The sequence below is a fragment of the Bradyrhizobium sp. RP6 genome, from assembly GCF_003837805.1.
Classification (GTDB): domain Bacteria; phylum Pseudomonadota; class Alphaproteobacteria; order Rhizobiales; family Xanthobacteraceae; genus Bradyrhizobium.
Map to the genome: position 1 here is coordinate 115,344 of NZ_RQIT01000006.1, position 57,671 is coordinate 173,014.

The 57,671-nt window shown below is 64.4% G+C and carries 44 protein-coding genes (2 of these 44 cut by a window edge); 19 read left to right on the top strand and 25 right to left on the bottom strand.

Translation table 11 applies throughout. From position 1 onward, the window contains the following. From EHH60_RS14800 to EHH60_RS14845, 10 genes are all read right to left on the bottom strand, one after another. On the bottom strand, positions 1-809 hold the 5' portion of the coding sequence (locus EHH60_RS14800) for a bifunctional diguanylate cyclase/phosphodiesterase (protein WP_124160198.1). The gene continues 2,302 nt to the left of window position 1, outside the view; the window shows 809 of its 3,111 coding nt (coding positions 1-809); it begins with the start codon at positions 807-809; its stop codon lies off the left edge, out of view. A gap of 174 nt (positions 810-983) precedes the next feature. Further along, positions 984-2,069 carry a branched-chain amino acid ABC transporter permease gene (locus EHH60_RS14805; protein ID WP_199751470.1) on the bottom strand — a complete coding sequence of 362 codons (1,086 nt, stop codon included), beginning with the start codon at positions 2,067-2,069 and terminating at the stop codon, positions 984-986. Then, positions 2,066-3,076 carry a branched-chain amino acid ABC transporter permease gene (locus tag EHH60_RS14810; protein WP_124160200.1) on the bottom strand — a complete coding sequence of 337 codons (1,011 nt, stop codon included), beginning with the start codon at positions 3,074-3,076 and terminating at the stop codon, positions 2,066-2,068. The genes EHH60_RS14805 and EHH60_RS14810 overlap by 4 nt, the downstream gene beginning before the upstream one ends. After that, entirely contained in the window at positions 3,073-3,795 is a 723-nt protein-coding gene (locus EHH60_RS14815) for a branched-chain amino acid ABC transporter ATP-binding protein (RefSeq protein ID WP_124160201.1), read from the bottom strand. Before EHH60_RS14815 ends, EHH60_RS14810 begins: the two co-directional genes overlap by 4 nt. Then, positions 3,792-4,568 (bottom strand): ABC transporter ATP-binding protein, encoded by a 777-nt coding sequence (locus tag EHH60_RS14820; protein ID WP_124160202.1) that lies wholly within the window; start codon positions 4,566-4,568, stop codon positions 3,792-3,794. Before EHH60_RS14820 ends, EHH60_RS14815 begins: the two co-directional genes overlap by 4 nt. 165 nt (positions 4,569-4,733) lie before the next feature. Continuing rightward, a complete protein-coding gene (locus tag EHH60_RS14825; protein WP_199751471.1) occupies positions 4,734-5,918 on the bottom strand; it encodes a substrate-binding domain-containing protein in 1,185 nt (394 codons plus the stop codon). Between the two features lie 106 nt (positions 5,919-6,024). Then, positions 6,025-8,052 carry an acyl CoA:acetate/3-ketoacid CoA transferase gene (locus tag EHH60_RS14830; RefSeq protein WP_124160203.1) on the bottom strand — a complete coding sequence of 676 codons (2,028 nt, stop codon included), beginning with the start codon at positions 8,050-8,052 and terminating at the stop codon, positions 6,025-6,027. A gap of 243 nt (positions 8,053-8,295) precedes the next feature. After that, on the bottom strand, positions 8,296-9,738 hold the full coding sequence (locus EHH60_RS14835; RefSeq protein WP_124160204.1) for a sigma-54 interaction domain-containing protein: 1,443 nt from the start codon (positions 9,736-9,738) through the stop codon (positions 8,296-8,298). A gap of 157 nt (positions 9,739-9,895) precedes the next feature. Beyond that, positions 9,896-11,632 (bottom strand): putative bifunctional diguanylate cyclase/phosphodiesterase, encoded by a 1,737-nt coding sequence (locus tag EHH60_RS14840; protein ID WP_199751472.1) that lies wholly within the window; start codon positions 11,630-11,632, stop codon positions 9,896-9,898. Positions 11,633-12,058: 426 nt separating this feature from the next. Continuing rightward, a complete protein-coding gene (locus EHH60_RS14845) occupies positions 12,059-13,024 on the bottom strand; it encodes a sensor histidine kinase (RefSeq protein WP_124160206.1) in 966 nt (321 codons plus the stop codon). Positions 13,025-13,203: 179 nt separating this feature from the next. Between EHH60_RS14845 and EHH60_RS14850 the strand changes: the two genes are divergently transcribed. Beyond that, positions 13,204-14,040, top strand: a complete 837-nt coding sequence (locus tag EHH60_RS14850; protein ID WP_124160207.1) for an SDR family NAD(P)-dependent oxidoreductase — start codon at positions 13,204-13,206, stop codon at positions 14,038-14,040. A gap of 142 nt (positions 14,041-14,182) precedes the next feature. Here the strand turns inward: EHH60_RS14850 and EHH60_RS14855 are convergent, their stop codons facing one another. After that, positions 14,183-15,559, bottom strand: a complete 1,377-nt coding sequence (locus tag EHH60_RS14855) for a cytochrome P450 (protein ID WP_199751473.1) — start codon at positions 15,557-15,559, stop codon at positions 14,183-14,185. A 192-nt stretch (positions 15,560-15,751) separates the two neighbouring features. After that, positions 15,752-16,987: an LLM class flavin-dependent oxidoreductase gene (locus tag EHH60_RS14860; RefSeq protein ID WP_124160209.1), complete on the bottom strand. Its 1,236-nt coding sequence runs from the start codon at positions 16,985-16,987 to the stop codon at positions 15,752-15,754. Positions 16,988-17,261: 274 nt separating this feature from the next. Here EHH60_RS14860 and EHH60_RS14865 point away from each other — a divergent pair, with 274 nt between their 5' ends. Continuing rightward, positions 17,262-18,674: an MFS transporter gene (locus EHH60_RS14865; RefSeq protein ID WP_124160210.1), complete on the top strand. Its 1,413-nt coding sequence runs from the start codon at positions 17,262-17,264 to the stop codon at positions 18,672-18,674. A gap of 140 nt (positions 18,675-18,814) precedes the next feature. Continuing rightward, positions 18,815-20,002 (top strand): extracellular catalytic domain type 1 short-chain-length polyhydroxyalkanoate depolymerase, encoded by a 1,188-nt coding sequence (locus tag EHH60_RS14870; RefSeq protein WP_124160211.1) that lies wholly within the window; start codon positions 18,815-18,817, stop codon positions 20,000-20,002. A gap of 212 nt (positions 20,003-20,214) precedes the next feature. On the opposite strand, the gene EHH60_RS14875 is transcribed toward EHH60_RS14870, so the two are convergent. Next, positions 20,215-20,895: an MBL fold metallo-hydrolase gene (locus EHH60_RS14875; RefSeq protein WP_124160212.1), complete on the bottom strand. Its 681-nt coding sequence runs from the start codon at positions 20,893-20,895 to the stop codon at positions 20,215-20,217. A 179-nt stretch (positions 20,896-21,074) separates the two neighbouring features. Between EHH60_RS14875 and EHH60_RS14880 the strand changes: the two genes are divergently transcribed. Beyond that, positions 21,075-22,676: an alpha-amylase family glycosyl hydrolase gene (locus EHH60_RS14880; RefSeq protein WP_124160213.1), complete on the top strand. Its 1,602-nt coding sequence runs from the start codon at positions 21,075-21,077 to the stop codon at positions 22,674-22,676. 160 nt (positions 22,677-22,836) lie between these two features. Here the strand turns inward: EHH60_RS14880 and EHH60_RS14885 are convergent, their stop codons facing one another. Continuing rightward, entirely contained in the window at positions 22,837-24,537 is a 1,701-nt protein-coding gene (locus tag EHH60_RS14885; RefSeq protein WP_124160214.1) for an alpha-amylase family protein, read from the bottom strand. A gap of 275 nt (positions 24,538-24,812) precedes the next feature. On the opposite strand from EHH60_RS14885, the gene EHH60_RS14890 reads away from it, so the two are divergent. Next, complete coding sequence (locus EHH60_RS14890; protein WP_124160335.1) at positions 24,813-25,304, top strand: MmcB family DNA repair protein; 492 nt, start codon at positions 24,813-24,815, stop codon at positions 25,302-25,304. A 73-nt stretch (positions 25,305-25,377) separates the two neighbouring features. Here the strand turns inward: EHH60_RS14890 and EHH60_RS14895 are convergent, their stop codons facing one another. From EHH60_RS14895 to EHH60_RS14905, 3 genes are all read right to left on the bottom strand, one after another. Continuing rightward, complete coding sequence (locus EHH60_RS14895) at positions 25,378-26,367, bottom strand: c-type cytochrome (protein ID WP_124160215.1); 990 nt, start codon at positions 26,365-26,367, stop codon at positions 25,378-25,380. Between the two features lie 356 nt (positions 26,368-26,723). Continuing rightward, complete coding sequence (locus tag EHH60_RS14900) at positions 26,724-27,278, bottom strand: ActR/PrrA/RegA family redox response regulator transcription factor (protein ID WP_283811839.1); 555 nt, start codon at positions 27,276-27,278, stop codon at positions 26,724-26,726. 102 nt (positions 27,279-27,380) lie between these two features. Beyond that, on the bottom strand, positions 27,381-28,703 hold the full coding sequence (locus tag EHH60_RS14905) for an ActS/PrrB/RegB family redox-sensitive histidine kinase (protein WP_124160336.1): 1,323 nt from the start codon (positions 28,701-28,703) through the stop codon (positions 27,381-27,383). Positions 28,704-28,811: 108 nt separating this feature from the next. On the opposite strand from EHH60_RS14905, the gene EHH60_RS14910 reads away from it, so the two are divergent. The 4 genes from EHH60_RS14910 to EHH60_RS14925 all read left to right on the top strand — a co-directional run bounded on the left by EHH60_RS14910 (position 28,812) and on the right by EHH60_RS14925 (position 33,168). Continuing rightward, entirely contained in the window at positions 28,812-29,615 is an 804-nt protein-coding gene (locus EHH60_RS14910; RefSeq protein WP_124160217.1) for an ABC transporter ATP-binding protein, read from the top strand. A 157-nt stretch (positions 29,616-29,772) separates the two neighbouring features. Next, entirely contained in the window at positions 29,773-30,591 is an 819-nt protein-coding gene (locus EHH60_RS14915) for an ABC transporter permease (RefSeq protein WP_124160218.1), read from the top strand. Between the two features lie 121 nt (positions 30,592-30,712). Next, positions 30,713-32,041 (top strand): polyhydroxyalkanoate depolymerase, encoded by a 1,329-nt coding sequence (locus EHH60_RS14920; protein WP_124160219.1) that lies wholly within the window; start codon positions 30,713-30,715, stop codon positions 32,039-32,041. A gap of 287 nt (positions 32,042-32,328) precedes the next feature. Continuing rightward, entirely contained in the window at positions 32,329-33,168 is an 840-nt protein-coding gene (locus EHH60_RS14925) for a M48 family metallopeptidase (protein WP_124160220.1), read from the top strand. A 156-nt stretch (positions 33,169-33,324) separates the two neighbouring features. Here the strand turns inward: EHH60_RS14925 and EHH60_RS14930 are convergent, their stop codons facing one another. Both EHH60_RS14930 and EHH60_RS14935 read right to left on the bottom strand, forming a co-directional pair. After that, positions 33,325-33,984 (bottom strand): hypothetical protein, encoded by a 660-nt coding sequence (locus EHH60_RS14930; RefSeq protein ID WP_124160221.1) that lies wholly within the window; start codon positions 33,982-33,984, stop codon positions 33,325-33,327. A 265-nt stretch (positions 33,985-34,249) separates the two neighbouring features. After that, complete coding sequence (locus tag EHH60_RS14935) at positions 34,250-36,466, bottom strand: transglycosylase domain-containing protein (RefSeq protein WP_124160222.1); 2,217 nt, start codon at positions 36,464-36,466, stop codon at positions 34,250-34,252. A gap of 168 nt (positions 36,467-36,634) precedes the next feature. Between EHH60_RS14935 and EHH60_RS14940 the strand changes: the two genes are divergently transcribed. Further along, positions 36,635-37,060: a DUF1330 domain-containing protein gene (locus tag EHH60_RS14940; RefSeq protein ID WP_124160223.1), complete on the top strand. Its 426-nt coding sequence runs from the start codon at positions 36,635-36,637 to the stop codon at positions 37,058-37,060. Between the two features lie 129 nt (positions 37,061-37,189). Here EHH60_RS14940 and EHH60_RS14945 read toward each other — a convergent pair whose 3' ends face one another. Together EHH60_RS14945 and EHH60_RS14950 are read right to left on the bottom strand one after the other, a co-directional pair. After that, positions 37,190-38,416 carry an ABC transporter substrate-binding protein gene (locus EHH60_RS14945; protein ID WP_124160224.1) on the bottom strand — a complete coding sequence of 409 codons (1,227 nt, stop codon included), beginning with the start codon at positions 38,414-38,416 and terminating at the stop codon, positions 37,190-37,192. Positions 38,417-38,550: 134 nt separating this feature from the next. Beyond that, positions 38,551-38,907 carry a DUF1304 domain-containing protein gene (locus tag EHH60_RS14950; RefSeq protein ID WP_199751492.1) on the bottom strand — a complete coding sequence of 119 codons (357 nt, stop codon included), beginning with the start codon at positions 38,905-38,907 and terminating at the stop codon, positions 38,551-38,553. Between the two features lie 101 nt (positions 38,908-39,008). Between EHH60_RS14950 and EHH60_RS14955 the strand changes: the two genes are divergently transcribed. Continuing rightward, complete coding sequence (locus EHH60_RS14955; RefSeq protein ID WP_124160225.1) at positions 39,009-39,539, top strand: methylated-DNA--[protein]-cysteine S-methyltransferase; 531 nt, start codon at positions 39,009-39,011, stop codon at positions 39,537-39,539. A 136-nt stretch (positions 39,540-39,675) separates the two neighbouring features. Here the strand turns inward: EHH60_RS14955 and EHH60_RS14960 are convergent, their stop codons facing one another. Continuing rightward, on the bottom strand, positions 39,676-42,465 hold the full coding sequence (locus EHH60_RS14960) for a [protein-PII] uridylyltransferase (RefSeq protein WP_124160226.1): 2,790 nt from the start codon (positions 42,463-42,465) through the stop codon (positions 39,676-39,678). A 247-nt stretch (positions 42,466-42,712) separates the two neighbouring features. Here EHH60_RS14960 and EHH60_RS14965 point away from each other — a divergent pair, with 247 nt between their 5' ends. The 3 genes from EHH60_RS14965 (at position 42,713) to EHH60_RS14975 (ending at position 46,265) form a co-directional block, all read left to right on the top strand. After that, the gene (locus EHH60_RS14965; RefSeq protein ID WP_124160227.1) at positions 42,713-43,222 is read left to right on the top strand and encodes an OsmC family protein; all 510 of its coding nucleotides are present in this window, start codon (positions 42,713-42,715) and stop codon (positions 43,220-43,222) included. A 170-nt stretch (positions 43,223-43,392) separates the two neighbouring features. Continuing rightward, entirely contained in the window at positions 43,393-44,202 is an 810-nt protein-coding gene (locus EHH60_RS14970; protein WP_124160228.1) for a hypothetical protein, read from the top strand. Positions 44,203-44,588: 386 nt separating this feature from the next. Continuing rightward, positions 44,589-46,265, top strand: a complete 1,677-nt coding sequence (locus tag EHH60_RS14975; RefSeq protein WP_124160229.1) for a methyl-accepting chemotaxis protein — start codon at positions 44,589-44,591, stop codon at positions 46,263-46,265. 166 nt (positions 46,266-46,431) lie between these two features. Here EHH60_RS14975 and mutS read toward each other — a convergent pair whose 3' ends face one another. Next, positions 46,432-49,170, bottom strand: a complete 2,739-nt coding sequence (gene mutS, locus EHH60_RS14980; RefSeq protein ID WP_124160230.1) for a DNA mismatch repair protein MutS — start codon at positions 49,168-49,170, stop codon at positions 46,432-46,434. A 215-nt stretch (positions 49,171-49,385) separates the two neighbouring features. On the opposite strand from mutS, the gene pcaF reads away from it, so the two are divergent. The 5 genes from pcaF to EHH60_RS15005 all read left to right on the top strand — a co-directional run bounded on the left by pcaF (position 49,386) and on the right by EHH60_RS15005 (position 55,186). Next, on the top strand, positions 49,386-50,594 hold the full coding sequence (gene pcaF, locus EHH60_RS14985) for a 3-oxoadipyl-CoA thiolase (protein ID WP_124160231.1): 1,209 nt from the start codon (positions 49,386-49,388) through the stop codon (positions 50,592-50,594). 202 nt (positions 50,595-50,796) lie between these two features. Beyond that, the gene (pcaH, locus tag EHH60_RS14990; protein WP_124160232.1) at positions 50,797-51,498 is read left to right on the top strand and encodes a protocatechuate 3,4-dioxygenase subunit beta; all 702 of its coding nucleotides are present in this window, start codon (positions 50,797-50,799) and stop codon (positions 51,496-51,498) included. A 1-nt stretch (position 51,499) separates the two neighbouring features. Next, on the top strand, positions 51,500-52,102 hold the full coding sequence (gene pcaG / locus EHH60_RS14995) for a protocatechuate 3,4-dioxygenase subunit alpha (RefSeq protein WP_124160233.1): 603 nt from the start codon (positions 51,500-51,502) through the stop codon (positions 52,100-52,102). Positions 52,103-52,357: 255 nt separating this feature from the next. Further along, complete coding sequence (locus tag EHH60_RS15000) at positions 52,358-54,046, top strand: methyl-accepting chemotaxis protein (protein ID WP_124160234.1); 1,689 nt, start codon at positions 52,358-52,360, stop codon at positions 54,044-54,046. Between the two features lie 75 nt (positions 54,047-54,121). Beyond that, positions 54,122-55,186 (top strand): phosphotransferase, encoded by a 1,065-nt coding sequence (locus EHH60_RS15005; protein ID WP_124160235.1) that lies wholly within the window; start codon positions 54,122-54,124, stop codon positions 55,184-55,186. A 123-nt stretch (positions 55,187-55,309) separates the two neighbouring features. Here EHH60_RS15005 and EHH60_RS15010 read toward each other — a convergent pair whose 3' ends face one another. Together EHH60_RS15010 and EHH60_RS15015 are read right to left on the bottom strand one after the other, a co-directional pair. After that, positions 55,310-56,866, bottom strand: coding sequence for an MDR family MFS transporter (locus EHH60_RS15010; protein ID WP_124160236.1), 1,557 nt, complete (start codon positions 56,864-56,866; stop codon positions 55,310-55,312). Positions 56,867-56,910: 44 nt separating this feature from the next. Beyond that, positions 56,911-57,671: the 3' portion of an HlyD family secretion protein gene (locus tag EHH60_RS15015; RefSeq protein ID WP_124160237.1), read on the bottom strand. 409 nt of this gene lie beyond the right edge of the window; the window shows 761 of its 1,170 coding nt (coding positions 410-1,170); the start codon falls outside the window, past its right edge; its stop codon occupies positions 56,911-56,913.

Sequence of the window (57,671 nt, forward strand, 5' to 3'; positions counted from 1 at the left end):
GTCTGCTGGCCGCCTTTGGCGAGCACCCTCCGCATCAGTGGCGCATCCCTGAAGCTCTGCCCGATCAGCTCTTCGTGATGCGGATAGCGCGCCAGCATCTTGCCGTGGCGGTCGAACAGCGAGATGGCCGTACCCTCGGCGAGCGCGACAGATGCGAAATACTGCCGGTAGCTGTCCGGGTCGATCCGGCGCACCATCGCGCCGAGGAAGGTGCCGTTGGCGCCGGTCAACCGCCGTGCGACGATCGTGGTCCATTTGTTGATGATGAAGCTGCGGACAGATTCCAGCAGCACCGGTTCGGACTGCGGGTTCGTCTTGAACGCCTGAAAGTAGGCCCGGGACGAAACATTGATCTTGGGCAGCGGGTGGGCCCGCGACCAGTTGATCAGCTCGCCGTCGGCATCATAGATCGCGATGTCGCCCAGATGGGACACGGAGCTGATCTTGCTGCGCAGCATCTGGTTCGTGTCGGTTCCGGACATGCGCTCGCGGAACATTGCCGGGGAGGTGATGTCGGCCAGGTTCATCTGTCCGATCAGATCGGCGGCGACGACGTCGGAGTCTTCGAATTGCTGATCGAAATGCCGCGCGATCAGCTGCACCGTGTTTTCCAGCTCGCGTTCGCGGTTGGCGAGGGTCCGCTCGCGAAATTCGCCGACGGCCATGGCCGTGACGGCGAAGATTCCGGCGACCAGAAACACGCCGCACAGGGTCAACCACAGGACGGGACTACGTCGCGCCAAGGCCTCCCAGCCGCTCCTTGCGGCAAGAGACATTCCGGCAGCCACCGTAGAAAGGACCTGGCGCATTCCACCTCACACGAGGAACAGGAATACACCGCACAAATGGCGCAAACCTTAGGAAAGCAAGTTACCCAAATATTAATCCGGTTGAGCAACCGCCTGCGCATGTCGCGCGGCGGGAAGCCCGTCAAGGTTGAGCGCCGCGCGCAGCAAACGCCGCGCTGCATCATTAATTGCGGCTTAATGCGAGCTGCCGGTGCTCTCGTCGCTGCCGGCCTTGCGCAGCCGCCCGACCACGCCGGTCGGGAAGAAATAGACGCTGGCGATGAACAGCAACCCCAGCCAGAGCAGCCAGCGGTCGGGATGCAACAGTCCCGGCAGCAGTGGGAGACCGGCTTCGCCCGCCGCGTTCGAGGCAACGCCCATCAGTGACTGCAGATAGTTCTGGGCGAGAATGAAGATGGTGGCGCCGATGATCGCGCCGTAGATCGTGCCCATGCCGCCGATCACGACCATCAGCAGAATGTCCAGCATGATCGAGAAGCTCAGCGAGGTATCGGGGCCGGCATAGCGCAGCCACAGCGCGTTCAGGATGCCGGCGCTGGCGGCCACGAGCGCCGCGAGGCAGTTGGCATAGGTCAGGTGGAATACGGTACGAAAACCGAGCGCCTCGGCGCGAAACCGGTTTTCGCGAATTGCCTGGAGCACGCGCCCGAACGGCGAGTTCACGACGCGCAGCAAAGCGAGGATCATCAGCGCCGAAACGGCGAACACCAGATAGAAGGTCAGGATCCGGCCGTTGATCTCGAAGCCGAACAGGTTCTTGGGGATCAGCACGGTGCCGGGGCGCAGCAGCTCCGGCAGCTGGAAGCTGCGTCCGTCCTCGCCGCCGGTCAGCCAGGACAGCTGGGAGGCCAGCACCTGGAAGGCGGAAGCGACCGCGAGCGTGATCATGGCGAAGAAGATCGCCGCGACGCGCAGCGAAAAGAGCCCGATGGCGAGCGCCAGCAGAGCCGCGAGCGGCAGGCCGACGACGATTCCGGTTGCGACCGCGGCCCAGTTCGGGCCCATCCCGTACAGTGCGATCGCGATGGCATAGCTGCCGATGCCGTAGAACATGGTGTGGGCGAACGATACCGAGCCGGTATAGCCGAGCAAGAGGTCGTAGGAGGCGACCAGCGCGGCGAAGACGCAGATCTTCGCCGCGACGTTCAGCGCCTTGGCCCCCGGAAAAAGGAACGGCGTCGCCGCCAGCGCCAGGATGATGACGACGAGAACGAGCGTGAGCACGCGGCTCCGCGGTGGATCGCCAGAGAGGATCATCATCGGCTGGTCACCGCATAGAGGCCGCGCGGCCGCCACATCAGAATGGCGACCATCAGCAGAATGTTGGACACGAGGGCGAGTTTTGGCACCAGGAAGCCGCCGTAATTGGCAACCATGGCGACCAGGATGGCACCGATGAAGCAGCCGCCGATCGACCCCAGGCCGCCGATGATGACCACGATGAAAATCAGCACCGTGAGGTCGTCGCTCATGGAGGCGTGCACCTGTTCGCGATAGAGCGCCCACATCACGCCGCCGAGGCCGGCCAGTGCCGAGCCCGTCATGAACACGCCGAGGAACAGGCGGCGGATGCGATAGCCGAGCGCCTCCACCATCTCGCGGTTCTCGACGCCGGCACGGATCAGGAGGCCGACCTTGCTGCGGTTGAGCACGAGCTGGATCGCGATGAAGATGGCGAGGCCGATCAGCATCGCCAGCACGCGGTACTTGGCGATCGCGACGTCGCCGAGAATGAAGGAACCGCGCAGCGACGCCGGCAGCGGCATCGGGATGATCTGCGGTCCCCACAGCGCATAGAGCGTCTGCTCGGCGACGATCAGGCCGCCGGTCGTCATCAGGATCTGTTTCAGATGCTGGCCGTAGACCGGCAGGATCAGCACGCGTTCGACGACCAGGCCGAGCGCGCCGGAGACCGCCATCGAGAGCAGCGCGGCCGGGGCCAGCACCGCGAGGTTCATCCAGAGCGAATCCGCCTGAATGGACGCCGCGAACGGGGCCAGAACCAGCGTGGCGACATAGGCGCCGACGGCGATGAAGGCGCCGTGACCGAAATTGAGCACGTCCATCAGACCGAACACGAGTGTGAGTCCGGAGGCCATGATGAAGATCATCATGCCCATGGCAAGGCTCGCGGCGGTCAGGGTCAGCCAGGAAGAGGTCGAGCCGATCAGCGGGATCACCAGAACGGCGAGCGCCAACGGCAGCAGGATCGGGGCGATGTCGCGCTTCGGCTTCGGCAGCGGATCGTTTGCGGCAAGGTCAGTCACTGATGCGCCTCCAGGCTCAGGCCGAGCAGCCGCTCTTGCAGCGGCACGTCGGCTGCGAGCGCCGCCATCTCACCGCGATGGACGATGGTGCCGTTGTCCATGACCAGCACGTTGTCGCCGAGCTCGCGGGCGGCAAAGAAATTCTGCTCGACCATCAGGATCGTCGCGCCCTTGCGCTTGATCTCCTTCAGGCACTCGATCAGCGCCATCACGATGGCCGGTGCCAACCCCTTGGTCGGCTCGTCGATCAGGAGGAGCTTGCGCGGCTCGACGATCGCGCGGGCGATCGAGAGCATCTGCTTCTGCCCGCCCGAGAGGCTTCCCGCGCGCGACAGCCAGAACCGGCGCAGCGCCGGGAAGAAGCCGAAGATCCAGTCGAGCTGGGCATCGTCGAGCGGCCCGTCGCGGGCCGCCAGCACCAGGTTCTCCTTGACCGTGAGGTCCGAGAACACCGCCATGCTTTCCGGCACGTAACCGATGCCGAGCCGTGCGATGTCGGGCGTGGCAAGGCTCTCGATGCGCATCCCGGCGAGGCTGATTTCGCCGCTTGAGGCCTGCCAGAGGCCCATGATGGTGCGCAGTGTCGTGGTCTTGCCGGCGCCGTTGCGGCCGAGCAGCATCGTGACCTGTCCTTGCGGCACCGCAAGATCGATGCCCTGAAGGATGTGGTAGCGACCGATATGGGTGTGCACGCCGGAGAGTTTCAACAGGTCGCTCATGCTGCACCCTCGGTGGCATTCTTGGGCGCGACGCCGAGATAGGCTTCCTGCACGATCGGCGAGGCGATCACTTCCGCGGGTGGGCCATCGGCGACGAGCTGGCCGTTATGCAGCACGATGATGCGGTCGGCGAGCGAGCGCACCACGTCCATCTTGTGCTCGACGAGAAGGATGATCTTGCTCTTGTCCTGCTTGAGCTGCGCGATGAGGTCGAGGACGACTGGCACCTCGTCGATGCTCATGCCGGCGGTCGGCTCGTCGAACATGAACGCCTTTGGCTCCAGCGCGATCATCAGCGCGACCTCGAGCTTGCGCTGGTCGCCATGGGACAGCGCGGTTGCGGCGACGCCGCGGCGGCTGCCGAGCGCGACCCGGTCGAGGATGGCGTCGGCGCGCGCGATCAGGTCGCGGCGCACCATCCAGGGCCGCAGCATGTCGTAATGGGTGCCGCTCGCGGCCTGCACTGCGAGGCGCACGTTCTCTTCCACCGACAGGTTCGGGAACAGGTTGGTGAGCTGGAAGGCGCGGCCGAGGCCCGCGCGGGTGCGCATCGGCGCTGAATGCCCCGTGATGTCGGTGCCGTCGAACAGGATGCTCCCGCTCGTGGCGCGCAGCTGGCCCGAGATCAGATTGAAATAGGTGGTCTTGCCGGCGCCGTTCGGCCCGACGATGGCGGTGAGCTCGCCCGGGCGAAACGTGCAGGAGACGTTGTTGACCGCGACATGGCCGCCGAAGCGAATGGTGAGGTCGCGGGTTTCGAGGGTGAGCGGCATGGAGAGTCTGGCAAAGGATGAAACGAGATAGATCCGCAGGTCAGGCTGCGCTTCCTCCCCCGCTTGCGGGGAAGGGTCGGGGAGAGGGCTGTCTCCGCAGGCGAGAACCCCCAAGAGGAAAGAGCCCTCTCCTGGCCTCTCCCGCAAGCGGGAGAGGTGAAGAAATCACCGCTTGTTGCGGACGGGCACGTCCATGTCCTCGATCTTCAGCTCGCGCACCGGCTCGAGCACGGCCCAGGCGACGTTCGGGTCGACCTTGACCTTGAAGTGATACATGCTCTGCAGCGCCTGATGATCTTCTTTCCGAAACACCATCTTGCCCTTCGGCGTATCGAACTCCAGGCCTTCCATCGCCGTGATCAGCTTCTCGGTATCGGTCGACTTGGCCTTGGTGACGGCGGCGACGACGGACATCGCTGCGGCGAAACCGCCCGCGGTGAAGAAGTCCGGCGGTGCGTTGAAGCGCTTCTGGTGCTCGGCGACCAGCCAGTCATTCACGGGGTTCTTCGGGATGTCGTAGAAGTAATAGGTCGCGCCTTCCATGCCAGGCAGGCCCTTATAGGCGGCGAGCGCCGGCAGGATGTTGCCACCGGTCGAGAGCTCGATGCCGTAGCGCTTCGGGTCCATGTCCTGGAGCTTGGCCAGCGGATTGCCGGCGCCGGCCCAGATCACCCAGATCACCTTGCGGCCCGGCTTGTCCTTCAGCGCGTCGAACAGGCGCTGGCCGACCGCGGTGAAGTCGGTGGTCGAGGTCGGGGCGTATTCTTCGGCGGCGAGCGTCGCGCCGGTCTTGGCGAGCGCCTCCTTGAAGGCGGCGACGCCGTCGCGGCCGAACGCATAGTCCTGCGCCAGCGTCGCCACCGTGACGCCTTGCTTGCCGATCGCGACCGCGTTGGAGATCGCATCCTGCGACGAGTTGCGCCCGGTGCGGAAGATGTAGCGATTCCACTTCTCGCCCGTAATCTGGTCCGCGACCGCGGGCTCGACGATCAGGATCTTCTTGTTCTCCTCGGCGACCGGGAGAATGGCGAGCGCCGCCGCCGACGAGGTCGTGCCGATCGCGATGTCGGCCTTGTCGTCCTGATAGGCCTCCGCGAGCGCGGCCTTGGCCAGATCCGGCTTGCCTTGGTCGTCCTTGGTGATGACGACGATCTTGCGGCCGTCGAGCGTCATGGTGCCCTTGGTGGCGTATTCAAAGCCCATCTTCAGGCCGGTCTCGGTCTGCTTGGCGTAGGCCTCGAGCGGACCGGTCTTGCCGTAGATCAGCGCGATCTTGAGATCGTCGGCCTGTGCGGAGGTGCCCGCGGCGAGCGCGAGAATAGTTGTTGTTATGATGAGTGATCGACGCACGATGGTCCCTCCTGATCTGAAGTTTCTCGGTAACAGCGATTTGCACAACACTACGAATATTGCAATTGAACCTTCCGCCCGAGCATGTCGGCTTTTCGAACATGCATCATTTTTGAACCGGCCGCGCATCGCCGGCTCCCTCGGCCTGACGACGATCGGACTGCGCCTCCTCCGCGCTTTCGAAGATGTGCGGCGCGACGCCGCGTTTCTCCAGGGCTTCACCAAGCTTGATGCGCAGAAAGCCCGACGTGGTGTAGCGCAATACGCCGGAATAGAAGCGATTGACGAGGCTGCCCACCATGGCGGAATAATCGTCCATCAGCTCCGGCAGGATGGAAAAGTTGTCATAATTGACGATGGCGTAGACTCTGCGCCCGAGCGGCGCCAGCCTGGTCTCGACGATAGAGGCGATGGCGTCGATCTCGGCCTTGCTGCGCAGCGGATAGCGTTCCAGATTGACGAAGAACAGGTTCTGCTGCTCGTCCAGCGTGAAACGCTGGTCGAGCGGGATGGTGAGCAGGCGCTCGCGCAGATCCATGAGGCTCTCGCGGAAGATGCGCGCGTCCATCAGCGCCGGGTCGCGCGGGATCAGCGGCTTGAAATCCATCAGGCGCAGGATGTCACGCTCGATGTCGATGCCGGGCGCGACCTCGGTGAGTTCGAGCCCGTCGTCCCTGAGCTCGAACACGCAGCGCTCGGTGACGTACAGCGTGCGTTGCTTGCGCGCGGCGGCGAACGGGCCGCTGAAGGTGACGTGCTCGACGCTATCGACGAACTTGCGCGACCTGGCTTCGTCGAGGATGACGAGCTTCCCGTCCTGCACGGTGACGCGTTGCTTGCCCGCACCGAACGTTCCGACGAAGACGACCTCCTTGGCATTCTGGCTGATGTTGATGAAGCCGCCGGCACCTGCCAGCTTCGGCCCGAACTTGCTGACATTGAGGTTGCCGGCGCGATCGACCTGGGCGAGGCCGAGGAAGGCGGCGTCGAGACCGCCGCCGTCGTAGAAGTCGAACTGGTAGGGCTGGTCGATCACCGCCTGGGTGTTGATCGCCGCGCCGAAATCGATACCGCTCGCCGGGATGCCGCCGATCACGCCCGGCTCCGCCGTCAGCGTGATCAGATCGATGATCCGCTCCTCATTGGCGACCGAGGCGATTCCCTCGGGCATGCCGATGCCGAGATTGACGACGCTGTTGGCCTTCAGCTCCAGCGCCGCGCGCCGCGCGATGATCTTGCGCTCGCTGATCGGCATCACCGGCAGCGAGGCGGCACGGACGCGGATCTCGCTCGAGAAGGCCGGATTGTATTGTGTGCCGAATGTCTGCCAGTGGTTCTCGGGCCTCGCCACGACCACGCAGTCGACGAGAATGCCGGGAATCTTGACCTGGCGCGGATTGAGGCTGCCGGCTTCGGCAACGCGCTCGACCTGGGCGATGACGATGCCGCCGGAATTATGCGCCGCCATGGCGATGGCGAGCGCTTCCAGCGTCAGCGCCTCCTTCTCCATGGTGAGGTTGCCGTCGGGATCGCCGGTGGTGGCGCGGATGATCCCGACCTGAATCGGAAACGTCTTGTAGAGCAGGCAGTCCTCGCCGCCGATCTTGATCAGCTCCACCATGTCCTCGGTGGTGCGTGCGTTCAGCCTGCCGCCGCCGTGCCGGGGGTCGACGAAAGTGCCCATGCCGACGCGCGTGATGTGGCCGGGCCGGTGCGCGGCGATGTCGCGGAACAGATGCGTAATCACGCCCTGCGGCAGGTTATAGGCCTCGATCTGGTTCGCGATCGCGAGCTGCTGCAGTTTGGGCGCAAGGCCCCAGTGCCCGCCGATCACGCGCCGGACCAGCCCTTCATGCGCGAAATGATTGAGGCCGCGGTGCTTGCCGTCGCCTTGTCCGGCCGCATAGACCAGCGTCAGATTGCGCGGCTTGCCCTGCGTATAGGGTGCATCGCCCTCGTGGGACAGATAGAGCTCCTCCAGCGCGATCGCGATCTCCTCGGCAAAGCCGATGCCGACGAAGCCGCCGGTCGCCACGGTGTCGCCGTCGCGGATCAGCATGACGGCCTCCGCCGCCGAGACGACCTTGCCCTTCTCGGAGTTGCGCAAGTAAGGCAGAGCTGGGTGGTGGCTCACGGCGTTCCTCCCGATTCCTTCGACCGTATGCCGTTATTGTTTTGCGTTGATCTTATCGTGGAGATCGGCCCTGGAACAGCTTGCTCCCCATGAGAGAAGGCAGCAGAGAGCAAGGTCTGCGCCAGATGCCGTCGATGCGCGGAAAGCGGCCAAAGCTAAGGCGATTTCCGCATGTCCGCGGGCAGGGAGTAGCCGGGCACCGTGTCCGGAATCCGAGACTCCGGACAGAGGGAGTCTCGAAACTCAGACGGCAGCCGGTCCCGTGGCGAGGCCGAACTTGGCGAGCTTCTTGTAGAAGGTCGCGCGCGAGATCCGCAGCATCCTGGCGGCCTCGGTGATCTGGCCGTTGCTGGCGGCCAGCGCCTGCTCCAGCGTCTGCTTTTCGAACTCGGCCTCGGCCTCCGCGTAGGGCACCACCGCACGGGCCGGGCGCGCGGGCGGTGCAAGCCTGACCTCGGTATCGACGGGGAGGATGCGCGCGACATCCTCGCCGGTCAGCCGCCCGGAATCGCTGAGGATCAGCGCGCGCTCGAGGATGTTGCGGAGCTCGCGGACATTGCCCGGCCAGTCATAGCGCGCGAGCGCGGCGAGCGCGCTCGGCGTGATCTTCGCCTTGACGTAGTCGCCCGATCCGCTGATGTCGTCGAGCAGCCTGGCGCAGATGTCGGGGAGATCATCGAGGCAATGGCGCAGCGGCGGCAGCTCGATCGCGAGCACGTTGAGCCGATAATAAAGGTCGGGCCGGAACGCGCCGTCGCTGACGCGCTTGCGCAAATCCACATTGGTGGCGGCGATCACGCGCACGTCCACCTTCGAGATCTTGTCCGAGCCGAGCGGCTCGATCTCGCGCTCCTGGAGCACGCGCAGCAGCTTGGCCTTCAATTGCAGCGGCATCTCGCCGATCTCGTCGAGGAACAGCGTGCCGCCGTCGGCAATGCGGAATTTGCCCTCGCGGCCCCTGCGGTCGGCGCCGGTATAGGCGCCCGGCGCAGTGCCGAAGAACTCCGACTCGATCAGCGTGTCCGGGATGGCGGCGACGTTGACGCTGACGAACGGCTTCTCCGCGCGGGAGGAGGCGTTGTGAATCGCCTGCGCCAGCATCTCCTTTCCCGTTCCGGTTTCTCCGGTGAGCGTCACGGTGACGCTCTGCCGCGCTGCACGGCTTGCGAGCTCCTTGGCCTGCGCGATGGCGGGCGTGCTGCCGACGAAATCGGCGAACGTGAAACGCGCCGCGCGGGCGTTGGACAATTGCCGCCGCGCCAGCCGCAGATCGCTCTCGAGCTGGGCGACGCGGGCGAGCAGCGGTTTCAGGCTTTCGAGATGATCATAGAGCACGAATCCGATCGCGCCGATCACCGTCCCGTTCTCGTCCTCGATCGGCATGCGGGTGACGACGAGCTGCTCGCCGCCGAGCGCCATGATGTCGAGCAGGATCGGTTCGCCGGTCTCGGCCACCTTCCGCATCAGGCTGTTCGGGATGACCTCCTCGATCGACCGGCCGATCGCCTCGCCGGCATGGTTGAGACCGAGCGCGGCAAGGTATTTCTCGTTGACATAGACGACGCGTCCGCCGCGATCGATCGCAATGGCACCTTCGCAGAGCTGTTCCAGCCGCGCGAACAGCGTCTCCATCGCGCGCGCACGGAGATAGACGGGATCGCTGATCGAGGAGGAAGGCGCAGACATGAGATACCTCGGGGAGGTCCGCCTGTGTATTAGCAAAAGGCCAGCAATTTCAAAGGGGGAAAAGGCGCTCAAGAGGGAATGGCGCTGAAGTCAGCTCAGCATTTGCTGTCGTCCCGGGGCGCGTAGCGAACCCGGGACGACAGCGAGATTGCAGCCCCTACCGCCGATACCCGCTCGCCCGCGAATAGCCCTGGCGGTTCTGCTGCATCGGGCGGCTCGCCACGCTGACCCGCGCTTCGCTGGAAACGGGCGTTGCGAGCTTCAGCTCCTCCAGGAAGATCGGCCGGGAGAAGTAGTAGCCCTGCGCGAAGCGGATCTTCGTTGCCGCCTGGAGATAGGCGAGCTCCTCGTAGGATTCGATGCCTTCGGCGATCACCGTCATGCCGAGCGCTTCGCTCAAGGATTCGATCGCGCGCAGGATGCCCTGGCTGCGCGGGCGCTTGTGGATGTCGGTGATGAAGGAGCGGTCGATCTTGATCTCGTCCGCGGTGATGTCGGCCAGCGCCGAAAGCGAGGAATAACCTGTGCCGAAATCGTCGATGGAGATGCCGACGCCGAGCTTGCGGAACATCGGCAGGATCTCGGCCTGGAAATGATTCTTGGCGACGAAGGCGTCCTCCGTCACCTCGATCATGAAGCGCTGGGGAAAGCCGGTGTCGTCCAGCGCCTGCGCAAAGCTGCGCATGAACTCCGGATTGCCGGCCTGCTTGGCGGCGACGTTGATGCTGATGATCGCTTCCGCGCCGAACGTGTCGTTGATCAGGTCGATCGATTTGACGATCTCGGCGAGCACGAGATGAGTCAGCTCGTCGATCAGCCCGAGCTCGCCGGCAAGATTGATGAACGAGCCGGGGGCCTGGATCACGCCTTCGTCGTCGCGCAGGCGCACCAATGCCTCGATGCCCTTCACGGCCTGTGTGCGGATGTCGACCTTGGACTGGAAGGCGCAGCAGAAGCGCTTTTCCAGGATGGCGAGCCGCAGCGACTGCTCGACCTTCATCCGCGCCTGCGCCTCCCGCTCCATGCTGGCATCGAAGAAGGCGGCCAGTCCCTTGCCGTCGTTCTTGATGCGGTACATCGCGATGTCGGCGTTCTGCCGCAGCGTCTCAAAGCTGCTTCCGTGGTCGGGATAGAGGCTGATGCCGACGGAGGTCGATGCAAAGACTTCCGAATTGTCGATGAAGAACGGTGCGGTCAGCCGCTCCAGCGTCGATTGCATGAACTCGGCGACTTCCTCCTGGCTCTGGATCGGGGAGAGCAGCAGCAGGAATTCGTCGCCGGAGATGCGCGACAGCATGTCGGAATCGCGCAGGTCGCGCCCGAGCCGCCTCGAGAGCTCGACCAGCAGCGCGTCTCCCACGGAGTGGCCGTAATAGTCGTTGATGTGCTTGAAATTGTCGACGTCGAGGAAGGCCAGCGCGAAACGCTCGGCGCCACGATCTTTCGCGAGCAGATTATTGGCGTGATGCTCGATCACGCGCCGCGAGGGCAATCCGGTCAGCTCGTCGAAATAGGCCGAGCGGAACAGCTGGTCCTCGAAATTCTTCTGTTCGGTGATGTCGGAGGACGCCGAGATCAGGAGCTCGCGTCCGGCGAGGCGAACAGGACGATGGGTCGTGAGCAGCACCTGCCGCGCGGCGCCGACGTGAAGCGCTTCCTCAGTCACGACCGCCTGCCCGGCGCTCAGTGCCTGCCGGCAGGCTTCGTGTCGCGGAGCCAGATCGGGTGACGGACGGCTGCCATCCATGCCGAGCTGGGCGGCGGCGGCGTCGTTGACCAGCAGAAGCTCGCCATGCGCGTCCTGCACAGTGAGGCCGGCCGGCAGCATTCTAACGATTTCCTTGAGAAAACTGAGCTCGGCTTCAGTCGCGCCGGAATATCGATTGTCGTTCATACAAGTCATGAATCTTGTTGTTTCGGCGCGCCTTTGCAATGGGCGCGATCTTGCGCAGTTCCCTCTTAAGTTTGGTTAAGGGGCTAGAAGAAATACGGGGGTGTTTTGGAGAAAACTTGCGACGATGCGACGCGCGCCGGCGATCGTCATTAACAGAGGGTCAATGCGTCAAGTGAAACTGCGAGCGAGGTATGCGCGTGGGAGCGATTTCGCTGCGGCCATCTTTCGAGATGCCCGCCGTGGGCGGGCCTCAGGATGAGGACCGGAGTGCGCTGCGCGATATCACGCGAGCACCGATGCCGCTTAGTCTCATGCTGAGGAGACCGCGAAGCGGTCGTCTCGAGGACGAGGCGCGTGCTCATCTCGCGCAATATGCCAAATGCGCTTGCGCCACGCCGCAAGCGGGAGGAGCGGACCTCTCGCGTTCTATTCGCTTCGCGGGATTCGGCACTGCATGATGCAATGCAGCCCGGTCTTCAGATACGAGATCTCGGTCCTGCCATCGAAGGACGACAATGCCGATTTCAGCAACTTGGTGCCGAAGCCGGGCTCGGACACCTTGTCCACACTCGGCCCTTCGGTTTCGTCCCAGGTGATGGTCAGGCGGTCGTCGCTGATGGTCCAGGACACCTGTAACAGGCCGCGCGGCGAGGAGAATGCGCCGTACTTGCCCGCATTGGTGGCAAGCTCGTGAAACATCAATGACAGCGTGACTGCGAGCTTCGGCGGCAGGAACAACCGATCGCCATTGAGGGTGAAGCGGACATGGCCATAGGGACCGAGTTCCGAGATCAGGAGGTCGCGGATATCGCAGCCGCCCTTGTCGATCCGCGAGATCAGATCGTCCGTTGCGGCCAGCGAGCGCAGCCTGGGATCGACCCGGGCCCAGACCTGCGGGTGGTCGTGCAGCACCTGGTGCAGCACGGCATGCACCGTCGACAGCTTGTTCTTCAGCCGGTGCTGGAGTTCCTCGACCAGCAGCTTGCGATACTCTTCTTCCTCGATGAGGCGTCTTGAGATCCGGCGCTGCTCGGCCAGCATGGTGCGATAGTGCTCGACACCCCAGATGGTTATCGCGCAGACGGCCCAGTAAAGCGCCAGCAGGGCAAACCGCGCGCGATCGGCAAAGGCATCGCCGAAATTCAGGACGACGCCGAGCACGCCGCCGATCAGCGCGGTGATCACGCCGATCCGGAATCCTCCCAGGGCAGCTGCAAAAAACACGGCCGGAAAGTAAGGCGTGAAGTAGATGTCCGGACGAACCTGAGCGAGCCCCCAGCGGACCAGGGTTGCGGCCAACAGGCAGATTGCCGCAAACGAGATGCTCAGACCGAGCGAAGGCGGCGCCGCGCCCTGCCAGCCCTTGCGGAACTCGTCGATCAGCTTCCCCATGCGCAGCCCAGTTGCGATATGCGTTCGAACATCGAGCGGCCCGTGAGAATGTTACGCATGCCGCCCGCACAAGCATAGCTTGCCTTGTCGGAAGCGGGCAGGAATAGTGGCGGCTCCGGCGACGGCGGCGGCCGACATTCGCCATTTGGCATCAAATCGCTCGAAAACAGGAACATTCCATGGGCAGGCTGGACGGCAAGGTTGCGGTGATCACGGGGGCGACAAGCGGGATCGGATTGCGCACTGCGGAAGTCTTCGTTGCCGAAGGTGCCAAAATTGTGATCGCGGGGCGGCGCGTACCGGAAGGCGAGGCACTGGCGAAGCAACTCGGGGCCAATTGCATCTTCCGCCAGACCGACGTCACGGTCGAAGCGCAGATGCAGGCGCTGATTGCGCTCGCGGTCGACAAGTTCGGCAGGATCGATTGCCTGTTCAACAATGCCGGCGGGCCGGCGCAGACCGGCGGCATCGAGGGCCTCGAGGTCGAGCGGTTCGACGCGGCGATGGCGACGCTGGTGCGCAGTGTCGTGGTCGGCATGAAGCACGCCGCGCCCTACATGAAGAAGCAGGGGGCAGGCAGCATCATCAACAATGGCAGCATCGCCGGCCGCCTCGCCGGCTTCTCGTCGTCGATGGTCTATAGCGCGGCCAAGGCGGCGGTGATCCATCTCACCAAATGCGTGGCGATGGAGCTCGGCGAATCCAACGTCCGCGTTAACTCGATCTCGCCCGGCGCGATCGCAACAGGCATCTTCGGCAAGGCGCTGGGGCTCTCGACCGACGCGGCGGAGAAGACGCCGGCGGTGATGCGCGAGGTCTACAAGACCGCGCAGCCGATCCCGCGTGCCGGCCTTCCCGATGATATCGCCCATGCCGCGGTGTTCCTGGCCAGCGACGAATCCAGCTTCGTCAACGGCCACGACCTCGTCGTCGACGGCGCCATCACCGGCGGCCGCAACTGGAGCCAGCAGCAGCAGGGCTACGTGGCGCTGCGCAAGGCGTTCGATCAGGCGTAGCGGACAGCTTTCGTGCCCCGGACGCGGTGCGGCGCGAAGTGCCGCTCCGCAGAGCCGGGGCCCATCTATCCGCAGCAGCTTGCCCTCTGGCTTTCTGAGTCCCGGCTCGCGCTGCGCGCGTCCGGGACACGAGAGTTGAGCGCTAAACCGCCTTCACGCTCACCCGCAGCCCGTCCCGTGGCTTCGGGATCGGCCACATCTGCCAGTCCGGCTTGTAGCCCGGCTCCAGCGACACCTCGATATTCTGCAAGAAGTGCCGCGCGAAACATTTCGCCTGCATGTAGGCGAAATGCAGGCCGAGGCACATATGCGCGCCGCCGCCGAACGGCACGAAGGCGAAGCGGTGGCGGCCACGCTGCGCTTCCTCGGTGAAGCGCAAGGGATCGAAGCGGTCCGGCTCCGGCCAGATGTCCTTCATGTGGTGCGTGTAGAGCGGATTGATGCCGATTGCGGTGCCGGCGGGGATTGCAAACCCCTTGAAGCTGAAATCGCGCATCGCGCGGCGCGGCATCGACGGCACCGGCGGCCTGATCCGCAGCGCTTCCTTGAACGCCATCTCCGACAGCGGCATCTTTTCGAGATCGTCGAAGCTGCTCGGCGCCCCTGGGGCGAGCCCGAGCGCGAGTACCTCCGCGCGCAGCCTGTCCTGCCATTCAGGATTGGCGGCGAGTTCGCCGATGAAGGAGGTCAGCGACGAGGTCAGCGTGTCGTGCGCCGCCATCATCAGGAAGCTCATGTGGTCGATGATGTCCTGCTCCGAGAGCAGCGCGCCATCCTCATGGGTTGCGCGGCAGAGCTGCGAGAACAGATCGTCGCCGCCATGATTGCCGCGGCGCAGCGGAATCTGCTCCCGGAAATAGGCGACGATGCGCTTGCGTCCCTTCACCCCTCGCGCCATCTGGGTGCCGGGCAGGGGGCGGCGGACCGGCGAGACGGAGGCGGCGACCATGTCGACAAAGGCGCGGTTGATCTCGTCGACCTCCGGCCCGATATCGGCGCCGAGGAATGAGGCCGCAGCGAGATCGAGCGTGAGCTGCTTCATCGCCGGATAGAGCAGCATCTCCCCTCGCTTTGCCTTCCATTGCGCGACGCGCGCAGAAATGCCGCGGTCGAGATCGCCGAGATAGGACTTCATCGGCCCGGACTTGAACGCGACCGACAGCGCCTTGCGATGCAGGCGATGCTCGTCGAAATCGAGCAGCATCAATCCGCGCGGAAACAGCAGTCCCAGAACCTTGTTCCAGCCATGCGTCGAGGAGAACAGCTTTTGCTGGTCGAACAGCACGAGCTCGTTGGCCTCGGGGCCGAGCAGCACGACGTTGGTCTCGCCGAAAAAATGCGTACGGTAGACCAGGCCGTATTTGGCGCCGTTCGCTTCGATATGGCCCTTTGGGTCGGCGAGCACCTGAAACGTCTTGCCGATGATCGGCCAGCCTTCGTCGCCGGGAATGTGGGTCAGCTCATTGCGCCTCGGCGGGGTGAACTGAAGTGCGGGGGCGGCCACATTCTGCATCGACATGACGATTGCTCCGGTTGGCTGACCGAACAGGCTCGCGGTCGCGCTCGACTGACAGAGACAGCATAGCACGGTTGGACGAGAATGACGTGGCGGCTCTCACCTCCAAAAAGCGCCGCGGTGCGGTTCACCTCTTTCCGCCGGAGAGAGGTGAACCCAGCCAACCGCTCGCACCGATTCTACATGGCGTCGAGCCTACCGTTTCGCGGCTTCCTTCTGCAGATCCGGGGCGTTGACGGCGGGAATGGCGACGCGGCCGGGGCCGGTGACCTTCAACGCCTCGGCGGCCTTCTCGTTTTCCATGATCTTGGCCATCACGGCCTGTCCCGCACGCTCGAAGATCGCGCGGTTCTCGATCACGAATTTTTGCGATTTGCGCAGCCCGTCGATATAGCCGTTGATCTCCGGCACAACGTAGCGCGCCACCATGTCCCAGCTCCGCCGCGTCGCTTCCGGATTGGCCCAGTCATGCACGAACCCGATGATCGCGCCGACGCCGCCGGAGACCTGCATCACGTTCTTGATGGTTTTGACGAGATCGTCGGGCGTGCCGATGGTGGACGCGGCGCCCTCGACGAAGGCGGTCTTGTCGACGGCCTCGTCCGGCGAGGAGAATGCGGTGAGGCCCGGCCGCTGCAACGTGCCGACATTATATTCGTTGTGCCACCGCATCAGCCCGGCGCCCGCTTCGCGGCGCGCCTGCTCGCGGGTCTCTGCGATGTGGAAAGTCAGCAGCACGCGCCAGTCCGCACGGTTCACCGTGGTGCCGTGCTTCCTGGCGGCATCCTCGGCGAACTGCCATTGCTGCTGCAGCGACATCAGGCCCTGCGTCGTCATCGAGCCCAGCGAGATGATGCCGATGCCGTATTTGCCGGCGAGCGTCATGCCGGAGGGCGAGATCTGCGAGGCCACCACGAACGGCATCTCCTCCTGCAAGGGCAGGATCTGCAGCGCGGCGTCGTTCATCGTGAACCAGTCGCTCTTGGCGGTGACGCGCTCGCCGTTGAAGAGGCGGCGGATGATGCCGATCGCTTCGTCCTGGCGGTCGCGCTGCGTCATCGGATCGATCCCGAGCGTGTGCGCATCCGAGGCGAGCGCGCCCGGGCCGGAGCCGAAGATGGCGCGGCCGCCGGTCATGTGGTCGAGCTGCACCATGCGCTGGGCGACGTTGAAGGGATGGTGATAGGGCAGCGACACCACGCCGGTGCCGAGCTTGATCCGCTTGGTGCGCTCGCCGGCCGCGGCCAGGAACATCTCGGGCGAGGCGATCATCTCCCAGCCGGACGAATGATGCTCGCCGCACCAGAACTCGTCATAGCCCAGCGCATCCAGCTGCTCGACGAGGTCGAGATCCCGCCGGAACTGGAGCATCGGATGCTCCCCGATCGGGTGATGCGGGGCAAGGAAGGCTCCGAACTTCAGGCGCGCCATGGCGATCTCTCCGGTTTGATTTTCTGTTTGTTGAGGGGGGCAGGCTACGTGCCTGATGGCACGAAGGCAATCGCACGATGTCCCGTGTTGCGGAATGCAGGCATGCGTGGGTCTTCTTCCTCTTCTCATGCTTGCGTGCAGGTGCTCCACAGCGCCATGCCCGGTGCTTTCCCCTTCGCCAGTGGCGAAGGGCACGCGAATCCTACCTGTGGGGTAATCGCGACACCGTACGCGATCTGAAATCATCGGGCCGCGAGTCCAGATCCGTGCGCCAATGCATCAAATCGTCACAAAGCAAATCGATTCGTCCCGTCGTTGGTGGGTGCTGGCCATCGTCGTGGCCGCCCAGTTCATGTTCGGCGTCGACGCCTTCGTGGTCAACGTCGCCATTCCCACCATTGCGGTCGACCTGAAGGCTTCGCCGGCCCAGATCGAATCCATCATCGCGATCTACCTGATCGCCTATGCCACGCTGGTCGTGACCGGCGGCCGGCTCGGCGACATCCACGGCACGAAGGGCGTGTTCCTGGCCGGCCTGCTCGGCTTCACCTTGACGTCGCTCTGGTGCGGCCTCTCGCAATCCGGGGCGGAGCTGATCGTTGCGCGGCTGGCGCAGGGCGCGACCGCGGCATTGATGGTGCCGCAGGTGCTGGCGACGCTGCACCTCTTGTTCACCGATGAGTCGCGCAGCCGTGCCTTCGCCATTTACGGTGTCGTGCTCGGGCTTGCGGGCGCCGCAGGCTTCCTGCTCGGCGGTTTTCTCGTCACACTCAACCTCGCCGGCGCTGGTTGGCGCTCGGTGTTCTTCGTGAACGTGCCGTTTGGCCTCGTCATCGCGGCTGCCGCCTGGCGCATCATGCCGTCGACATCGCGCCGATCAGGTACAAGGCTCGACATCAAGGGCAGCGTGGTGCTGTTCGCGGGGCTGTTGTGCCTGATCGGCCCGCTGCTGTTCGGCCACGATGTCGGCTGGGCGCCGTGGCTGTGGGCGGTGATGGGAAGCGGCGGCGTGATCCTCGCCGCGTTCCTGAAGCTGGAGCAGGCGGTCGCACGCGCCGGCGGCATGCCGCTGATCGACCTCACGCTGCTGGCGGACGCCGGTTTCCTGCGCGGCCTCGGCGCCGCCTTCTTTTTCTTCTTCGCCAATCTCTCGTTCTATCTGGTGATGACGCTGTTCATGCAGCGGGGCCTCAAGATCCCGCCGCTCGCGGCCGGCATGGCCTTCATTCCGCTCGCGCTCGCCTTCGTCGTGGCCTCGCGCCACAGCGGGGTGCGGGCGCGCCATCGCGGCACCAGGGTTTTGCTCGAAGGCTGCGCGCTTCAGGTCGTCGGCCTCGCCGCACTTGCGCTTGTCGCGGGCTGTGTCGATGCCCCGTCGCCGCTCCTGCTCGCGTTCACCTTGATCATCTTCGGCTATGGTCAAGGACTGGTGATGGCGCCGCTCTCGGGCGCGGTGCTCTCGACGGTGAAGCCTGTCGCCGCAGGCTCGGCCTCCGGCATCTACGGCACCACGGCGCAGATCGGAAATGCGGCCGGAGTGGCCGCAATCGGCGCGGTATTCTTCGCGGTTGAAGCCCTGCAATCAGCGCGCGCAGGATTCCTCGCGTCGCTCGTGCTGTTTGTGACATTGATTATGATCTGTGCCGCATTTCTGGCGTGGATGCGTCGTGCATCGGCACGAAGTTGAGGCAACGCGGTTAATGCGTGCCGATTTCAGCGGGATTTCCCGCGATTTTCGCTCGACTGACAGCGCACGGTCTTTTTATTTTGCAATGCAGCAACTATCTGGTTGGACTGACGTTGAACGTCGCCCACCAGGAAGCTGCCGTGTCGCTAGCCAAAAATATCGATCTCTTGAGACGTCTGCCGAGGCTGGACGGATTGCGCTTTGCCGAGCTCGGCCGCGGCGCTGATTCATCGAGCCCCTTGGAGGAGGTTATTGGCTTCGGCGACAATCCCGGAGCATTGCGCATGTTCACGTTTGTGCCGGCGCAATTGCAGAAGCCGCGCGCGCTGGTCGTCGTGCTGCATGGCTGCGGGCAAACCGCGGCGGCTTACGATCTCGGCGCGGGCTGGTCGACGCTGGCAAGGCACTATGGCTTCGCGCTGCTGATGCCCGAGCAGCAGCGCGTCAACAACGGCAACACCTGTTTCAACTGGTTTAATCCGGAAGATACGGTGCGCGGCAGCGGCGAGGCGCATTCGATCCGCGAGATGATCGCGCACATGGTCGAGGCGCACCGCATCGATCACAGGCGCGTTTTCATCACCGGCCTGTCGGCCGGCGGCGGCATGACGTCGGTGATGCTCGCAACCTATCCGGAAGTCTTCGCGGCCGGCGCGATCATTGCCGGGCTGCCTTATGGTATCGCCTCGAATTTGCGCGAGGCGCTCGACGGCATGTTTCATTCCCCAGCGCGTCCCGCGCGCGAGCTCGGCGATCTCGTGCGCAGCGCCTCTGACCATGGCGGGCCCTGGCCGAAGGTCTCCGTGTGGCACGGCAGCGCCGACCGCACCGTCAATCCCGGCAATGCCAACGAGATCGTCAAGCAATGGCTCGACCTGCACGGCCTGCCTGACGCGCCGATGGCGGAGACGGTCGTCGACGGCTATCCGCGCCAGGCCTGGTGGAACAAGGACGGCGAAACGCTGGTCGAATCCTTCGCCATCACCGATATGGCGCATGGCACGCCGCTTGGGATCGCCGACAACGATCAGCGCTACGGCGTCGAAGGCGCGTTCCTGATCGAGGCGGGCATTTCCTCGTCCTACCACATCGCAAAGTTCTTCGGCCTCACCGGCTGGATTCCAGACACGGCGACCAAGAAGGTGGAGGCCAAGGCTGCAATGAAGCCTGCAACGAAGCCGGCGCAGTCGCCCGCGCCGCATCTCGCCCGCTTGATCCGTGCAGCAATTGCCGAAGAGCAGGCCGAGCCGCAGCGAGAAAAGTCTAACGGCTTCGATCTCGGCCAGATCATCACGCGCGCGCTCACGGCGGCCGGGTTGATGAAATAGCTCCATCCCCGCTGTCGTCCCGGACAAGCGCGCCCCAAGCGCGCGCCGATCCGGGACCCATACTCCCAGGATTGAGTGAGGCGCGAAAGCGTAACTCCGAGTCCCCGTAACCACGTCTCCCTGTGGTTATGGATCCGGGTCTGCGCTTGCGCTTGTCCCGGACGACGGCGGAGTCTGTGGCGGACTGTCGGTGACGATAGCGGAGTTCGTTGCTACATCTCGCCGGTGATGAACGGATTGGTCATCCGCTCCTGACCGATGCTCGAGCCTGCGCCATGGCCGCAGATGAAGCCGACATCGTCTCCGAGCGGCAGCAGCTTTGTCTTGATCGAATTGATCAGCGTGGCGTGGCTGCCGCCGGGCAGATCGGTACGTCCGACCGAGCCCGCGAACAGGACGTCGCCGACATGGGCGAATCGTAACGCCTGGTTGAAGAACACCACGCTGCCGGGCGAGTGGCCGGGACAGTGGAAGATGTCGAACTGTAAATCGCCGATCGAGACGGTGTCGCCCTCGTCGAGCCAGCGGTCCGGCGCGAAATCGCGCACGCCGGTCATGCCGAAGCGGGCGCCGCTCTCGACCACGTTATCGAGCAGGAACTTGTCCGCGACATGCGGGCCCTCGATCGGCACCTTCAGCGCATCGCGCAAGTCCGCAGCGCCACCGACATGATCGATGTGGCCGTGGGTCAGCCAGATCTTCTCCACGGTGACGCCGGTCTGCTTGATTGCGTTCAGGATCTTCGGCACGTCGCCGCCGGGATCGATCACCACGGCTTTCTTGGTGGGCTCGTCCCAGATGATGGTGCAGTTCTGCTCGAACAGCGTCACGGGAACGATGATCGCGCCCGCCTTGGGTGGCGAGGAGTCCTGGGTGTGAGTTTGCTCGGTCATGGCGCCACAATGCCGATTTTTGTCAGGCCGCCAAGCAAAAGATTCGCAAAAGATTCGGACGAGAGGTTCGGGAACAGCCGCGGCCCCTGTCACACGGCCGTCCCAATTGGCCTGCCAATTTGAACCCGGGCGTTGCTGTCGCGTTCTCCCGCGCAAGGCGCAGATTTTGGGTGGTCGGCATGGCTCAAGGCAACGAGAATTGGTGGCGCGACGGCATCTTCTATCAGATCTATCCGCGCTCGTTCCAGGACTCGAATGGCGACGGCGTCGGCGACCTCGCCGGCATTCTCAGGCGGCTGCCTTACGTCAAATCGCTCGGCGTCGACGCAATCTGGCTGTCGCCGATCTTTCCCTCGCCGATGGCGGATTTCGGCTACGACATCTCCGATTATATCGGCATCGAGCCGCTCTTCGGCACGATGGCCGACTTCGACGCGTTGCTTGCCGCCGCTCATGACAACGGCCTGAAGCTGATCCTCGACCTCGTGCCGAACCACACCTCGGACCAGCATCCCTGGTTCGTCGAGAGCCGCGCCTCGCGCGACAATCCCAAGCGCGACTGGTACATCTGGCGTGATCCGGCGCATGACGGCGGCGTGCCCAACAACTGGCTGTCCGAATTCGGCGGCAGTGCGTGGCAATTCGACGAGACCACGGGTCAGTATTATTATCACGCCTTCCTCGCCCAGCAGCCGGACCTGAACTGGCGCAATCCGGACGTCCGCGCCGCGATCTACGACGTGATGCGGTTCTGGCTGGACAAGGGCGTCGACGGTTTTCGCGTCGACGTGATCTGGCACCTGATCAAGGACGCCGAATTCCGCGACAACCCGCCCAACCCGCATTATGTCGAGGGCCGGCCGCCGAACGAGAAGATCCTGACGCAGTACTCGACCGACCAGCCGGAAGTGCACGATGTCATCGCCGAGATGCGGCGCGTTATCGATTCCTATGGCGCCCGCGTCTTGATCGGCGAGATCTATCTGCCGCTGCACCGCCTCATGGCCTATTACGGTAACGATCTCACCGGCGCACAGATGCCGTTCAACTTTGCGCTGCTCTCGACCTTCTGGAGCGCGCGCTCGATCGAGACGATCATCGAGGAATACGAGAAGGCGCTGCCGAAGGGCGCCTGGCCGAACTGGGTGCTCGGCAATCATGATCGGCCGCGCGTGGCGAGCCGCGTCGGTCCCGAGCAGGCCCGCGTCGCGGCCATGCTGCTGCTGACGCTGCGCGGCACGCCGACGCTCTATTACGGCGACGAGATCGGCATGCACCAGCTCGCGATCGCGCCGGAGGACGTACGTGATCCCTTCGAGAAGAACGTGCCCGGCATCGGCGTCGGCCGCGACGGCTGCCGCACGCCGATGCAATGGGATTCGTCGAACTTCGCCGGCTTTTCGCAAGCGAGGCCGTGGCTGCCGCTGCCGGAGGATCATATCCGCGAGAATGTGGCCAATCTCGACGCCGATCCGCGTTCGATCCTCAATCTCTACAAGCGCCTGATCGACTTGCGGGAAGACTGTCCCCCGCTGGTCGCGGGCGACTATCATCCGATCTCGGCGCAAGGCGATCTCCTGATCTACCGCCGCGAGGCCGGCGGCAGGGCGGTCATCGTGGCGCTCAATCTCGGCCCCGAGCCGGTCGCGGTGACCACCAGCGCGATCCGATTCGGCAGCAGCATCCTGCTGTCGACGTTCCTGGACCGCGAAGGTGAGGAGATCGAAGGCGTGCTGGATTTGCGCGGCAATGAAGGCGTGGTGGTGGCGCCGCCTTCGTAGCCGTCGCAACGGTTGCGGATGACCGACGCTCTCTCCCCGTCATTGCGAGGAGCCCTTGCGACGAAGCAATCCAGAGTTTCTCCGCGGCGACAGTCTGGATTGCTTCGCTGCGCTCGCAATGACGATCGTTGAAACGGCAGGGCAGATTCGACATTTCTAGCTATCCCGGATGCTTCTTCCCGCCCACGGTGTCGCCGTCGATGTCACTCCGTTTCAACAGATAGTCCAGCCCCCCGACGCGATACCAGCGATAGCCATACGGCTCCAGCACGATGCGATGCTGGCCGCGCTTGTCAGCGTGGCTGTGGTCCTCCGCGAGCAGGTTGATCAGGTGCGCGCCGGTATCGCCGGGTAGTCCGGCCGAGAACGCGATCTCGCGCGGCTTCTCGTCGAGATTGTGCACGAACAGCACCGAATTGTTGCGCCAGTCATAACGCATGATGAACACGGCGGGATCGTGCATCGGGATGACAGTGAAATCACCCCAGCCCACTTCCGGCACCTCCTTGCGCATGCGGACGATGCGCTCGGTCCAGTTCAGCATGGAATTCGGATCGCGCCGCTGCTTGGCGACATTGACGTGCTCAAAACCGTAAGGACCCTTGTCGATGACAGGGCAGGCCGGCTTGTCGCTCTTGGTGAAGCCGCCATGCGGTTCGGTCGACCATTGCATCGGCGTGCGCGCGCAATTGCGTTCGGGCAACGAGAGATCGTCGCCCATCGCGATCTCATCGCCGTAGCGAATCACAGGCGTTCCCGGCAGCGTGCACATCAGGCTGTAGGCGAGCTCGAGCCGCCTGCGGTCGCCGCCCAACATGGGCGCAAGGCGGCGGCGGATGCCGCGGTCGTAGAGCTGCATGTCCTTGTCGGGTCCGAAGCACTTGAACACGGTGTCCCGCTGCGCCTCGGTCAGGCGCCCAAGATCGAGCTCGTCGTGATTGCGCAGGAACAGGCCCCATTGCGCCGTCGCGGGCCGCGGCTTGGTCGCCTTCAGCGCCTTCGCCAAGGGGCGCGAATCGGCGGAGGCCAGCGCGTAGAACAGATGCTGGTTGACGTGGAAGTTGAACATCATGTGCATGCGGTCGGCATCGCGACCGAAATATTCCATGTCGGTCTTCGGGAGCACGTTGGCCTCGGCGAGGATGATGGCGTCGCCCTGGCGCCATTGCAGAAATTCGCGAAACGCGCGCAGCAAGTCGTATTGCTCGACCGGCTTCTTCACCTTCGCGCCCTTGGTCGCGATCACGAACGGCACCGCGTCCATGCGAAAGCCGGAGACGCCGAGCTGGATCCAGAAGCCCATGATCTTCAGGATCTCGGCCTGGACATGCGGGTTCGAGGTGTTGAGGTCGGGCTGGAAATCATAGAAGCGGTGGAAGTACCAGGCGCCGGCTCCCTTGTCGCGCGTCCAGGTCGATTTCTGCACACCGGGAAACACCATGCCCTCGTCGGCATTGGCCGGCTTCTTGTCGGACCACACATACCAGTCGCGATAGGGTGAGTTCTTGTCGCGCCGCGCGTCCTTGAACCAATGGTGCTGGTCCGAGGTGTGGTTGACGACGAGGTCGATGATGATGCGGATGCCGCGCTGCTTGCAGCCGTGAGTGAACTCGACGAAATCGCCGAGCGTGCCGTAGCGAGGATCGACGCTGTAATAGTCAGCGATGTCGTAGCCGTCGTCGCGGCCCGGCGAGGTCTGGAACGGCATCAGCCAGATCGTGGTGATGCCGAGCCCGTGCAGATAGTCCAGCCGCCGCAACAGGCCCTTGAAATCGCCGACGCCGTCGCCGTTGGCGTCCATGTAGGAGCCGACGGACAGGCAATAGATCACGCCGTTCTTGTACCAGAGATCGTCGATCATGCGCGGGCAGCCTCGGGTTCCGCCGAGGTGCGGCGGCTGCGTAATAAGTGCGTGGGGGAAGCGAGGTTCCCGCTTTCTGGTCCCGGGGCGCGACGAAGTCGCGAGCCCGAGACCCATAGCCACAGGATGCCGTTTCGCGAAAACTCGGAGTTACCCGCTTTCCTGCACAACTACGCCCTGTGGTTATGGATTCCGGGCTCGCACCAAGTGACGCGCCCGGAATGACGGGTGGGGAGACAGTGTCCGCCCTTCACGGAATCGGCTATCTTCCCCCGATGGACAATACCGCCCGCAACATCGCTCTCGTACCGCCGCCCGATCGCCGCCAGTCGGAGACGGCGCTCGCGGTCGCGCGCGGCACGGCGCGGCTCTTGCGCTCGCTCGGCTTCTCCTGCATCAGCGAATTGCCGCTGCCGTCGGGCCGGCGCGCCGATCTCGTGGCGCTGAACGAGCGCGGCGAGATCTGGATCGTCGAGATCAAATCGTCGGTGGAGGATCTGCGCGCCGACCAGAAATGGCACGAGTACCGCGCCCATTGCGACCGGCTGTTCTTCGCCTTCACGCAGGATCTGCCGTGCGAGATCTTTCCTGATGACACCGGCCTGATCATCGCCGACGCCTATGGCGCGCATCTGCATTGCGAGGCGCCCGAGCACAAGATGGCCGCGCCGACCCGCAAGCAGATGACGGTGCGCTTTGCAATGGCGGCAGCCTTGCGGATCAACCGGCTGGTCGACCCGCAGGGCCACGCGGATTTCTGGGAGTAGGCGCGGGCTGAGCGAAGCGCGGCGTGATCCGGAGTCCTCGTGATGCGAGGGCGCCGAGTTCCCTCCGTCGGGACTACTTTTTGGCGTGCGCCGCTCGGATCGGACCGAAAGGCCCGTACATGTGCTGCTGCTGATCGAATCCGTCGGGGTACGGTCCGTAAGGCGTGTCGACCGGCTTCGTCGCAAGATCTGGATAGTCCTTGTCGAGACCGGCCTTTCTCGGACGTGGTTGAGAGATCATATAGGCGGCAACGTCCCAGGCCTGATCGACCGTGAGCTGCGGATTCAGGTAGTCCGTTCCGTGCGGCATGTTGAAGTGCAAGAAGTTCGCCGCAGTAATCAGCCGCGCCATGCCGGCGCCATCGTTGAAACTATCGGGGCCCCAGAGCGGCGGCACCATGTAGCCGAGATCGACGCTCGGCAGGCTGCGGCGTATTCCGGAGCCGTCCTCGTTGTGACAGGAGAGACAAGCGCTCGCATAGATCGCCTTGCCACGAACGGGGTCGGCCGCTCGATCGAGCTCGGGCATTGATCCGGTGCCGAGTCCTGACAACGCCTTACCCGCCGGCACGCCGGACGAGAGAAATTTGATGTAAGCCACGAAAGCCTGCATTTCCGGACTGTCGAGCGGCAGCGCGCGGCCATTCATGCTGCGCGCCATGCACGAGTTCACACGATCCTCGATCGTGATCTCGGCGCCGAGGCGGGCACTGTATTGCGGGAAGAGCTCGACCAGTCCAAAGATCGGCAAGCCGAATTTTTTCGTGCCGGCTTCGAGATGGCAGTTGCTGCAGGCGAGATTGTTGCCGGCATAGCGCTTGGCTGGGTCCGGCACCTTCGGCCCGACATGGGCGTAGGTCGCCGTGATGAGGTCGCGCCCGCGTCGCACGAGCCGGCCATGGGCGTCATCAGGCAGCGCGCCGACTTCCGGAACCGTCCAGACCGGCGGGGAGACTTGCTGCGCACGCCCCGCACCTGGTGCGGCTACGGCGACGACAGCGACGGCAATTGCGCGTACCGTCCAGAAGCAAAGCGATGCAAGCAGCGGCGTGGGGTGAACCATCGTTCTCTCGAGTGTTCGACGCGTCAGGTCGGCGCGATGATCCGCCGTCTGAGGTTAACGTCGGGTTCAGCGAGCGCACGACGCCAGCAGCCGGCTTTGTCGATTGAGTGCGGGGGCATCGGGCCGGGCACGTTCAGTCGCCGACCGATTTAGGCCGTTGAGCCAGGAGCGTACGCGCCGAGAGCTGCGAAGTCCGGCAGCTCATCGGCCTGAGTGGCTAACTACGCCTCCGCCGCCGCTGATTTCTCTCACGAAACGCCCACGCCAGGTCAAAGCGACAGCGCTTTGCCACGTCGAGCATCTCCGCCTCAGCCATGAAGGGTGGAGATTTGCGTTTCCTCGAGTGAGCGCCGGGATTACCTCGGCGCGCGCTTGGCCAGAATGCGCTGCAGCGTGCGGCGATGCATGTTGAGCCGGCGCGCCGTCTCGGAGACGTTGCGATTGCACATCTCGTAGATGCGCTGGATATGCTCCCAGCGCACGCGGTCGGCGGACATCGGGTTCGCCGGCAGCTCGGATTTCTCGGAGCTGGTCGAGAGCAGTGCCGCGACCACGTCGTCGGCATCCGCGGGCTTGGAGAGATAATCGATCGCGCCCATCTTCACCGCGGTGACGGCGGTGGCGATGTTGCCATAGCCGGTCAGCACGATTGCGCGTGCGTCGGGACGCTTCTTCTTCAGCGCCGAGACGACGTCGAGACCGTTGCCGTCGCCGAGCCGCAAATCCACCACCGCGAATGCTGGCGCCGACTTGCCGATCTGCGCAAGTCCGTCCGAGACGGTGTCGCACGATGTCACCGAAAAGCCCCGTGTCTCCATGGCGCGCGACAGCCGCTCCAGAAACGGCTTGTCGTCTTCCACGATGAGCAGCGAGCGGTCGCTCTGTTCGTTCAGTTCGGCAATGGCGTTCAAGGTTTTGTCCTCTCTCCAGCGCATCGACATATGGCCTCGCAATCACGCGGTGCCAAGGCCGCCGATGGTCGATCGGCCCTGTTGTGCGACGCAAGGTCGCGGCTATCCTATTGTTTCTTCGTGCGTCTCGATAGCCTCAAAACGCTGCCTGGGCCATGTGATCTGGACCACCGCGCCGTGTTCCGGAAAGGTCCGGTTGGTAAACGAGACCTTGGCGCCGGTGCGTTCCAGCAATGTGCGCGCGATGAACACGCCGAGGCCGAGGCCGCGTCGTTCGCCGCTGCCATCGTCCTGGTTACGACGCCGCGACAGATAGGGCTCGCCGATCCGGTTGAGGATGTCGGGCGGAATGCCCGGTCCGTCGTCGGAGATCACGAGCTCGATAGTGTCCTTGTTCCACCATGCGTTCACCTCGACGGTGGTGCGAGCGAAATCGACCGCGTTCTCGACGATGTTACCGATGCCGTAGAGGATCGCCGGATTGCGCGAGCCGACCGGCTCGGCGGCGACGGCTACCGCGATCCGCACCTTGATCTCGACGCCGAAATCGCGGTGCGGTGCCACCACCTCCTCGATCAGCTCCGACAGCTTCATGTGGTCGAACGGCGCGCCGGTGGAGGAGAGCTGGGTGATCTTGCTCAGGATGTCACGGCAGCGCTGGGTCTGCTCGCGCAAGGTCTTCAGGTCGGCGGCAAAGCTTGGGTCCTTCACCGTCTTCTCCAGTTCGCGCGAGATCAGGAAGATCGTCGCGAGCGGCGTGCCGAGCTCGTGCGCGGCCGCGGCCGCCAGCCCGTCGAGCTGGGTCAGGTGCTGCTCGCGCGTCAGCACCAGCTCGGTCGCGGCCAGTGCGTCCGCGAGCTTGCGCGCCTCCTCGGTGACCTGGAACGAGTAGAGGCTGGTGACGCCGATTGCGAGCGCGATCGAGAGCCAGACGCCGACGAGATAGACCGGCGGCAGCACCAGCGGATCGTCGGAATCCCACGGCAGCGGAAAATGGAAGAAGAACAGGAGCGAAGCGCAGGTGACGGCGAGCAGGCCGAGGCCGAAGGTGAAACGGGCCGGCAGCGCGGTGGCCGAGATCAGCACGGGCGCGAGGAACAGGAACGAGAACGGGTTCTGCAGACCGCCGGTGAAGAACAGCAGGCCGGCCAGCTCCACGATGTTCAGCGCGAGGAGGCCGGCCGCCTGAATCGGCTCCAGCCGCTGCATCGGATTGGCTGCGGTCTGGAGCGCCAGATTGAGCGCCGCCGACAGGGCGATGATGCTGACGCAGGGGACGATCTCGACGTTGAACTCCAGCCCCTGTGCCACGATGAAGATCGCGGCGAGCTGACCCAGCACCGCGAGCCAGCGCAGCCGCAGGATCGTGTCCAGCCGGATGTGCCGCTGCGCGTGGCGGAAGTCGGAGGCGGCAATTTCGGTCATGTCGGACAAGGTGGCGGTGCTTTCTCGATCACAATCGCTGGGCTCGCGGAACCACGCAGGAATTACAAGCCTTGCGCTATCGGCTGCAATAGCAGAAGAACGGCCAGCATGACCGAGAATGACAAGGCTTCAAGTCGGCCGACTGTCGCGGATCGCAGCTCGTCCGCGGCGATCGCGGTCGATCACCTCGTCAAGGTCTACAAGCAGACCCGCGCCGTCGACGATATCTCCTTTTCGCTTCCGCGCGGCAGCATCACCGGCCTTCTGGGCGGCAACGGCGCCGGCAAGACCACGACCATCGCGATGATCATGGGCCTGGTGCTGCCGACCTCCGGCCGCGTGCAGGTGCTGGGGCATCGCGTGCCCGAGGAGAGCGCGGCCGTGCTGGGGCGGATGAATTTCGAGAGCCCCTATGTCGACATGCCGATGCGGCTGACGGTGCGGCAGAACCTCACCGTGTTCGGCAAGCTCTATGCGGTGAAGAATCTCTCTGACCGCATCGCGAAGCTCGCCGAGGATCTCGACCTCGCCGATTTCATCGACCGCGCCAACGGCAAGCTCTCGGCCGGACAGAAGACCCGCGTCGCGCTGGCGAAGGCGCTGATCAACCAGCCCGAGCTGCTGCTCCTGGACGAGCCGACCGCCTCGCTCGACCCGGATACCGCCGACTGGGTGCGCGCGCATCTGGAGCGCTACCGCCGGGACAACAACGCCACCATCCTGCTGGCCTCGCACAACATGCTCGAGGTCGAACGGCTCTGCGACCGCGTCATCATCATGAAGCGCGGCCGCATCGAGGACGACGATACGCCGGAAGCGATCATGGCCCGCTACAACCGCACCACTCTCGAGGAGGTGTTTCTGGACGTCGCGCGCGGCCGGGTGAATGGCGCGCAGGAGGCGGTGCGATGAGTGGGCAGCGGGTGCTCCTTTCGTCATTGCGAGCGAAGCGAAGCAATCCAGAGTCTTTCTGCGGAGGGACTCTGGATTGCTTCGTCGCAAGGGCTCCTCGCAATGACGTCTTGGATAGACCGCGCGCGGCATTTCAATCGGTTTGCGGGAGCGCGCCGTGACCGAGCTCTCCCTCCACGGCGGCATCTCGCTCCACCGCATCGGCGCGATGATCCTGCGCTACTGGTATCTGTTGCTGTCGTCCTGGCCGCGGCTGCTCGAGCTCTTGTACTGGCCGGCGCTGCAGGTCATCACCTGGGGCTTTCTCCAGCTCTACATCGCCGAGAACGCCAATTTCTTCGCGCGTGCCGGCGGCACGCTGATCGGCGCCGTCATCCTCTGGGACATCCTGTTCCGGGGACAGCTCGGCTTCTCCATCTCGTTCCTGGAAGAGATGTGGGCGCGCAACCTCGGCAACCTCATGATGAGCCCGCTCAAGCCGATCGAGTTTCTGCTGTCGTTGATGGTCATGAGCCTGATCCGGCTCGCGATCGGCGTCATCCCGATGACGTTGCTCGCGCTGTTCCTCTTTCATTTCAACGTCTATGCCCTCGGCCTGCCGCTGATCGCCTTCTTCTGCAATCTGATCTTCACGAGCTGGTCGGTCGGCATCTTCGTCTCTGGTCTGGTGCTGCGAAACGGCCTTGGCGCCGAGAGCATCGTCTGGACGTTGATGTTCGCGATCCTGCCGCTGGCCTGCGTGTATTACCCCGTCAGTGTGCTGCCCGGCTGGCTGCAATACGTCGCCTGGGCATTGCCGCCGACCTACGCCTTCGAGGGAATGCGCGCGCTCCTGATCGAGCACACCTTCAGGACCGATCTGATGCTGCAGGCGTTCGCCATCAACGCCGTGCTTCTGGTTGCATCTTTTTGGGCATTCCTTGCCCTTTTGCGCAGCGCGAGGAAGCACGGCTCACTGCTGTCCGGCGGCGAATAACGTCACTTTCCCGTGGATTCAGGCTGGTTTAGCCGTTTTGGCTACGTAGATGTACGGAACCATGCATTGACGCAATATTACGCATTCGGCAGTATGTTGCGATGCGAAGAGGAATATAGCGATGCCCATTGGTGAGTTCGGCGGCGCGCCGCCGCTGGCGGCAGAAGGCAGTCCGGTCCTGACGACGCCGATGTACTGGATGTACGAGATGGCTCATGCCTCTCTCAATCCGGCACGTGCGGTCACCGACGCGACCAAGCTGCTGTTTCAGAATCCCCTCAACCCCTGGGCGCGCACCGAGGTCGGCAAGTCGGTTGCCGCGGCCTGCGAATTGTTCGAGCGCACCACGCGCCGCTACGGCAAGCCGGAATGGGGTCTCGACGACACCGAGGTCAACGGCATCCGCGTCCCCGTCGAGATCCGCTCGGTCTGGGAAAAGCCGTTCTGCAGGCTGCTCTATTTCGATCGCAAGTTCACCCGCCCGTTGCGCAGCCCGCAGCCGCGCGTGCTGATCGTGGCCCCGATGTCCGGCCATTATGCGACGCTTCTGCGCGGCACCGTCGAGGCTTTCCTGCCGGCGCATGAGGTCTACATCACCGATTGGGCCGATGCCCGCATGGTCCCCTTGAGCGAAGGACGCTTCGATCTCGACGACTACATCGACTATGTCATCGAGATGCTGCACGTCCTCGGCGGCAACACCCACGTCATGGCGGTGTGCCAGCCCTCCGTGCCCGTTGTCGCAGCCGTCTCGGTCATGGAGGCGCGGCGCGATCCGTTCGTGCCGACCTCGATGACGCTGATGGGCGGCCCGATCGACACCCGCCGCAATCCGACCGCGGTGAACAACCTCGCCCAGGAGCGCGGTATCGACTGGTTCCGCAACCACGTCATCACCAAGGTGCCGTTCCCGCATCCGGGCATGATGCGCGACGTCTATCCTGGATTCCTGCAGCTCAACGGCTTCATCAGCATGAATCTCGATCGGCACATGGATGCGCACAAGCAGCTGTTTGCCAATCTGGTGAAGGGTGACGGCGATCTCGTCGACAAGCATCGCGACTTCTATGACGAATATCTCGCGGTCATGGATCTCTCGGCCGAGTATTACCTGCAGACCGTCGACACCGTGTTCGTGAAGCACTCGCTGCCGAAGGGCGAGATGATCCATCGCGGAACCCGCGTCGACCCCTCCAAGGTCAAGCGCGTCGCGTTGATGACGGTCGAAGGCGAGAACGACGACATCTCCGGCCTCGGTCAGACGGAAGCAACGCACGGCTTGTGCAGCTCGATCCCCGATCACCGCCGCGTTCATTACGTCCAGAAGGGCGTCGGACATTACGGCGTGTTCAACGGATCGCGTTTCAAGTCGGAGATCGTGCCACGGATTCACGACTTCATGGTTTCGGCCGCGAATCCGAGCTCGTTACAGGCTCTCGCGGCCGAATAGAGCTGCTCCTCATGGTAAGGAGCGCGGAACGCGCGTCTCGAACCATGAAGGCCCGGATCTCGCCTGTGAACAGCCGAATTTCGGCTTTCCCGTCGAAATTTCGGGCCCACCGGACCTTTTCGGCGGGCTAAGTTCCCACCAGATTCGCGGTATTTAGGTAGCTTTATAGGAGTGAGTCTGCCCTCACCCCTTGGGGGTGTCGCATGCATCCAGCGGGGGCGAAAAAAGCGGGTTCCAACCCCAGTCTGTAGGGTCTCCCCGGCGCCTGACCGCTGTATATTGGGCAAATGATTTGTTTTTGCGCCGAGCGCTTTCCCTGGCGGCGGTTATGGCAGAATCCGGGCGAACTCCTGCTCCCCGGACTGACAGACATGGCCACTCGCGCACTCCTCTATCGTCGGCCCCACGAACCAAAGACCCTCGTCATCACCCACGGATCGCAATTTTTTGCGATTCGGCTGCGCCGGCACAGACGCGCGAGGCGTTACACGCTCAGAATTCATCCGAGCGACCGCGAAGCCATCCTCACCATGCCGCCGCGCGGCACGCTCGCCGATGCTAAGGATTTCGCGCAGCGTCACGGTGCGTGGATCGCTGCACGCCTCGGCCGCCTGCCGAAGGCCGCACCGTTTCAGCCGGGCACGGTGATACCGCTGCGCGGCACGCCCCATCGCATCGTTCATCGCGCCGGCCAGCGCGGCACGGTGTGGACCGAGATGCGCGATAGCGGTGAACGCATTCTCTGCGTCGCCGGCGGCCTCGAGCATGTCGACCGCCGCGTCAGCGACTTTCTCAAGCGCCAAGCCCGCCGCGATCTTCAGCGCTCGGCAGAGGCCTACGCCGCCGAGCTTGGCGTCCGCGTCAAACGGCTCTCGATCCGTGATCAGTCCAGCCGCTGGGGATCCTGCACCTCGGCCGGCTCGCTGTCGTTCTCCTGGCGCCTGATCCTCGCGCCACCCTTCGTGCTCGACTATCTCGCCGCCCACGAGGTCGCTCATCTCGTCGAGATGAACCACTCGGCGCGGTTCTGGCGCGTCTGCGGCAAGATCTGTCCGTCGATGGAGCGCGCCAAGAAGTGGCTCGATACGTACGGCAATGATCTGCACCGGTATGGTGTCGAGGATTAGGCTCTCACGACCCGCCTGACACTCGCTGTCGTCGTCCGGCTTGACCGGACGACCCAGTATTCCAGAGACGGTTGTTGAGCCGGGGGCGGTGGTGCACTGGATGCCCCCGCTTTCGCGGTAAGTGACAGCAGAGAGCGGGACGGCTTCAAATCGCCCTCAGGCACTGAAATCCGCACTCGTCCCCGGCTGCGCGCGTGAGGCCAGATAGGCTGATTGCTGCTGCGCGCCAGCCGTCTGCCCCTCCGCCAGCATCGCCTGGAACGCCGCGTCGAGTTGCTCGCGACTATATGTCGTGGGCCTGCTCTCGCGCGGCGTCCATTGCGATTGCGTGATGGCCGTGGAGGCCTTCTCGACGGTGCCGCCAAGCAGCTCGGCGTATCTGCCGGCCCGCCATTGCGCCAGGTCCGGCCCGCTCAAGCCGGGAGGATCCTCGAGCTTGCCGACCTTCGCCGCGGCCTGGTTGGTCATCGCCGAGGACCCGCCATTGTACAACGTGGCCACCACCTTGCCGTCGACTTTCACCTGGGCATAAACGTTCTGAGGCGCGTTGTCCGCGACGACCGATTGCGGTGCATTCGTGTCGTGGGCGATCAGCCAGTGCGTTGCCATCAGGTCGCGCAGGACGGGATGATCCGCGGCCGATATCACCTTGGCGCCCGAGAGCGGCTTAACCTGCGAGAGGTCGATGCGGAAGCCGCTGGCAGCAGCGTCGGTTGTTTCGGGAGCTACCGGCTCAAGACCCGATGTCGCGTTAGAAGCGGATGTTGATGCGGGCCGCAGATGAGGCAACGCCGCACCGGATACATTTGAAATCATCGAACGCTCCCAGGTCCCTGCTCAACCTATGAGAGCAAATCCCGGGCCGAAGACGGGTGCTTGAAGTGATTGGTGTTTTTCCCTTCGGCCATGCGTGGGTCGCGGTCGATCTTGCCGCGCTGGGCAGGAATTGCCGAAGTGGTGAAGCGCGCGCTTCAGGCTCCGCGCTGCCTGCGCAAGCCGTTGATTTCGTTATGCTCGGCTACTGTGCATGGGGTTGTTTTCGCAGCTCTTGTTTCGAGGTCATCGAAACCTTGGGCAGAGCCTATCGGTTTCCGCCAAACAGCCGGTCCATCAGCCAGCCATCGAGCCCTGCCGCCGCTTCCGGCCGCACATTGGTGCGCGTGGGCGGCGGCGGGCGGTAGCCGCCATTGTTGGCTGCTGCCGGTCCTGGTGCTGCCGCTGTCGGCGGCGACACCTGCGAGGCCGCCTGCGCGAGGTTCGACAGGCCCCAGGTCGCTTGCGCGTTCGGCAAGTTCGCGACCGGCACGCCCTCGTGCGCCGCCTTCATGAAGCGCGTCCAGACCTCCACCGGCAGGCCGCCGCCGGTCGCCTTCTTGGTCGGCGAGTTGTCGTCGTTGCCGAGCCAGACGCCGGTGACGAGATTGGCGGTGTAGCCGATGAACCAGGCGTCGCGATAATCCTGGCTGGTGCCGGTCTTGCCGGCGGCCGGCCAGCCGGGAATTTCGGCCTTCTTGGCGGTGCCCGATATCAGCGTCTCTCGCATCATCGCGTTCATCATGCCGACATAGCGGGGCTCGATGACCTGGTTGCGCTCCTCAGGCTGGCGCATGTAGAGCAGCTTGCCGCCGAGCGTCCTGATCCGCGTCACGACATGCGGCGCCACCGCGAGGCCGCCATTGGCGAAGGGCGCATAGGCGCCGACCAGCTCGACCACGGAGACCTCGGAGGTGCCGAGCGCGATCGAGGCATTGGGCTCGAGCTTGGAGGAGATGCCGAGCCGGTGCGCAGTGCGCACCACGTTCTTCGGCCCGACCTCGAGGCCGAGGCGGATCGCGACCGTGTTGAGCGACATCGCCAGCGCCTGCGTCAGCGTCACCGCGCCGAAATATTCGTGGGTGTAGTTCTCGGGCCTCCAGCCCTTCACCTCGATGGGCGCGTCCTGGCGCATCGTATCGGGCGTCAGCCCCTGCTCGAGCGCGGTGAGGTACACGAACGGCTTGAACGAGGAGCCCGGCTGCCGCTTGGCGGTCACAGCCCGGTTGTACTGGCTGTCGGAATAGTTCCGCCCGCCGACCATGGCGCGCACGGCGCCGTCGGGCGTCATCGCCACCAGCGCTCCCTGGCTGACATTGAACTTCACGCTCTTGGCCGCGAGCTCGTCGATGATCGCGGCTTCCGCCACGCTCTGCAGCTTCGGATCGATCGTGGTCTCGACCTTGATGCTCTCGTCGATCTGGCCGACCAGATCGTCCAGCACCTCGCCGATCCAGTCCGCGACGTAGTTGACCGTGCCGGCGCCGGCCGGCTTCACGTTGTAGGAGGGATGGCCGATCGAGGCCTTGGCCTGCGCATCAGTGATGAAGTTTGCATCCGCCATCGCCGCCAGCACGATCTGCGCGCGCGCTTCCGCGCCTTCCGGATTGCGGTTCGGCGCAAGGCGCGACGGCGACTTGACGAGGCCGGCCAGCATCGCGGCTTCGGCAATGGTGACGTTCTTCGCCGACTTGCCGAAATATTTCTGCGCGGCGGCTTCGACGCCGTAGGCGCCGGAGCCGAAATAGACGCGATTGAGATAGAGCTCCAGGATTTCATCCTTGGAGTGCTTCCGCTCCAGCCAGATCGCGAGCTCCGCCTCCTGCAGCTTGCGCTGCATGGTGCGCTCCTGGGTCAGGAACAGGTTCTTGGCGAGCTGCTGCGTCAAGGTCGAGCCGCCCTGCGATACGCCGCGATGGAGCACGTTGGTGACGAGGGCGCGCAGGATGCCGATCGGATCGATGCCGAAATGCGAATAGAAGCGGCGGTCCTCGATGGCGATGAACGCCTTCGGCAAGTACGGCGGGAGATCCTTCAGCGACACGTTGGCGCCGGCCATCTCGCCACGCTGCGCCAGCATGCTGCCGTCCATGGCGACGATCTGGATCGTCGGCGGCCGCTTGGGAATCTCCAGCGATTGAATCGGAGGCAGATGGGCGCCGACATAGACCACGACGGCGATCACGGCGATGCCGGCCCACAGGCTCAGCACCGCGCCCCAATAGACGAGGCGGCCGAGACTGAAGCCGCCGCGCGACTTCGAGCGGCGCTTGGCGCCGCTGCGGCTGCCAGGTGCCTTCCGTTCGCGGGGCGGCTCGTCGCCGGCATCCTCGCTCTTGCGCTTGGCGGATGCCTTCGCAGGCTTCTTCGGCTTGTCGTCGCCGCCGGGAATGCGGTCCGCAGCGGTCAGGCGCAGGTCGGCGAGCGCCGCGGGCAAGCCGAACAGCGGCTCCTTTCGCGCACCCTTTTTCTTTCCCCACGCCATACGCAATACGCCCGGTCAGCCCGCCCCGCCGCACGCTAGCGGTCGCTGTTTAAGGCCCGGTTACCCTGGCGTTAACGCGTGATTAGGAGGTGGGGCATTCGCGCGCCGCAGTTCCGCGCGCTTGGCGCCGGGGCTAGGATAGTCCGTATAAATAAAGAGGGAACTCGCATGGGCCACATCGATCCGACCAAGGAGATCTTCGCGCAATTCCGGGAGAACGACCGCCCGGGCCCGATCCACATGCTCAATCTGGTGCGCCTGCGGAAGAAGGCGGCGTATCCCGATGGCCGCAAGGCGAGCGGCGCGGAGGCCTATGCGGCCTATGGCCGCGAGAGCGGCCCGGTGTTCGAACGTCTCGGCGGCCGCATCGTCTGGCAGGGCAAATTCGAGCTGATGCTGATCGGCCCGCAGGAGGAGCGCTGGGATCATTGCTTCATCGCCGAATATCCCAGCGTCGCTGCCTTCGTCGAGATGATCCGTGATCCTCTCTATCGCGAGGCGGTGAAGCACCGCCAGGCCGCGGTGGAGGATTCGCGGCTGATCCGGCACGCCGTGCTACCGGTGGGGAAGAATTTCGGCGAGATACCGACCTGAACGCCAAGCAGGAAGCCTCTCTCGATCGTCATGGCCGGGCTTGACTCGGCGATCCACGGCTTCCCTTTGGCCCAAGAACGTGGATGCCCGGGACAAGCCCGGGCACGACGTCGCAGAGGCAGCTGCGTCCTAACCCGACGGGCCCGTGTCCTCGATGATCGGTCCGAACAGCTCCCAGCGCTCGCCGTTGAACTTCATCATTTGCATCTGCTTGTTGACGCGATAGTCGTCCGGCCCGGTGGTGATCTTGATGCCGGGCAGCGCCAGGCTCGGCGTGTAGCCCTTGATGTTGGCGACCTGCTTCATGACGTTCTCGCGCGTCAGATCGTCGCCGCATTGCTTCAAGACCTGCACCAGCAGCTCGGCCACCGAATAGGCATAGGTGTTGATGGTGTTGAGCTTGTCGCCCTCCGGGAAATACTTGTCCATGAAGGCGAAGAAGGCCTTCACGCCCGGATCGTCCTTCCACTGGGGATCGCCAGGATCCTTGCCGTAATTGGTCGAGATGATGCCCTTGGAGATATCGAGGCCGGCCGGCTTCAGCGTTGCCGACACCGGGCTCGCGTTGATGTCGAGGATGTGCACCGGGGTCCAGCCGAGATCGGCAAGCTTCTTGATCGCCTGCGCCGCGAATTTTGGCGTCGAGGCGTCAAAGAACAGATCGACCCCCATCGACTTCAGCTTGACCACCTGCGAATCGACGGTCGGGTCGGTGACTTCATAGGAGACCTCGCCGACGATCATGCTGGCGGCCTTGTCGCCGAGGCCGCTCTTGAGGCCCGCCAGATAGTCCCGGCCCATATCGTCGTTCTGGTAGAGCACGCCGATCTTGGCGTTGGGATGTTCCTTGAGAATGTACTTGGCGTAGATTCGCCCCTCGGACACGTAGTTGGGATTGTAGGCGATGGTCCAGCGATAGTTCTGCGGATCGTTGAAGCGCGCGGCGCCGGTCGAGGCAAGGAGTTGCGGGACCTTCTTGCCGTTGAGGTACTTCTGCACGGCCGCGTTCGCCGCGGTGCCGATCAGCTGAAAGGTGAACAGCACTTCGTCGCCTTCGACGAGCTTGCGCACTTGCTCGACGGTCTTCGGCGGCGAATAGGCGTCGTCATATTGGATCAGGTTGATCTTGCGGCCGTTGATGCCGCCCTGATCGTTGATCATCTTGAAATAGGCGGCCTGGGTCTTGCCGATATTGGCGTAGACGGAATAGGCGCCGGAGAACGGCACGGTCTGGCCGATCTTGATCTCGGTGTCGGTTGCGCCGGTATCGTACTTCTTCTGGGCGAGGGCCTGGCTGGTGGAGACCGCGACGGCGAGCGCCGCCGCGGCAGCTATGAAGGCTCTGCGATTGTTCATGTTGGGTCGTTCCTCCTGACGGAATTATCGGCCGACGGTCTTTCTCCGTTGATTGCAACGGTCGCCATCGCTGCCGAAGATTGTGGAGGAAGGTTTGCCGCTGCGCAAGGATGGCGGCGCTGCGCCGTAGCGTCTCAGGCCAGGAACAACGCAACCAGCGCGACTGCCGCCGGCAGCGCCTGCACCATCAGAATCCGCGTGCTGACGGTCGCCGCGCCATAAGCACCGGCCACGATCACGCAGAGGAGGAAGAACACCTTGATCTGGAATGCTAAGGTCGGGTTACCATGCGCAAGCCCCCAGACCAGGCCGGCAGCGAGGAAGCCGTTGTAGAGGCCCTGATTGGCGGCCAGCACTTTCGTGATCTCGGCCTTCTCCGGCGAATTCCGAAACACCTTCAGGCCCAGCGGCCTGTCCCAGAGAAACATCTCCAGGATCAGGAAGAAGACGTGCAGTGCCGCGACCAGCGCCACCAGCACATTGGCGATCAGGATCAAGGTGAGCTCCCCCCAAAAGCGTCAGCTTTCGGGTGGACGTTAGCACGGCCGGCATGGCAAGTGCGATGGGTGTGTTTCGATTGCCTGGTGCCGCGATGCCCGCTCGATCAACCAACCCGTCCGTAAGCTTCGGCCTCGATCGCCTGATGACGCCGATCGGGATCGCGCTGCTCGTGACCGATGTCGACGGCGCGCTACGCGCGCTCGACTGGGAGGATTACGAGCATCGCATGCGCGAGCTGTTGCGCCTGCATTACGGCGCCGTGGATCTGAGAAATCAGCCTGCGCCTGCGGATATGCGGACGGCGTTGTCGGGCTATTTCGAAGGCGAACTCGGCCAGCTCTCGGCCATCGCGTGGCGCATCGCCGGCACGCCGTTCCAACGGAAGGTCTGGACCGCGCTTGCGCAAATCCCGGCGGGTACCACGCTGAGCTACGGCGCGCTCGCCGCAAGGATCGGCATGCCCAAGGCCGTTCGTGCGGTCGGCCATGCCAACGGCTCCAACCCGATCAGCGTGGTGCTGCCCTGTCACCGCCTGATCGGCGCGGATGGCTCGCTGGTGAAGTACGGCGGCGGCCTGGAGCGCAAGCGCTGGCTGCTGCGGCATGAGGGGGTGGAGGCGTGAAAGGAATAACGCGCCAATCTCTCCCGGTCGTCGTTCCGGGGCGCGCGAAGCGCGAACCCGGAATCTCGAGATTCTCGGGTGCGCAAGTGCGCACCTGACTTCGATGCTGCGCATGGCCCCGGAATGACGGCGAGAGTCACGCAGCCGGCTGCACCGCCTTGTCGCCGGCCATGACATGGGTCAGCGCGCTCTTGATTGCGGCTTGCCGCGTCGGGGCGTTGATCTGTGCGCCCAGGAGGTCGGTGACGTAGAACACGTCGCGCGCGCGCTCGCCGAAGGTGGCGACATGAGCCGAGGCGATGTTGAGATTGAGCTTGGAGATGGACGTGGTCAGCTCGTAGAGCAGGCCGGGCCGGTCGAGGCCGGAGACCTCGATCACGGTGTAACGGTCGGACCACTGATTGTTGATGGTCACTTCCGGCTCGATCACGAAGGGCTTCGCCTTGCTGCGCACGGTGCGCCGCGCCACGGCTTCGGGCAGGCGCAGCTTGCCTTCCAGCACGTCCTCGATCATCTCGCCAATGCGCGTGGCCCGCCGACCCTCGTCCTCGTCGCGGTCGTATTCCCGGGAGATCGAGATCGTGTCGAGCGCGCGGCCGTCGGTCGTGGTGTAGATCTGGGCGTCGACGATGTTGGCGCCGGCCGAGGCACAGGCGCCCGCGATGATCGACAGCAGCCAGGGATGGTCGGCGGCAAAGATCGTCAGCTCGGTGACGCCGCGCACCTCGTCGAAGCCGACATTGATCGCCAGCTTGTGGCCCGCCTGCTCGCTGGAGCGGACAAAGCGGGCGTGGCGGATCTTGCGCGGCAGCTCGACTTTGAGCCAGTAGGCGGGATAGTGCCGGCCGATATAGGCGTCGAGTTCGTCCTTCGGCCATTCGGCAAAGGCCATGCGGAATTCGGCGTGCGCGGCCGCAAGGCGCTTTCCTCGGTCGACCTCCGAGAACCCGCCTGTGAGCACCGGTTCGGTCTCATAATACAGAGAGCGCAAAAGCTGCGCCTTCCAGCCGTTCCACACGCCCGGGCCGACGCCGCGGATGTCGGCCGTGGTCAGGATGGTCAGGAGCTTCATCTGCTCGACCGACTGCACCACGGCGGCGAAATTCTCGATGGTCTTGCGGTCCGAGAGGTCGCGCGACTGCGCGACCGTGGACATCGTCAGATGCTCCTCGATCAGCCACGCCACGAGCTCGGTGTCGGCAGGGCTGAAGCCGAGCCGCGGGCAGAGCCGCCGGGCCACCTTCGCGCCGGCGATCGAGTGATCCTCGGGCCGCCCCTTGGCGACGTCGTGCAGCAATGTCGCGATGTAGATCACCGCGCGGTGCTCGGGCCGGGTCTTGCGCATGAGATCGCTGGCGAGCGCGAACTCCTCGATGCCGCCGCGCTCGATGTCCTGGAGGAAGCCGATGCAGCGGATCAAGTGCTCGTCGACCGTGTAGTGATGATACATGTTGAACTGCATCATCGAGACGATCTTGCCGAAAGCGCGGATAAAGTGGCCGAGCACGCCGGTCTCGTTCATCCGCCGCAGCACGATCTCCGCGTTTTCGGAGGTCAGGATCTCCATGAACAGCCGGTTGGCCTCGGGATTCTCGCGGAGCTGCGCGTTGATCAGGCCAAGCGACCGCGTCACGTCGCGCATCGCATCCGGGTGGAAGGCGAGGTTGTTCTTCTGCGCGAGGCGGAAGATGCGAATCAGGTTGACCGGATCGTGCTTGAAGACGTCGGTCGCGGCGACGTTGATGCGGTTGTTGTCGACGATGAAGTCGTCGCTGTCGGGGACACGCCGCTTCGCCGCGGTCGGTCGCAAGCGCGCCATCATCCGGCTCAGCACCGGAGCGGGCTTGGCCTGCTGGTCCTCGAGCTTGGCGCAGAGGATGGCGGTGAGGTTGCCGACCTCCTTGGCGACCAGGAAGTAGTGCTTCATGAAGCGCTCGACGTCCTGCATGCCGGGATGCGAGGTGTAGCCGAGCCGCACCGCGATCTCGCGCTGGAGGTCGAAGGAGAGGCGCTCTTCGGCGCGGTTGCAGTAGAAATGCAGATTGCAGCGGACCGACCAGAGGAAGTCGGCGCAGCGGCGGAATGTGCGATATTCCTGCGCGTCGAACACGCCGCGCACGACCAGCTCATTCGTATCGCGGACGCGGTAGACGTACTTGGCGATCCAGAACAGCGTGTGCAGGTCGCGCAAGGCTCCCTTGCCGTCCTTGACGTTGGGCTCGACCAGATAGCGCGACTGGCCGCCGCGGCGGTGTCGCTCCTCGCGTTCGGCGAGCTTTGCGGTGACGAATTCAGAAGCGGTGCCCTGCACGACTTCCTTGTCGAAGCGCTCGACCAGCTCCTCATAGAGCGGCTTGTCGCCGGTGAGGAAGCGCGTCTCGAGAATCGCGGTGCGGATCGTCATATCGCCGCGCGCCTGTCGGATCGATTCGTCGACCGAGCGCGTGGCGTGACCGACCTTCAGCCCCATGTCCCAGAGGCAATAGAGGATCGCTTCGGCGACCTGCTCGCCCCAGGCGGTCTGCTTGTAGGGCAGGATGAAGAGCAGATCGATGTCCGATTCCGGCGCCATCAGGCCGCGGCCGTAGCCGCCGGTCGCCACCACCGCCATGCGCTCGGCGCCGCTCGGGATCGGCGAGCGGTAGAGATGGCGGGTCGCCGCCGAATACAGGATGCGGATGATCTCGTCCTGCACGTGGCAGAGCCGCTCGGCGCAGCGCCGGCCGTGGCGGTCCTTCAGTAGGATCGCCTGTGCGGCGGCGCGTGCCGCGATGAGTTCCGCCTTGAGCAGTTGCGCCATCGCCGTGCGGAAAGCGTCCTCGCGTCCCTGATGCTTTTCGGCAAGCGCATCAACCGCGGCGGTGATCCGCGCGGTGTCGAAACGATCGTCCACCCCGGCCTTCTGCTCAGTCGCGATGCTGTCCATGTCTCTCCGGATATAAGAGGTGACAGGCGCTGTCACGAGACATTCGCAAGCCAGTGACCAATGAGCTCGATCATGCAGATCGGACGGTCTGTGGCGCTGCTCGTGAATTCAAGCGTAACATCATGAAAATACGTTTGTTTTTGGCTCGATTCCGGTCGCTCATGGCAGATCCCATCAATCATGAGCTGACACGAAACCGGCCGCCTTCTATACCACTCGTGAGAACGACATGCCGGGAGAGAAAAAGATGGACGCTGTCCAACTGCGCCAGATGCAGGCCCCGATCAAGGAGCGCTACAAGACCGATCCAAAGGCCGCGCTGATCACGCTGAAGGCCAAGGGCTCCACCGATGGCGAAGGCATCGCCTGCAAGGTCGAGACCGGCCGCGCCATAGCAATGGCGGGTCTGCATCCGGGCACCGGCGGTTCCGGCCTCGAGCTCTGCTCCGGCGACATGCTACTGGAAGCGCTGGTCGCCTGTGCCGGCGTCACGCTGAAGTCGGTCGCGACTGCGATCGAGGTTCCGCTCAGGACCGGCAACGTCTACGCCGAGGGCGATCTCGACTTCCGCGGCACGCTCGGCATCGACAAGGAGACCCCGGTCGGCTTCGCCGAGATTCGCCTGCGCTTCGAAGTCGACACTGACGCGCCGCAGGACAAGCTCGACCTGCTGCTCAAGCTCACCGAGCGCTATTGCGTGGTCTATCAGACCATCAAGAACGGCCCGAAGGTGTCGGTGTCGATGCAGCGGATCTGACTCTTACCCTCCCCTGGAGGGGGAGGGTCGATCGCGCGCAGCGCGAGCGGGGTGGGGTGATCTCTCCACGTCGCACACTGTTCGTGTCGAGAGATCACCCCCCCGCTGCGCAGTTCGCTTCGAACTATGCACAGCGACCCTCCTCCTCCAGGGGAGGGTAAGAAGAAAAAATGTCCCTCGATCTCCACTTCATCCTCTTCCTGCTCCTGCGCATGGCGATCGCGGCGGCGTTCGTGGTGTCGGCGTCGATCATCGCCGAACGCGCAGGGCCTGTGATCGGCGCGCTGGTTGCGACCCTGCCGGTGTCGGCCGGTCCCTCCTACGTCTTCCTCGCGATCGATCATGACGCCGCCTTCATCGCGCAAGGTGCGCTGGCGAGCCTGCCGGTGAATGCTGCGACGATCGTCCTCGCGCTCACCTACGTGGTGCTGGCGCAGCGACATAGCCTTCTGGTGAGTTGTGGAAGCGCCGTCGCGGTCTGGATCGTGCTTGCATCGATCATCCGCCGGTTCGACTGGTCGCTCGCCGCGGGGCTTGCTGCCAACCTGATCGCGTTCGGAATCTGCATCCCGCTCCTGGCAGGCTATCGCCATGTGAAAATGCCGCTGGTGACGCGCCGCTGGTATGACATCCCGATGCGGGCTGCGCTGGTTGCGACCCTGGTCGCCCTTGTGGTCTCGACGTCGAGCTGGGTCGGCCCTCGCATCAGCGGCATCATCGCGCTCTATCCCGTGGTGTTCTCCAGCATCATGGTGATCCTGCATCCGCGGATTGGTGGACCGCCGACCGCCGCCGTGCTTGCCAACTCCGCGTGGGGCCTGCTCGGATTTGGCGTGGCCATCGCAGTTCTGCACGTTGCAGTCGTGTGGTTCGGCTCCGCGGTCGGCTTGTGCCTCGCGCTCGGGACCTGCCTGGTCTGGAACCTGACGCTGTGGGGAATTGGCAGGCGCGCGGGACGCAAGGCGCGGCCGATTCCGTGAGACTACGGAGATGCGCGACACAACGTCGCGAAAGCCGATGCGGCACGCTCTCCTCACGCTCACTCATAAGTGACGAGGCGTGCTCCCCAAGGTATCGCATCGAGATGCATCATTTCAAATCGCAGCCGCGATTACCGTTGATCTTCGACGCGCACAGAATCGCGCTGGCTCCAGCCGATTTCCGACAGGTCTATTAGAACTTTCTTCGCGCTTTTCATCTACGAATAAACCAGCGTACCCGCGTCCGCTGCCGTGAGCGCGAACTCGTCCGAGCTGCATCAGAGTGCAGGGACGCGCGGGAATTGTCGATTTGAATACGGCTGTGCCGCTGCAACTGTTACTTCCCCTACGAGCCGTCCACGCTATTTCGAGATGGAGATTCCTTGATGTTCGGTCGCAAGTCCCACAGTGATGCACAGGCACGGCTCGACGCCATCGGCCGTTCGCAGGCCATGATCGAATTCAATCTCGATGGCTCGATCATCACGGCGAACAAGAACTTTCTCGACGCCCTCGGCTATCGGCTCGAGGAGATTCAGGGCAAGCATCACTCCATGTTCGTGCCGGCCGACCAGCGCGATACCACCGAGTACAAGGCGTTCTGGGCTGCATTGAACCGTGGCGAGTATCAGGCGCGCGAGTTCAAGCGGATCGCGAAAGACGGCCACGAGGTCTGGATCGAAGCATCCTACAATCCGGTGCTCGACGGCAACGGCAAGACGGTGATGGTCGCCAAGATTGCGACCGACATCACCGCGAAGAAGATCCGGAGCATGACGGACGCCTCCAAGATCGCTGCCATCAGCCGCGCCCAGGCCGTCATCGAGTTCAATCTCGACGGCACCATCGTTTCGGCCAACGAGAACTTCTGCAAGGCGCTCGGCTATTCGCTCGACGAGATCAAGGGCAAGCAGCACAGCCTGTTCGTGGCCGAGGCCGAACGCAACAGCTCGGCCTATCGCGAATTCTGGGCCGCGCTCAACCGCGGCGAATACCAGGCGGGCGAGTTCAAGCGCATCGGCAAGGGCGGCCGCGAGGTCTGGATCCTTGCCTCCTACAATCCGTTGCTCGACGAAAACGGCAAGCCGTACGGCGTGGTCAAGTTCGCCACCGACGTCACCGCCGAGAAGCTGAAGAACGCCGATCTCGCCGGCCAGATCGCTGCGATCGACAAGGCCCAGGCGGTGATCGAGTTCAACATGGACGGCTCGATCATCACCGCCAACGCCAACTTCCTCGGCGCGCTCGGCTATTCGCTGGCCGAGATCAAGGGCAAGCATCACAGCATGTTCGTCGATCCCTCGGAGCGCGATAGTGTCGCCTATCGCGAGTTCTGGGCCGCGCTCAATCGCGGCCAGTATCAGGCGGCGGAATACAAGCGCATCGGCAAGGGCGGCAAGGAGGTCTACATCCAGGCCTCGTACAACCCGATCCTCGATCTCAACGGCAAGCCGTTCAAGGTGGTGAAATACGCCACCGACACCACGAAACAGGTGCTGGTCCGCATGGGCAATGAGCGCGTCCGCGGCATGATGGAATCGGTCGCCGCCGGCTCGGAGGAGCTCAATGCCTCGGTGCGGGAGATCTCCGAGGCGATGACCAAATCCCGCGAAACCGCGATGAGCGCGGTCGATCAGGTCTCCTCCGCTGATGCGCAGGCCCAGCGCCTCACCGAAGCCGCACAGGCGATGAGCGGCATCGTCGAGATGATCAACAACATCACGGGACAGATCAACCTGCTCGCGCTCAACGCCACGATCGAGTCGGCCCGCGCCGGCGAGGCTGGCCGCGGCTTCGCGGTGGTCGCTTCCGAAGTCAAGAGCCTCGCCAACCAGGCCAAGCAGGCTACCGACAAGATCGGCGAGGAGATCGGCAGCCTCAACAGCATCTCCGGCGACGTCGTCAGCGCGCTCGGTTCGATCAAGCAGGCGATCAACAATGTCAGCGAGTACGTCACGTCCACCGCCGCGGCGATCGAGGAGCAGAGCACGGTGACGAACGAGATGTCGACCAGCATGCAGCGCGCGGCCGCTGAGGCGGCGGCGATCGCGGCGCGGGGGTAGGCGCCAACCACACTCTCATTCCGGGGCGACTCGAAGAGGTGAACTACGGTGCGCAATTGCGCACCTGAGAATCTCGAGATTCCCCGGTGCGCAATCGCGCACCTGAGGTCTGGTCCTCAGGGTCGCTTCGCGATCCCTTCGGACCATCCCGGAATGACGGTCTCATTTACGGCTTCGGCAGCCTCGCCTTCAACGCATATAGCGCGTCGAGCGCTTCCCGCGGCGACATCTCGTCGGGGTGCAGCGCCTTCACCGCTTCCATCAGCAACTCGGCCTCGCTCGGCGGCGCGGCTTCCGCGGCGGCGCGGGAGGGGACTGCGAACAGCGGCAGGTCGTCCACCAGCGCGCGCGCGGTCTGGCCGCGGTCCTGCGCCTCCAGCTTAGAGAGCACGGATTTGGCGCGTGTGATCACCGCCGGCGGCAGGCCGGCGAGTTTCGCCACCTGGATGCCGTAGGAGCGATCGGCCGAGCCCGGCAGCACCTCGTGCAGGAACACGACGTTGCCCTGCCATTCCTTGACGCGCACGGTGGCGTTGAACATCCGCGGCAGTTTTGCCGAGAGCGTGGTCAGCTCGTGATAATGCGTGGCGAACAATGTGCGGCAGCGGTTGCTCTCGTGCAGATGCTCGATCGCGGCCCAGGCGATCGAGAGGCCGTCGAAGGTCGCGGTGCCGCGGCCGATCTCGTCGAGAATGACGAGCGAGCGTTCGCCGGCCTGATTCAGGATCGCCGCGGTCTCGACCATCTCCACCATGAAGGTGGAGCGGCCGCGGGCCAGATCGTCGGCGGCGCCGACGCGCGAGAACAGGCGGTCGACGATGCCGATCCGCGCGCGCGTCGCCGGCACGAAGCTGCCGATCTGAGCCATCAAGGCGATCAGCGCGTTCTGGCGCAGGAAGGTCGATTTACCCGCCATGTTCGGGCCGGTCAGCAGCCAGAGCTGACCGGACTTCTGCGCTGGCGCAGGCGACAGGTCGCAGGCATTGGCGATGAACGGCTCGCCGTTGCGCTTCAGGGCCTGCTCGACCACGGGATGGCGGCCGGCCTCGATCGCAAAGCTGAGCGAGCCATCGACCTCGGGCCGCACATAGTTCTCGTCGACCGCGAGCTTGGCCAGCGACGTCGCGACGTCGAGCAGCGCAAAGCCTTGCGCCGCGGCGCGCAGATCGTCGCTGATCTCGAGCGCTCTCGCACAGAGCCTTTCGAAGATCTCGAGCTCGAGGCCGAGCGCACGGTCGCCCGCATTGGCGATCTTGGCTTCGATCTCGCCGAGCTCGGAGGTGGTGAAGCGCACCTGCCCGGCCAGCGTCTGGCGATGGATGAAGGTGGCGTTCAGCGGCGGCGACATCAGCTTGTCGCCGTGCTGGGCCGTGACCTCGACGAAATAGCCGAGCACGTTGTTGTGCCGGATCTTCAGAGCCTTGACGGAGGTCGCGTCGGCGTAGCGCGCCTGCATCGAGGCCACCACGAGGCGTGAGGCGTCGCGCAGGTTCCGCGCCTCGTCGAGGGCGGGTTCAAAGCCGGGACGAACGAAGCCGCCGTCGCGCTTGATCAGGGGCAGCTGCTCGTCGAGCGCACGGGCAAATTCGGATGCGAGTTCGCGTGACGGTCGTTGCAGCGCCGCCATCACGGCCACGATCTCCTGCGGCGGCTCGTCCAGTTCGGAGAGTCGCGTCAGCACCTGGTCGGCGGCGATGATGCCGTCGCGGATGCCGGCAAGGTCGCGCGGTCCGCCGCGGCCGACCGAGAGCCGAGCCAATGCGCGCGACATGTCGGGTGCGCCGCGCAAGATGCTGCGGATGTCCTCGCGTGCCGCGGAATCGGCAACGAAGGCGCTGACCGCGTCGAGCCGCCGCGCGATCGCCGGCGCGTCGGTCAGCGGCGCCGCCAGCCGCTGCGCCAGCAGGCGAGAGCCGGCGGAGGTCACCGTGCGGTCGATGGCGTCAAGCAGCGAGCCGCGGCGCTCGCCGGCCAGCGTCCGCGTCAGCTCGAGATTGGCGCGGGTGGCCGGGTCGATCGCCATGGTCGCGCCCGAGGCCTCGCGCGCGGGCGGCGACAGCGGCGGATGCTTGCCGACCTGCGTGCGGTCGACATAGGTGACGGCCGCGGCCGCGGCGGTGGCCTCCAAGCGCGTCAGCTGGGAGAGCCCGTCCATGGTCGCGACGGCGAAGTAGTCGCACAGCCGCTTCTCGGCGGTCGCGCCGTCGAAGACATCGCGTGTCAGCGGCGTCACGGCCGGCAGCTCGCGCAGGGTCTGTCCGAGCTCGCTGTCGTTGTAGAGCGCGTCGGTGACGATCGCCTCGTTCGGATTGATCCGCGCCAGCGTCGCGGCGAGGTCGCCGCCGGAAGCTTCGGTCACCATGAACTCGGCGGTCGAAATGTCGATCCAGGCGAGGCCGAAGCGGTCGCCGCCGGCGGAGGAGCGGGCACGTGCGATCGCCAGCAGGTAATTGTTGGCGCGCGCGTCGAGCAGCGTGTCCTCGGTCAGCGTGCCCGGCGTCACCAGCCGCACCACGCCGCGCCGCACCACGCTCTTGTTGCCGCGCGCCTTGGCTGCAGCGGGATCCTCGGTCTGCTCGCAGACCGCGACCCGGTGGCCGGCGCTGATCAGGCGATGCAGATAATCCTCGGAGCGCTCGACCGGCACGCCGCACATCGGGATATCCGCGCCCTGGTGCTTGCCACGCTTGGTCAGGACGATGCCGAGCGTTTTCGAGGCGATCTCGGCGTCCTCGAAGAACAGCTCGTAAAAGTCGCCCATCCGGTAGAACAGCAGCAAGCCCTGATGCGCCGCCTTGATCTCAAGGTACTGTTCCATCATCGGCGTGACGCGCGCGGCGGCTTCGGCCTGCGGCGCGGGCGTGTTGTCGGGGGGCGGGACAGGTATTGGCTGTTGCATCGTCATGGGCGGCGCAACCTACAAAATTTCGGCACCTGCTCCTATCGCTTTGGCCGGAGAGACGAGGTTTTCCACGTTGTCCGCACGGTGGCATGCGCTTGCGGCGTGCGGCCCCTTCGGAACACGCGCGCATCAGTCAATTGACCTGCCGCGGGCGCCCTCCTAAAACTCCGCCGACATTGAAGAATTTGGCCGGACCGCGGCATTCAGGGAGAACAACGATGCGTGACGTCTTTATCTGCGATGCCGTGCGGACCCCGATCGGCCGTTTCGGAGGCTCGCTCGCCAAGGTGCGCGCCGACGATCTGGCCGCTACCCCCATCAAGGCGTTGATGGCAAAGCACCCCAATCTCGATTGGGCGCAGGTGGACGAAGTGTTCTTCGGCTGCGCCAACCAGGCCGGAGAGGATAACCGCAACGTCGCGCGCATGGCGCTGCTGCTGGCGGGCCTGCCGGATTCGGTTCCCGGCCAGACCCTGAACCGGCTCTGCGCCTCGGGTCTGGATGCAGTCGGAGCCGCGGGCCGCGCCATCCGCTCCGGCGAGATCGAGCTCGCCATCGCAGGCGGCGTCGAATCGATGACGCGCGCACCCTTCGTGATGGGCAAGGCGCAGGAAGCTTTCTCGCGCTCCGCCGAAATCTTCGACACCACCATCGGCTGGCGCTTCATCAATCCGCTGCTGAAGGCGCAGTACGGCGTCGATGCCATGCCCGAAACCGGCGAGAACGTCGCCGAGGAATTCCAGGTTTCGCGCGCCGACCAGGACGCTTTCGCCATCCGCTCGCAGCAGCGTGCGGGCAAGGCCATCGCGGCCGGCTATTTCGCGGAAGAAATCACGCCGATCACCATTCCCGGCGGCAAAGCCGGTCCGATCACGGTCGACAAGGACGAACATCCGCGCCCTGAAACCACGCTGGAAGGTTTGGCAAAACTGAAGCCGATCGTGCGCAATCCCGGCACGGTGACGGCCGGCAATGCCTCGGGCGTCAATGACGGTGCCGCCGCCATGATCCTCGCCTCGGAAGCCGCGGTGAAGAAGCATGGCCTGACGCCGCGCGCACGCATTCTCGGGCTTGCCTCGGCCGGTGTGCCGCCGCGCATCATGGGCATCGGCCCGGTGCCGGCCACCCGCAAGCTGATGGAACGGCTCGGCAAGAAGATCAGCGATTTCGACCTGATCGAGCTGAACGAAGCCTTCGCCTCGCAGGGCATCGCCTGCATGCGCCAGCTCGGCGTTGCCGACGATGCCGATTATGTCAATCCGCATGGCGGCGCCATCGCCCTCGGCCATCCACTCGGCATGAGCGGCGCGCGCCTCGCGCTCACCGCCGTCCACGGCATGGAGAAGCGCGGTGGCAAGCTGGCGCTGGCCACCATGTGCGTCGGCGTCGGCCAGGGCGTCGCGGTTGCGATCGAGAAGTTGAACTGACGGGACGCGTAGCGTCCCGTCATCCCGGGCGGTGCACTTGCACCGACCCGGGATCTCGAGATTCCGGGTTCAGCCCTGCGGGCTGCCCCGGAATGACAGCTTCGGGAAGCCGCGAAACCCGCTTCCCCAAATTAGTTATGTCCTATAATGATCGGCGAAGCGTTGACCGGCCGGACCGAAAACGGCCTGGGAGGAGTTCGCCATGACATTCATCTATCCCCCGGACAGCAACAAGGCGCATCCGCTGCCGCTGTCGCCCGAATACAAGAGCTCGATCAAGCGCGCGCCGAGCAAGCCCTTGATTCCGATGCGCCACACCTTGTCGGAGCTGACCGGCCCGGTCTACGGCCACGAGACCGTGCGCGATGGCGACAACGACCTCACCACCCAGCACAGCGGCGAGCCGCTCGGCGAGCGCATCATCGTGCATGGCCATGTGCGCGACGAGGACGGCCGCGGCGTGCCAAACTCATTGATCGAGATCTGGCAGGCCAATTCCTGCGGCCGCTATGTTCACGTCCGCGATCAGCATCCGGCGCCGCTCGATCCGAATTTTACCGGTGCGGGCCGCACTTTGAGCGATGCTTCCGGCTATTATCGCTTCGTCACCATCAAGCCCGGCGCGTATCCCTGGGGCAATCACCACAACGCCTGGCGCCCCGCGCACATTCATCTCTCGGTGTTCGGCTATTCCTTCGTCACGCGCCTCGTGACGCAGATGTATTTCCCGAACGATCCCTTGTTTCCGTTCGATCCGATCTTCAACTCGGTGCCGGACGAGAAAGCGCGGGCCCGAATGGTTTCCTCGTTCGATCTCGAGAACACCCAGCCCGAATGGGCGCTGTGCTACCGCTTCGACATCGTGCTGCGCGGCAAGAACGCTACGCCTATGGAGAACCACTAAAGTGCAAGAGTCTGTGAAGCCTGACGGTATCACCCCATCGCAGACGGTCGGTCCGTTCTTCAAATACGGCCTGACGCCGAACGGCGAATATGCCTGGAACGACGCGTTCACCAACTCGACGCTGACTGCCGACGTCTCAGGCGACCGCATCCGCATCGAGGGTCGCGTGTTCGATGGCGACGGCGTCGCCGTGCCGGATTGCATGCTGGAGATCTGGCAGCCGGATGGGCAGGGACGTTTCGCCGACCCGCAGGACAAGCGTGCGCTGCCGAATGCGAGTTTCCGCGGCTTTGCCCGCTGCGGCACCGACAAGGACGGCAACTACGCCTTCGAAACCATCAAGCCGGGCGCGGTGCCGGATCCCGACGGCAAGCCGCAGGCGCCGCACATCCTGCTTGCGGTGTTCGGCCGCGGCATGCTGCGGCATCTCTACACCCGCATCTATTTCAGCGACGAGGCCGGCAACGCCGCCGATCCGGTGCTGGCGCTGATCCCGGCTGACCGCCGCGCCACGCTGACTGCGGTGCGCGAGGCCGGCAAGACCGTTTACCGGCTCGACCTGCACCTCCAGGGCGACGACGAGACGGTGTTCTTCGAGGTCTGAGCGAATATGTGCCGATGACGCCAGGTCGTCGGCACCACGTTCTCATCCAGCGCAATCGCGATCGGCGTTGCCTTGATCCTGCCTGCTCCTCTCCAGACTCCGGTGGGTCAGTCCCGCTGACCAAAATCCGGTTGATCGACGTTCAATCCCGTGATTTTTCGGAGCCTTTCTTTCGAGACCTCCCCGCAGGCAATCCTGCATTTACCATATTGATCTAGGCTCCTCGCGATTTCAGCGCGTGCCCTGGATTATTTCATGAAGATTCGCCTGTCGTTGTCGGCCGCGATCATCGCTTTCGGGATCGTTCTTGCCATTGGCTTTACTGCGGTCGTTTCCACCAGCCTCTATGCACTGCGCGAGCTCAAGGTCGGCGGGCCGCTCTATTCCGACATCAAGCTCGGCAACGACCTCATCGCCGACATCCTGCCGCCGCCCGAATACGTCATCGAGGCTTATCTCGAGGCGACGCTAGCCATGCGCGAGCCGGACCAGCTGGCCGCCCATGGCGAGCGCCTGGTCCAGCTCCGCAAGGATTACGACGAGCGCAAGGCCTTCTGGGTCTCCTCCAGCCTCTCGGCCGACCTCAAGACCGCGCTGGTGTCGAAGTCCGATGCGGAGGTGCAGAAATTCTGGAAGGCGTCCGACCAGCTCCTGCCGGCCCTCAAGGCCAAGGATGCAGCTGGGTCCGAGCGCGCCTATGCGCAGGTCAAGGACGCCTATACCGCGCATCGCGCCGTCATCGACAGCATCGTCGAGAACGCCAACAAGCGGAATGCCGCAATGGAGAAGCTGGCCGCGGACCGCGACAGCTCCATGCTCTATATCCTCCTCGGCGTCTCCGCCGCCGTTCTGGCCTTCATTGCCGCCGGTCTGCTCGGTGTTGCCCTCGGCGTGGTGCGTCCGATCGTGCGCATGACGGATACGATGCAGAAGCTCGCGACCGGCGATCTCGCCGCCGACATTCCGTTCGCGCACCGCAGGGACGAGGTCGGCTCGATGGCGGGTGCGCTTGTGGTGTTCAAGCAGGCGGCGGTCGAGAATTCCCGTCTGCGCGAGGAACAGTTGCGGCAGGAGCAGGAGGCGGCGCTTGCCAAGCGCTCCGCCTTGCACCAGATGGCCGAAACCGTCGAGCGCGAGACCGGCCGCTCGGTTGATACCGCAACCGCGGCGACGGCAGGCATCGAGCGGGCCGCCTCCGGCCTGTCGGAGATCGCGAAGTCGCTCTCTGCGCAGTCTCAGGCGGTCGCGGCGGCCTCCACGCAGGCCCTCGGCAGCTCGCAGGCCGTCTCGGCCGCAGCCGAAGAATTGAGCGCCTCGATCCGCGAGATCGCAAGCCAAGTCGCGCGCACCAGCACGGTCACCAAGTCGGCGGTCGCCGGCCGCGAGCAGGCGCGCTCGACCATTCAGGCGCTGGCCGGATCGGTGAAGAAGATCGCCGAGGTCTCCGACCTCATCGGCGGCATCGCGGGCCAGACCAATCTCCTCGCACTCAACGCGACGATCGAGGCGGCACGCGCCGGCGAAGCCGGCCGTGGCTTCGCGGTGGTTGCCGCCGAGGTGAAATCCCTCTCCGATCAGACCGCCAAATCCACCGATGAGATCGGGCGGCTGATTACGGAAATCCAGACTTCGACCCAGGCCGCGGTCGATGCCGTCGAGGCCATGGGGGGCCACATCGTCGAGATCGATGGCGTGGCGACCAAGGTCGCCGCCGCGATGGAAGAGCAGGACGCGGCGACACGGGAGATCACGCGGTCGATCTCCGAATCCGCCTCCGCGGCGAAGGAGGTCTCGGCGAAGATCGGCGATGTCAGCCGCGACGCTGCCTCCGTCGACCAGCGCGCCGCGGATGTCAGGCAGGCAATCTCCGGGATGGCGGCCAATCTCGAACAGCTGCGATCGGTCGTCGTGCGAACCGTGCGCGACTCGACCGCGGCAGCCTGAGCCCGGCGGCCGCTCGGCCGCTGGTGCCCGGGAGTGTGATCTTCAGTATGGCGCGGGACAGGGGCATCGTGGTTCATGACATCTCCACAATTGCCGGCGGTCGTTGAGCCCGCCCGACTGACGGCCGCCCTGCGCAGGGGCGGCGTGCTCGACGCCGGCGCGGTGCGCGAAGTGAAGGTGCTGCATCAGCGCGACACGGTCGTGTCGCACATTCTCCGTCTTGGCCTGCGTTACGTCGGCGAATCCGCCGGCGCTCCGCAGTCGCTGATCCTGAAGACTGCAAATGCAGCTTTCGCCGAGAAGCTTGCCAATGGCGGCAGGCGGGAGGTGGAATACTACACGCAATTGACGCCGAGCATGCCGCCGGGACTGGTGCCCCGCTGCTTCGACGGATATTTCGACGAAGCCAGCCTCACCTGGTATCTTCTGCTCCAGGACCTCACTGACAGCCACGACATCGCGACGGTTTGGCCGCTGCCGCCGTCGCGGAAGCAGGCGATTGCGATCGTCACCACGCTCGCGCGTTGGCATGCGGCCTGGTGGGACCATCCGAGCCTCGGCGGCACCGTCGGCACCTGGGCGAGCCCTGAGGACAGCGCGGAGCGCATGGAGACGTTCGCGGGTCATTACGACCGCTTTGCCGACGCTCTCGGTGATCGCCTCAGCGAGGAACGACGTACCCTCTATCGTCGCCTCATCGATCAGTCGGAGCGACTGTCCCAGCGTTATCACTCGCGCCGTCACACAAGCATCACCCATGGCGACGCTCATGTCTGGAACTTCCTGCTGCCGCGCGCCGGCGTTGCCGATACCGTGCGCATCTTCGATTTTGATCTGTGGAGCGTCAACGTTCCAACCCACGACCTCGCCTATATGATGGCCATGCATTGGTATCCGGAACGCCGGCAGGCACTCGAACGCCCGTTGCTCAATGTCTACCACGATACGTTGATCGAGAGCGGCATCACCGGCTATACGCGCGGCGCGCTCGATCGCGACTACCGCTGGGCGGTGCTCTGGCAGATCACGAGGCCGGTCTGGCAGTGGAGCATCAACATCCCGCCGCTGATCTGGTGGAATAATCTGGAGCGGGTGTTTGCGGCCGTGGATGATCTGGGCTGCGAGGAATTGTTGGGATGATCTCTCCCGGACGCAGCGCAGCACGCAGTGGTGCGCTGCTGAGGCGGGGCCCAGGTCGGCCAGCAGAATAGGTCCCGGTTCTGCGGCGCATCGCTAGGCGCTGCACCGCGCCCCGACCCGGGTCTACTCCATCACCGCGTGCTCCGGCCCCGCCGCCTGCTTGCGCAGCGTGGCCTTGGTCGAGCCGATCAGGAACGCGAGCGGGATGGTGCAGAGGATGAAGACCATCACCAGTTGGTAGTCGTGAGCGAAGGCGATGATCTGCGCCTGCACGCTGATCATCCTGTCGGCCATGGCGCGGCCGACGTCGGTGGACAGATTGATCATGCCGCTGACGCTGGGCATCTGCAGCGCATGGTTGAACGGATTGACGTGCTCGGAGAGGATCGCATAGGTCCGCCGCGTGCCCTGCGTCAGCTCGGCGATGACGACGGAAATGCCGACCGAGCTCGCGACGTTGCGCATCAGGGTGAGCATCGCGGTGCCGTCGGTGCGCAGCTCGTTCGACAGCGTCAGGAACGCCACGGTCGAGAGCGGCACGAAGACGAGGCCGAAGCCGAAGCCCTGGATGACGCTCACGGTGACGATCTCCGGCACCTGGGTCAGGTCGGTCCAGCCGGTCATCTGGAACAGCGAGCCCGCGGTCAGCGTCAGGCCGGAGATGATCAGCGTGCGCGCCTCGAAATAGCGCATCATGCGGCCGACCAGCATCATGGCGAAGAAGGTGCCGATGCCGCGGCTCGCCAGCAGCAAGCCGGCGGTGATGATGGGATAGCCGATCACGTTCTGCATGTAGGGCGAGGCCAGCGCCATGGTCGAGAACAGCACGAGTCCCATCACAATCATGAACACGCAACCGGTGACGAAGTTGCGATCCCGAAACAGCGCGAAGCGGATGAACGGGGTCGAGGTCGTGAACGAATGCGCGAGGAAGAAATAGAAGGCGACGGCCGAGACGATGAACTCCGCCAGGATCTCGTTGGATTCCAGCCAGCCCAATTGCTCGCCGCGGTCGAGCGCGAGCTGCAGCGCGCCGATCGCGATCGCCAGTGCGGCGAAACCGAACCAGTCGAATTTGAGGCTGAGGTCCTTCCTGGTCTCGTCCATGAAGAGGATCAGCCCGAGCACGGTGATGGCGCCGAACGGCAGGTTGACGAAGAACACCCAGTGCCAGGAATAGGTCTCGGTGAGCCAGGCACCCAGAGAGGGTCCCATGATCGGACCCATCATCACGCCCATGCCCCAGATCGACATCGCCTTGGCGCGTTCCTGAAGCGTGTAATAGTCGAGCATGACCGACTGCGACAGCGGCACCAGGGCCGCGCCGAACACGCCTTGAAGCAGGCGGAACAGCACCATCTGGTTGATGTCCTGCGCGAGGCCGCACAGCACCGACGCCATGGTGAAGCCGGCCGAGCAGATGATGAAGATGCGCTTGCGGCCGAAACGGTTGGCGATCCAGCCCACCGGAGCCGTCATGATTGCGGCGGCGACGATGTAGGAGGTCAGCACCCAGTTGATCTGGTCCTGCGACGCAGACAGCGTGCCTTGCATGTATGGCAGGGCGACGTTGGCGATGGTGGTGTCCAGCGCCTGCATGACGGTCGCGGTCATGGCGCAGATCGTCACCATGTTCCGGCGCAGGCCGGGGACCATCAGGCTGGCATTGGCTTCGGACATCGGATCAGTCCTTGTCGCAGTCTCTAGCTTGGTCTTTCCTAGTCCTAGTCCTGGTCCTTGTCCTGGCCCGCGGTCGCCGACAGGCCGAGCAGGCCGGCCAGCGTGCGCTTGTGGCCGGTGTCGATGGTGGCATAGACGCTCATGCCGGCCTTCAGCTTCCGCACATATTTGTCGGTCTCGTCGAAATAGATGCGGATCGGCACGCGCTGTACCACCTTGACGAAGTTGCCGGTGGCGTTCTGCGGCGGCAGGATCGCAAATTGCGCACCGGTGCCCGGCGAGAGCGAGCCGATCTTGCCCTTGAAGACGTGGTTCGGAAACGCGTCGACCTCGAGCGTCACGGGTTGTCCTTCGGTGACGTAGGTGAGGTCGCTCTCCTTCGGGTTGGCGTCAACCCAGGGATGGGCGACATCGATGATGGTGAATACCGGCGTGCCGGCGGCGACATAGCGGCCGAGCTGGATCTGCTCGACCTGCGTCGCCACCCCGCCCATCGAGGCGCGCACCACGGCGTGGTCGAGATTGCGTTCGGCATTGTCGAGCTTGGCCTTGGCCTCCGCATAGGCTGGGAATTTTTCCAGTGGCAGGTCGGGATCGCCGAGTAGCTGGGTCTTCGCCGTCGAGAGCTGCTGCCTGACATATTGCGCGATGGACCCGGACGTGACCAGTGCATTCGCTGCGTTGTCGAGATCGAGCTGCGAGCCGAAACTGTTCTTCACCAGAGCCTGCTTGCGCTCGACGTCGCGCTGCTTCAGGTCGACGCCCTGCTGAGCGAGATTGAGCATGTCGCCGTAGATCTTGATGT

What these genes read in the sequence shown, in the direction of transcription:
- EHH60_RS14865 (WP_124160210.1), top strand. Translation starts at nt 17,262, where the DNA reads ATGCATCAAATCGTCACAAAGCAAATCGATTCGTCCCGTCGTTGGTGG.
- EHH60_RS14815 (WP_124160201.1), bottom strand. Translation starts at nt 3,795, where the DNA reads ATGAGCGACCTGTTGAAACTCTCCGGCGTGCACACCCATATCGGTCGC.
- EHH60_RS14955 (WP_124160225.1), top strand. Translation starts at nt 39,009, where the DNA reads ATGCCCGCTCGATCAACCAACCCGTCCGTAAGCTTCGGCCTCGATCGC.
- EHH60_RS14805 (WP_199751470.1), bottom strand. Translation starts at nt 2,069, where the DNA reads ATGATGATCCTCTCTGGCGATCCACCGCGGAGCCGCGTGCTCACGCTC.
- EHH60_RS14940 (WP_124160223.1), top strand. Translation starts at nt 36,635, where the DNA reads ATGGGCCACATCGATCCGACCAAGGAGATCTTCGCGCAATTCCGGGAG.
- EHH60_RS14925 (WP_124160220.1), top strand. Translation starts at nt 32,329, where the DNA reads ATGATTTGTTTTTGCGCCGAGCGCTTTCCCTGGCGGCGGTTATGGCAG.
- EHH60_RS14885 (WP_124160214.1), bottom strand. Translation starts at nt 24,537, where the DNA reads ATGATCGACGATCTCTGGTACAAGAACGGCGTGATCTATTGCCTGTCC.
- EHH60_RS14960 (WP_124160226.1), bottom strand. Translation starts at nt 42,465, where the DNA reads ATGGACAGCATCGCGACTGAGCAGAAGGCCGGGGTGGACGATCGTTTC.
- EHH60_RS15010 (WP_124160236.1), bottom strand. Translation starts at nt 56,866, where the DNA reads ATGTCCGAAGCCAATGCCAGCCTGATGGTCCCCGGCCTGCGCCGGAAC.
- EHH60_RS14935 (WP_124160222.1), bottom strand. Translation starts at nt 36,466, where the DNA reads ATGGCGTGGGGAAAGAAAAAGGGTGCGCGAAAGGAGCCGCTGTTCGGC.
- EHH60_RS14945 (WP_124160224.1), bottom strand. Translation starts at nt 38,416, where the DNA reads ATGAACAATCGCAGAGCCTTCATAGCTGCCGCGGCGGCGCTCGCCGTC.
- EHH60_RS14905 (WP_124160336.1), bottom strand. Translation starts at nt 28,703, where the DNA reads ATGACCGAAATTGCCGCCTCCGACTTCCGCCACGCGCAGCGGCACATC.
- EHH60_RS14895 (WP_124160215.1), bottom strand. Translation starts at nt 26,367, where the DNA reads ATGGTTCACCCCACGCCGCTGCTTGCATCGCTTTGCTTCTGGACGGTA.
- EHH60_RS14970 (WP_124160228.1), top strand. Translation starts at nt 43,393, where the DNA reads ATGTCCCTCGATCTCCACTTCATCCTCTTCCTGCTCCTGCGCATGGCG.
- EHH60_RS14875 (WP_124160212.1), bottom strand. Translation starts at nt 20,895, where the DNA reads ATGACCGAGCAAACTCACACCCAGGACTCCTCGCCACCCAAGGCGGGC.
- EHH60_RS14850 (WP_124160207.1), top strand. Translation starts at nt 13,204, where the DNA reads ATGGGCAGGCTGGACGGCAAGGTTGCGGTGATCACGGGGGCGACAAGC.
- EHH60_RS15005 (WP_124160235.1), top strand. Translation starts at nt 54,122, where the DNA reads ATGACATCTCCACAATTGCCGGCGGTCGTTGAGCCCGCCCGACTGACG.
- EHH60_RS15000 (WP_124160234.1), top strand. Translation starts at nt 52,358, where the DNA reads ATGAAGATTCGCCTGTCGTTGTCGGCCGCGATCATCGCTTTCGGGATC.
- EHH60_RS14820 (WP_124160202.1), bottom strand. Translation starts at nt 4,568, where the DNA reads ATGCCGCTCACCCTCGAAACCCGCGACCTCACCATTCGCTTCGGCGGC.
- EHH60_RS14880 (WP_124160213.1), top strand. Translation starts at nt 21,075, where the DNA reads ATGGCTCAAGGCAACGAGAATTGGTGGCGCGACGGCATCTTCTATCAG.
- mutS (WP_124160230.1), bottom strand. Translation starts at nt 49,170, where the DNA reads ATGACGATGCAACAGCCAATACCTGTCCCGCCCCCCGACAACACGCCC.
- pcaH (WP_124160232.1), top strand. Translation starts at nt 50,797, where the DNA reads ATGACATTCATCTATCCCCCGGACAGCAACAAGGCGCATCCGCTGCCG.
- EHH60_RS14860 (WP_124160209.1), bottom strand. Translation starts at nt 16,987, where the DNA reads ATGGCGCGCCTGAAGTTCGGAGCCTTCCTTGCCCCGCATCACCCGATC.
- EHH60_RS14975 (WP_124160229.1), top strand. Translation starts at nt 44,589, where the DNA reads ATGTTCGGTCGCAAGTCCCACAGTGATGCACAGGCACGGCTCGACGCC.
- EHH60_RS14920 (WP_124160219.1), top strand. Translation starts at nt 30,713, where the DNA reads ATGCCCATTGGTGAGTTCGGCGGCGCGCCGCCGCTGGCGGCAGAAGGC.
- EHH60_RS14855 (WP_199751473.1), bottom strand. Translation starts at nt 15,559, where the DNA reads ATGTCGATGCAGAATGTGGCCGCCCCCGCACTTCAGTTCACCCCGCCG.
- EHH60_RS14965 (WP_124160227.1), top strand. Translation starts at nt 42,713, where the DNA reads ATGGACGCTGTCCAACTGCGCCAGATGCAGGCCCCGATCAAGGAGCGC.
- EHH60_RS14930 (WP_124160221.1), bottom strand. Translation starts at nt 33,984, where the DNA reads ATGATTTCAAATGTATCCGGTGCGGCGTTGCCTCATCTGCGGCCCGCA.
- EHH60_RS14910 (WP_124160217.1), top strand. Translation starts at nt 28,812, where the DNA reads ATGACCGAGAATGACAAGGCTTCAAGTCGGCCGACTGTCGCGGATCGC.
- EHH60_RS14845 (WP_124160206.1), bottom strand. Translation starts at nt 13,024, where the DNA reads ATGGGGAAGCTGATCGACGAGTTCCGCAAGGGCTGGCAGGGCGCGGCG.
- EHH60_RS14840 (WP_199751472.1), bottom strand. Translation starts at nt 11,632, where the DNA reads ATGAACGACAATCGATATTCCGGCGCGACTGAAGCCGAGCTCAGTTTT.
- EHH60_RS14890 (WP_124160335.1), top strand. Translation starts at nt 24,813, where the DNA reads ATGGACAATACCGCCCGCAACATCGCTCTCGTACCGCCGCCCGATCGC.
- EHH60_RS14835 (WP_124160204.1), bottom strand. Translation starts at nt 9,738, where the DNA reads ATGTCTGCGCCTTCCTCCTCGATCAGCGATCCCGTCTATCTCCGTGCG.
- pcaF (WP_124160231.1), top strand. Translation starts at nt 49,386, where the DNA reads ATGCGTGACGTCTTTATCTGCGATGCCGTGCGGACCCCGATCGGCCGT.